This is a genomic window from Sphingomonas kyeonggiensis (genome assembly GCF_014204495.1).
Classification (GTDB): Bacteria; Pseudomonadota; Alphaproteobacteria; order Sphingomonadales; family Sphingomonadaceae; genus Sphingomonas; species Sphingomonas kyeonggiensis_A.
In genome coordinates, this window is record NZ_JACHLN010000001.1 from 115,344 (window position 1) to 170,150 (window position 54,807).

The window sequence follows — 54,807 nt, forward strand, 5'->3', positions numbered from 1 at the left end:
ACCTGCTCAAGCCCGGAAGACTGGCCGGCACCGGCTTCTCGGCCGCCTGGCCACTGCTCGACCAGGCGAGCGAGATGGTCGGGTTCACGACCTTCTTCGACAATTTCCTGACGATCATGGTGCTGCTGTTTGCCTGGGCGTTGGTGATCGTCGCCTTCTTCATTCTGGCCGTGCAGATGTTCGTCTGCATCCTCGAGTTTAAGCTGACCAGCCTGGCCGGCTTCATCCTCGTGCCGTTCGCTCTCTGGAACCGGACCAGCTTCCTCGCCGAGCGCGTGCTCGGCAATGTGGTCAGCTCGGGCATCAAGGTGATGGTGCTCGCGGTGATCGTCGGCATCGGCTCTAACTTCTTCACCGAGTTCACCGACGCGTTGCAGGGACAGGAGCCCGACATCGGCCAGGCCATGAGCCTCGTGCTCGCCAGCCTGTCGCTGTTCGGCCTCGGCATTTTCGGCCCGTCGATCGCCTCGGGTCTCGTCGCCGGAGCGCCGCAGCTTGGCGCTGGTGCCGCCCTGGGCACGACGATCGGCGCGGCCGGCGTCACCATGCTGGCCGGAGGCGCCGCCGTCGGCGGTGCCCGCGCGCTCGGCGGTGCCGCGCTCGGTGCGGTCCGTTCGGGCACCGCCATGGGTTCGGCGGCATCGACCGCATACCAGCTCGGACGCGAGACGGCCGCGACGCCGTCGGTCGGTGCCGGCCTTGCGGGCGTTGCGCGCGCCGCCGGCAATGCCGCGAAGACCCGCGCGAGCGGCGCGCTGGGGCTTGGCGAAGCCGCGGCCGGCGGCCGGCAGGCGGCATGGGACGCACTGAATCAGAACTCTCCGTCGCCGTCGCGGAGTGGACCGGGCGGCGGCGGGGAGACCGGGACTCCGGCCTGGGCCCGCGCGATGCGCGACCAGCAGACCAGCCGGCATCGCCGGCAGCTCGCGATCCACACGCTGCAGCAGGGCGACCGCGGCGGCGCGTCCGCCACCCCCGACATCAAGGAAAGGAACGACTGAGCCATGTTCTTCAAGCGAAGTGCGCAGCGCTACGGGCGCACGCCGCCTCCCGAGACGCCCTATCAGCGCGCCGGCCAGCTCTGGGACGAGCGGATCGGCGCGGCGCGGGTGCAGGCGCGCAACTGGCGGTTGATGGCGTTCGGCTGCCTCGTGCTGACCGCGGGCACCTCGGCGGGGCTGGCCTGGCAGTCGCTGCAAAGCCGGGTCACGCCCTATGTCGTCGAGGTCGACCGGCTCGGCGAGGCGCGGGCGGTGCAGGCCGCCGACGTCGAATACCGGCCGACCGATCCGCAAGTCGCATGGCACCTGTCGCATTTCATCACCAATGTCCGGTCGGTGTCGCTCGACCCCGTGCTGATGCGGCGCGACTGGCTCGAGGCCTACGACTTCGCGACCAAACGCGGCGCGCAGTTCCTCGGCGACTATGCGCGCTCGGCATCGCCGTTCGCCAATGTCGGCGAGCGGACGGTGTCGGTGCAGGTGACCAGCGTCGTGCGGGCCTCGGACAAGTCGTTCCAGGTGAAGTGGACCGAGACGGCTTTCGAGCGCGGTTCGCAGTCAGGCGTCAACCGCTGGACCGCGATCCTCACCACGGTCACGCGCCCGCCGGCCTCGGCCGATGTCCTGCGCAAGAACCCGCTCGGTATCTATGTCGATGCGATCGACTGGAGCCGCGAGCTGGACGGCGAGGCGCCCGTGCGGCCTGCGCCGACCGCGTTACCCGCAGACGTACCTTCGACTGTCGCACGCTCGATCCCCGCCGGGTCGCCGCTCGATCCCGCGCCCGACCACCCGGCCATCAACACCCAGGAGACCCAACGATGAAACTTGCCATCCTGCCGGCGCTGGCCGGTCTTCTTTTCGCCGCGCCGGCGCTCGCCCAGACCGTTCCGGCGGCGAAATCGGTCCGGCACGTCGCAAGTGCGAACCGTGCCGCAACGGTGCTTCCGGCACCAACCGGCTTCGTCAGTGGCGCGCAGGTCTATCCCTATAGCGAAGACACGATCTTCCAGGCCTATGCCGCGCCGGGGCTCGTCACTGATATCGTGCTCCAGCCCGGGGAGAACCTCGTCGCCGTCGCGAGCGGCGATACCGCCCGCTGGGTCATCGGCGATACCACCAGCGGCTCGGGCGAGACCCGGCAAACCCATTTGCTCGTGAAGCCCTTCTCGGGGGGGCTCACCACGAACCTCGTCATCACCACCGACCGCCGCACCTACCACGTCCGGCTGGTCAGCACCTCGGTTACCGCACTGTCGTCGATGCGCTGGACCTATCCGCAGGACGAGCTGCTGGCGCTACGCCGCAAGGCGGAGGCGGCGCAGGCTGCGGCCCCGATCGCTACCGGGCTGGCAATCGAGCAGCTGCATTTCAACTATGCGATCAGCGGCGACCGGCCGGCATGGCGGCCATTACGCGTGTTCGATGATGGCTCGAAGACCTATGTCGAATTTCCCGCGTCGCTGGCCAACGGCGAGGCTCCGCCGCTGTTCGCTGTCGGGCCTGACGGCAAGGCGGAGCTCGTCAACTATCGGCAGCGTGACCGCTTCTACGTCGTCGACCGCATTTTCGACACCGCGGAACTTCGCCTAGGGGTTAAGAGGCAGCAGGTGGTTCGCATCGATCGCGTCGGTCCCAGCCGCAAGCGGAGGGGCGCATGACCGACGCTGTCGCAAGCGACTTGCCAGCCCCCGCGCCGGCGAAGGTCGATCCCGAGACGCTCAGCATCCGGTCCCGGCCGGCGCGCGCGATCCGCTTCCGGCGCGGTGCGATCGTCGGCGCGGCGGCGCTGGGCTCAGCCAGCCTGATGGGCATCGCCTGGATGGCGCTGAAGCCGCAGGTGTTTCGGCAAGTGGCGCAAGAGAGCGAGTTGTCGCAGCCCATGGCGAAACCGGCCTCGGACGCGTTGTCCGGACTCCCGAGCAGTTATGGTGACGCCCCCAGGCTCGGGTCGCCGCTGCCTGGTGACCTCGGCCGTCCGATCCTACGCGCGCAGGAAAAGGCTGAAGGCGTGGTCACGCCGTCCCGGGTCGATTCCGCTGAGGCCGCCAGGCAGCAACGTCTCGCCGAGCTCAAGGCAGCGCGGGAGTCCGGCCTGATGGCACAGGTCGCGACCGGCAGGGGCGCGGCACCTTCGGCGCCGGACCCGGCGGAAGTCGCTGGTGCAGCGGCAGCTGCTCCGGCCGCTACCGGCACGCGCAAGGAACAGTTCGCATCGGCACGCGACACCGGCGGCGATCTCAACTCCGGCGAACTGGTCGCGCCGGTGTCGCCGAACAGTCTCCTCGCCGGTAGCGTGATCGCGGCGAGCCTCGTCACGGGGCTCAATTCCGACCTGCCCGGAATGATTACCGCTCAAGTGTCGCAGAACGTGTTCGACACGGTCACGGGCGACATCCTGCTGGTGCCGCAGGGTGCCCGATTGATCGGTAAGTATGACAGCGTGGTCGCTTTCGGCCAGCGCAGGGCGCTGGTGATCTGGCAGCGACTGATTCTGCCGGACGGCAGCTCCATCCGCCTCGATAACATGCCGGCGACCGACGCCGCGGGCTATGCGGGGCTCGCGGACAAGGTCGACTTCCACACCTGGACGCTGCTCAAGGGTGTGGCGATCGCGACGATGCTCGGGGTCGGATCTGAATTGTCGATCTCGGGGGAGAGCGACCTCGTGCAGGCGATCCGGGAGTCCGCCCAGTCCAACACGGCGAGGACCGGCGACCAGATCACGCAGCGCAACCTCGATATCCAGCCAACGATCACCATCCGGCCGGGCACACCCGTTCGCGTGCTGGTGACCCGCGATCTCGTCCTCGCGCCGTGGCGCGGAAAGGCAAGCTGAGATGGTCGATCTCAAGCTCGGCAAACTGCCTGACCGGACACCGGTCAAGCTCTCGATCACCATTACGCCCGATCTTCAGGCTGCGCTTCAAGCCTATGCCACGGTCTATGCAGCGACCTACGGTGTGGAGGAGCCGGTTGCCGAGTTGATCCCGGCGATGCTGTCTGCCTTCCTCGAGAGCGATCGTAATTTCGCGCGGTCCCGCGAAGCAATGCTGCGGGGGCAGAAGTGATCGAGCGCGCCTGGGAGCGGAAGATCGAGCCGCTGACGGTTCGCGTCGCGACGGCCGTGCGCATCACCGGCCTAAGTCGATCGCGCATCTACGAGCTTATCCAGACAGGCGACCTCGAGACCGTGAAGGTCGGGCGCGCGACGCTGATCCAGTTTCAAAGCCTCAAATCACTTGTCAGCGCGCCGCCGCCGCTTGAGTAGGCAAGCATGGTGGCAGTTGCATGTCTTGGCTGGGGCTCGCTGATCTGGAATCCCGATGGGTTGCCAGCCGGAGACTGGCATCCGGACGGTCCCGAGCTGCCGCTGGAATTTGCTCGGCTATCAGGCGGTGGCAGGGTCACGCTGGTCATCATGGCTGATGGTCCTCGCGTTCCTGTTCTCTGGAGCATGCTCGACGTCCCGAGCTTGGCGGCCGGAGCCGCCGCACTGCGGAAGCGTGAGAACACCAAGGCAGACTGGATTGGATGCTGGCCAGGCGACAGCGCTGGTCAGTTTGCGGCCGAGATCGGCGAGTGGGCAATTGGAAAGGGTCTCGACGGCGTCATCTGGACCGGGCTTCCGCCCAGGTGGGCTGACGAGAATGGCCGTATCCCCACCGAGGCCGAAGTGGTTGAGTACCTCAAAGCGCTGCCGGCCGAGGCCGCTGTTGAGCCGTTCAGATATATTCGGAATGCGCCGGCCCAGATAAAGACGCCCTACAGGGAAGCGTTGATGAAGCTGGCGGGAGCCTAGCGGCCCCCACCTTCATGCGCTCGGTTATCCCGTGCGGCGCTTCCCGAAATCGGGACGCAGCACTTTCCCGCCATCGCGCAGTTGATCGAGGTGGTCGGACCAGTGCTGCATCATGATCACGCGCTCGTCCCAATACTCGCCACGCGCATAGGCCCGCCGCACTTGATTGGTATCCATGTGAGCGAGCTGGCGCTCGATCGCATCGGGATTCCATTGGCCCGTTTCGTTCAGCAGCGTGGCCGCCATAGCCCTGAACCCATGGGCGGTCATTTCGTTCGTGGTATAGCCGAGCCGCCTGAGACCCTGGTTCACGGCGTTCTCCGACATCGCCTTCCGTGGTTTTCCCATGCATGGAAACATATGCTGCCGATGCCCGGTGATCTCCCGCAACTCCTCGATCATCCCCAGCACCTGGCGCGATAGCGGCACCCGATGCGGACGGCGCATCTTCATCCGTGTCGCGGGGATCGACCAGATAGCCCTCTCCACATCGATGTCGCTCCATTCGGCCTGCCGGAGTTCGCCGGGGCGCAGAAGGACATGCGGTGAAAGCCGCATCGCCATCCGCGTGACCGCTTGCCCGGTGTAGCCGTCGATCGCTCGGAGAAGCGCGCCAACCTCTGCGGGGGCCGTGATGGCGGCGAAGTGCTTGACCTTCGGCGTCGCGATGGCGCCCCGAAGGTCCGCGGCAACATCCTTGTCGCATCGGATCGTCGCCACCCCATATCGGAACACCCGGCTCAGGACACTGCGCATGCGCCGCGCGCTCTCGTACCGTCCTGTAGCCTCCACCTTGCGAAGCACAGCCAATGCCTCGTGCGGAGTGATTTGCGAGATCGGCAGGCTACCGATGACGGGGTAGGCCTTGGCGAGCAGCCATCTGATCTTGTCCAGGGTGACGGAAGCCAGCCCCTCACGCTCGCACTTGAGAAGCCACTCCTCGGCCACTTCCTTGAACGTATTGGCCGCGGCGAATTTCGCCGCGATGCGTGCCCGCTTCTTTTCCACCGCCGGATCGGTGCCGGCGGCAATGCGCGCTCGAGCCTCGTCACGACGGGTTCGCGCTTCGGCGATACCGATCTGGGGCCAAGGCCCTATGTGCAGCTCCTTCTGCTTGTCGAGGAAGCGATAGCGCATTCGCCATAGTTTCGAGCCGTTTGGGCGAACGAGGAGATGCAATCCCTTGTCGTCATGGAGCTTGAACGGCTTTTCGGCGGGCTTCGCCGCCGCAATCTGGATGTGAGTCAGCATTTTGGTTTCCCAGCTTGGCCGGGAAATCCAGGACCACCGATAACACCAACAAATTGGTGGTGCTGCTGGTGGTTACGGCTGGATTTCGCCGGACGGTTAGCCGGCGAGTTTCGGTCGAAAAATGCTGTAAAACCAGCCGCTTGCTGGACGCCTCTGGACGTATCCAGAGGGAACAAATGGTGCCCAGAAGAGGACTCGAACCTCCACGCCCTTGCGAGCGCCAGCACCTGAAGCTGGTGCGTCTACCAATTCCGCCATCTGGGCACGGGGTAGGCGAGCGCCTCTACGGGGGACATAATCCCCTGTCAACAGCCGCGAAAACATTTTGCGGATCATTTTATCGCACTGCGCAAAATGCCGGGCCTGCCCGCCCGCGCCGCTCCCCTTCCCCGCGCAAAATGCCGGTGCAGCGCCCTTCCGGCGCCGTAGCGAACATGCCCGAAGAAGCGCCCAGGCAGCATCCGAGCGCCGCCCGCGCCCCGCACGGGGAAGCCTGGATGATTTGGGCGGGGAACCACCGCGCGCCGCCGTTTCCCGGCCAGATCGAATCCCGCTCCCCGATCAACGCGAGCGCAGCCTGGCCGCGAGGGCCACCCACAACGCCCGGCTCCGGGCGCCAACAATTGATGTTGTCCGAGGCGCGACCGGCATCGAATGCCGGCGAAGCGGAACCCATGGTCGACAGCCCGGCCCGAAGCCCGATCGCCCTTGTTTCACTGCTGTAAAATGGGTGGTGCCGCCTACAGGACTCGAACCTGTGACCCCCGCATTACGAATGCGATGCTCTACCAGCTGAGCTAAGGCGGCCAACCAAGCAGGAGCGCTTCCGCCCCCGAAGGAGCGGCGCGCTTACCAGCATGTTTCGGGGCTGACAAGCACCCGCAATGGCCCCGCCATCAAAACCCGTCGAAAAGCGCCGCCTTTACGCGACGTTTACCACAGGCGGGGCACAAGCCTTGCTACAAGTACAAAGGGGCCATTGCCCCGAGTGGAGCATTTCGCATGGACATGGCGCGCGGCATCAACCACCCGCTCGGCTCGAACCCCGGGCACGAGGCGGACGACGCCGTAAACGATCGCGAGCTGACGATCGGCACCGACGAGCGCCGCATGCATGTGCGCGCCTATAATCACTGGGTCTCGCTCCTCCATGGCCGCGCCTATCCGTCGATCGAGGATCTCGATCCGGACAACATCATGGATTTCGGCGCGCACAGCGTGCTGCTCGATTTCTCCAAGGGCGTCGACGATCCCGCGATTCGCTTCCTCGGCCGCGCGCTGCGCGAGGAGACCGGCCTCGACGCGACGATCACCCATGTCGCCCAGGTGCCCAGCCGCTCGCTGCTCTCGCGCCTGACCGATCATTATCTCCAGATCATCGCGAATCGCGCGCCGATCGGCTTCGAGGCCGAATTCGTCGGCACGCGCGGGCACAACACGCTCTATCGCGGCATCCTGATGCCCTTCTCGTCGAACGACGACACGATCGACTTCATCTATGGCGTGATCAACTGGAAGGAGCTGGTCGACGCCGAGACCCAGGCCAAGCTCGAGGCCGAGGTCGACGAAGCGCGCCGCACCGCGCCGCGCAGCCTGGTCGCCGCCCCCGTCTGGGCCGATGGCCCAAGCGCCGGCTTCGATGCCCCCGCCGCCGCGGAAGCCCCCGCAGCCGAATCGCCGATCACCGTCGATGCCAGCCTGGCCGACAAGCTGCTGCTCGCCCGCGAATCGGCCGCCGCCGCCCGCGCGTCGGACACGCGCAGCCGCTCGGCACTCTATCGCGCGCTTGCCCGGGCCTATGATTTCGCCATCGCTGTCGATGACGATGCGGAAGGCTATGCCGAACTGCTCGCCGATGCCGGGCTCACCGTCCAGGCCCGCGCGCCGATGACGCCGGCGGTGAAGCTCGTCTTCGGCGCCGATTACGACAAGACCCGCGTCACCGAATTCGCCGCCGTGCTCAGCCATGCCAAGCGTGCCGGCGTGCCGCAGGGCGGGCTCGATGCGTTCCTGGACGGTGCCGAGGGCGGCATCAAGGGCGTGGTGAAGGCCGAACGCGAATTCCGCCGTCCGCCGGCCAAGCCCGATGCCTTTGCCGAGATCGCCGCCGAACTGCGCAGCCGCCCGCCGCTCGGCCATGTCGACATGACGGTCGCGATCCCGGCGGACCGCGAGTTCGTCGTGCTGCTTGCCCGCGCCGGCAAGCAGGGCCTCGACATCGTCGCCCAGGTCGAGGACAGCCCGCTGACCGAGCGCCTGGTGCGCAAGGCCGCGGCCTGAAATCCGCCGCTTCGGCGGCGCCTGGCCTCCAATACTCAGAGCTTTCCCCCGCACGAGAGTCACTTTCGTGCGCCGGCTCCACAATGTCCGCACGTTTGTAATTTTCTTACAGAACGAGTCTTGAGCCGGTCACTCCACAGGCGTAGGCGGTACTGCCATGAAAAGCATGATGACGTCGCTGACGCAGGCGTTCGAGGCGCGGTTGCTCGAGGGAGCGCTGCCGGGAGAGTTGGAAGATTTCGGCGAGGCCGAGCGCGCGGAGGCGGCGAACTTCGTCGCGGAAGCTGCCGCCGTCCGTCCGCCGGACACGGCGAAGGTCGTGCTGGAGACCTTCCAGGGCGAGGAGAGCCGCCGGATGCGGCTTGCCGTCATCAACGACGACATGCCCTTCCTCGTCGATTCGATCTCGGGCGCGATCGCGACCTATGACGTCGCCGTCCACCGCATCATCCACCCCGTGATTTCCGTCGAGCGCGATGGCGCCGGCAAGCTCCAGTCGATCGACGCCGGCAAGCGCGAATCGATGATCTATATCGAGATGGAGCGCGCCGATGCGCGCGCGCGCCGCAGCCTGGTCGTCGAGCTGGAGCGTACCCTCGCCCAGGTCCGCGACGCGGTGCATGACTGGCGCGCGCTGCAGAGCGCGATCGGCGCCGATGCCGCCACCGTCGGCGGGCGCGAGGGCGCCAAGCTGCTGCGCTGGTTCCAGGAAGGCGCGATGACCCTGCTCGCGCACGAGACCTGGACCGCGGGCGGCGACGTCGGCGACCAGCTCGGCCTCGCCCGGCACGAGCTCGACACCCCGATCCTCGCCGAGGCTTCGCGCAAGGCGGCGGTGGAGTATTTCCGGAAGGGCGGCGAAGTGCCGCTACTGCTCAAGTCCAACTCGATCTCGCCGGTGCATCGCCGCGTGCCGCTCGACATCGTCGCGGTACCGATCCTCACCGGCAGCGACGTGACCGGCCTGTCGATCCATGCCGGCCTGTGGACCAGCGCCTCGCTGTTCGCCAATCCCGAGGACGTGCCCGTGCTGCGCTCGCGGCTGGAAGGGCTGGAGCGCAAGTTCGGCTTCGATCCCAAGGGCCATACCGGCAAGGCGATGCAGCACGCGCTGACCGCGCTGCCGCATGACCTGACCACCGCGTTCGACGCCGATTCGCTCGAGCATCTGGTGCTCACCTCGATGTCGGTCGCCGACCGGCCGCGTTCGAAGCTCGCGCTGGTCAAGAGCCCGCTCGGCCGCCACCTGTTCGCGTTCGTCTGGCTGCCGCGCGACGAAGTCGGCACCACCCGGCGCGAGGCGATCGGCACGATGCTCGCCGATGCCGCCAGCGCCAAGATCATCAACTGGTCGATCGCGCTCGAGGACGGCGAGGTCGCGCTGCTGCGCTACACGCTCGACCTGCGCGCCGGCGGAGTGATGCCCGACGCCGAGGCGCTCGACAACCAGCTCGAGCGGATGATGCGCGGCTGGGCGCCCGCGGTCGAAGCGGCGCTGCTCGACGATGCCGGCCCCACCGGCGCCACCCGCCTGACCCTGCGCTACGCCTCGGCCTTCCCGCCCGCCTACCGCACCACCTCGACTCCCGAGGAAGCCGCGCGCGACATCCTCCACCTCGCCCGCCTCGAAGGGCCGGGCGACCGCTCGGTGCGGATCACGCCGGTGGACGGCAAGCCCGGCGAGTACCGGGTGAAGCTCTACGCCCAGGGCGCCGCGCTCGCGCTGTCCGACGCGGTCCCCGCCTTCGAGAATTTCGGCTTCCGCGTGATCGAGGAAGTGCCGACCGAGCTCGCCGGCGGCGCCTTCGTTCATGACTTCGCCGTCTCGGCCACGGGGCTGAAGGGCGATACCGCGGTGATCGAGGACGCGCTCGCCGCCGTCCTCGCCGGCAATGCCGAGAACGACCTGTTCAACCGGCTGATCGTCGAGAGCGGCATGAAGCCCGCCTCCGTCGTGCTGTTCCGCGCCTGGTTCCGCTATCTGCGCCAGACCGGCATGAACTACGGCATGGCCACGGTGGTCGACGCGCTGCGCCGCGCCCCCAACGTCGCGACTGCGCTGATCGAGCGCTTCGACGCCGCGCACAATCCGGCGCGCGCCGGCGACGATGCCGCGATCGAGGCGGCGGCCGCCGCGATCGAGACCGGCCTCGCCCAGGTCCAGGCGATCGACGACGATCGCATCCTGCGCACCATCCGCGGCGTCGTCCTCGCGACGCTCCGCACCAACGCCTATGCCCCCGCGGCAAGGGAAGCGCTGGCGTTCAAGCTCGATTCGGCCAAGGTGCCCGGCCTCCCCGCGCCGCTCCCCTGGCGCGAGATCTGGGTCTACAGCCCCCGCGTCGAGGGCATCCACCTGCGTGCCGGCCCGGTCGCGCGTGGCGGCCTGCGCTGGTCCGATCGCCGCGACGACTTCCGCACCGAGATCCTCGGCCTGATGAAGGCGCAGCGCGTGAAGAACGCGGTGATCGTGCCGACCGGCGCCAAGGGTGGCTTCTATCCCAAGCAGCTCCCCTCGCCGGCCACCGATCGTGACGCCTGGTTCGCCGAAGGCACCGAGAGCTACCGGATCTTCATCCGCACTTTGCTGTCGATCACCGACAACATCGTCTCGGGCGCGGTCGTCCACCCGGACAGCGTCCGCATCCTCGACGGCGAAGACCCCTATTTCGTGGTCGCCGCCGACAAGGGCACCGCGACCTTCTCCGACGTCGCCAATGCCATCGCGATCGAGCGCAACTTCTGGCTGGGCGACGCCTTCGCCTCGGGCGGCTCGGTCGGCTATGACCACAAGGCGATGGGCATCACCGCCAAGGGCGCCTGGGTCTCGGTCCGCCGCCACTTCCTCGAGATGGGCACCGACATCCAGTCCGAGCCGGTCACCGTCGCCGGCTGCGGCGACATGTCGGGCGACGTGTTCGGCAACGGCATGCTGCTGTCCAAGGCGATCAAGCTGGTCGCCGCCTTCGACCACCGCCACATCTTCCTCGATCCCAACCCGGATCCCGCCACGTCGTGGGAAGAGCGCAACCGGATGTTCGCCCTGCCGCGCTCGAGCTGGGCGGACTACAACCCGGCGCTGATCTCCAAGGGCGGCGGCGTCTTCCCGCGCACCGAGAAGTCGATTCCTCTCTCGCCCGAGGTCCAGGCGCTGCTCGGCCTCACCGTCAGCGAGATCGATCCCGTCTCGCTGATCTCCGCGATCCTCAAGGCCCAGGTCGGCCTGCTCTGGTTCGGCGGCATCGGCACCTACATCAAGGCCGCGTCGGAAAGTAACGGCGAGGTCGGCGACCCGGCGAACGATCGCCTGCGCGTCAATGCCGAGCAGTTGCGCTGCAAGGCGGTGGGCGAAGGCGCGAACCTGGGGGTCACCCAGGCCGCGCGCATCGCCTTCGCGTCGCTCGGCGGCCGCATCAACACCGACTTCATCGACAATTCGGCCGGCGTCGATTGCTCGGACAACGAGGTCAACATCAAGATCGCGCTCAACCGCGAGATGATCGAGGGCCGCCTCGAGTTCGAGGACCGCAACACGCTCCTCGCCTCGATGACCGACAATGTCGCGCACCTGGTGCTCGAGGATAACCGCCTGCAGACGCTCGCGCTCTCCTTCATGGAGAATGACGGCTATGTCGCGCTGCCCTCCTATGTCCGCGTCATCGAGATCCTCGAAGGCTCGGGCCGCCTCGATCGCGCGGTCGAGGGGCTGGGCAGCAACGAGGAGCTGCTCCGCCGCGCCCAGGACAAGAACGGCCTCACCCGGCCCGAGCTGGCGGTGCTGCTCGCCTCGACCAAGCTGGCGCTGCAGGACGCGATCGAACATGCCGATCTCGGCCAGGATCCGGCGCTGGAGGCCGATCTCCTCCACGCCTTCCCGCAGGCCATGCAGGATCGCTTCGCCAAGGCGATCGAGGAGCATCGCCTGCGCACCGAGATCATCGCGACCAAGCTCGCCAACCGCGTGATCAATCGCCTCGGCGTGCTCCACCCCTTCGAGCTTGCCGAAGAGGAAGGCGCGGCGATGGCCGATATCGCGGCGATGTTCGTCGTCGCCGAGCGGCTGTTCTGCCTCCCCGCTTTGTGGGAAGCGGTCGAGACCGCCCCGATCAGCGAAGGCGCGCGCCTTGCGCTGCTCGACGAGATGGCGGTGGCGGTGCGCGGTCAGGTCGCCGATCTGCTCCGCGTCTCGCCGCCGGGCGCCAGCCCCGCCGAAGTGATCGCCCGCCTCAAGCCCGGCATCGATTCGCTCGACAAGGCCGCCAAGGGCCTGCTGCTCGACGAAGTTAAGGCGCAGTCGAACCGCATCTCGTCGCGGCTCGAAGCCGCCGGTGCGCCGGCCGAGCTGGTGGCGAAGGTGGTCAAGCTGTTCGAGCTCGACGGCGCGGTCGGCCTTGCCGATCTCAGTGTCCGCATGGGCACCGACGTGACCGCGCTCACCCGCGCCTTCACGTCGCTCGGCCAGGCGCTCGGCCTCGACTGGGCCCAGTCGACCGCCGCGCGCATCACCACCGGCGATGTGTGGGAGCGCCTGCTGATCGCCGGGCTCGCCCGCGACTTCCAGCAGATCCGCCTCGACTTCCTCCATCGCGGCGAAAAGGGCGAGCCCCAGGCCGCGGTCGATGGCTGGCTCTCGGCCAATGCCCCGCGCGTCGAACAGTTCGCCGCGCTGGTCCGCCGCGCCCGCCAGTCTGCGGTGCCCAATGCCGCAATGCTCGCGCAGATCGCCGGCCAGGCCCGCGTGCTGCTGGGGCGGTAAAACTGTCCCCAGCTTCCCCTCCCTGCAAGGGGAGGGGAAGCCTTGCCACCGTGCCCCCCCAGTTCCCCGGCGAAAGCCGGGGCCCAGGTTTCTCTGCCGCATCGCTTGTTACCCTGGGCCCCGGCTTTCGCCGGGGAGCAGCCAAGCAACCGCCAGAAGATCACGGCGCACCGCGCACGCGGCGTGCCCCCTCAATCCTCCCCCGGAGGGGGAGGGGGACCGCCGCGAAGCGGTGGTGGAGGGGTAGCGCGCCTCAAGCTTCAAAGCCCGTGGAGAATACCCCTCCACCAGCTTCGCTGGTCCCCCTCCCCCTCCGGGGGAGGACTGACAAAAACACCCAAAGAAAAAGCCCGGCCGGTCCTTCGGGACCGACCGGGCTTTTCTATTGCAGACCGGAAAATCAGGCCTTGTCGACGCGCCGCGCCGGCGGCGTACTCCGCAAGATCAGGTACATGCCCCCCAGGCAAGCCGAAACACCCACCACGCAAACCACTGCCAGGCCGAGATAAAGTGCCGACATCCAGTCCTCCCAAGTCTTTATCTGGAAGGAAGCTGCGTAATTTCTTGAAGAACGGCAAGAAACATTCGTAGCTGCATTGCAACGCAATTATGCTGCAACTGCGAAATAACCGGCCTCGCCGTATCGATACGAGACAGGGACTCCGGGCCATCTTGGGCGGCGCCCGCGCACCCGCAAACGGCGCAGAATCAATCGCTCCCCGCGCCTTCCCGGGTTTGCAATTGCGAATCGTTCTCGTTATCGCGCCGTAATCGAATCGAACCGGAATCGCTCACCCAAGATGCACGCCCCCTCCGCCCAGGCAGAAGAACTGGCCAAGGCCAAAGCCAAGCGCGCCCGCAAGAGCTTCTGGCTGAAGCAGCTGCATACCTGGCACTGGATGAGCTCGGCGATCAGCCTGATCGGCCTGCTGCTGTTCGCGATCACCGGCTTCACCCTCAATCACGCCGCGGACATCGAGGGCTCGCCCAAGTCGGTCGAGCATGCCGTCCAGCTGCCCGCGCCGCTGCTCGCCAAGGTAAAGGCGGACGACCTGCCCGACGCCAAGAAGCCGATCCCGGCCGATGTCGCCAAATGGGTGCAGGACCAGGTCAAGATCGACGCGAGCGGCACCGCCGAATGGTCGGCCGGCGAAATCTATCTCGCCAAGCCGCGCCCCGGCGGCGACGCCTGGATCTCGATCGACCGCGATACCGGCGCCGTCACCAGCGAGAACAGCTCGCGCGGCTGGATCGCCTATCTCAACGACCTCCACAAGGGCCGCAATTCCGGCGGCTGGTGGAAGCTGTTCATCGACGTCTTCGTCTTCGCCTGCCTCGTCTTCACGCTCACCGGACTGGTGCTGCTGTGGATGCATTCGAAGCATCGCAAGAGCACCTGGCCGATCGTCATCGCCGGCCTCGTCATCCCGGCGCTCATCGCCATTTTCCTGATCCACTAGGGGAGCCCAAGTCCATGCAGTATCGCATCACCGGCCTCACGCTCGTCGCGATCGGCGGAGCGGGCCTGCCCACCGCCGCCGGCGCGCAGACCATCGATCTATCGGTCACCATTCCGCAGATGAAGGTCGCCGAATATCACCGCCCCTATGTCGCGGTGTGGCTGGAGAAGGAGGGCGCCGCCCCCCGCACGCTCCAGGTCTGGTATGATTTCGACGGCCGCAGCGCCGAGGGCGCCGGCACCAAGTGGCTGCGCGACATGCGCCAGTGGTGGCGCGTGGTCGGCCGCGGCATGAGCTTCCCGGCCGACGGCGTCACCGGCGCCACCAAGGGCGCGGGCACCCACAAGATCGCGCTGGTCGGCGGCAAGGGCGCAACGCCCGCGCTCGCGCCCGGCAACTACAAGCTGCTGGTCGAGGCTGCGCGCGAAGTGGGCGGGCGCGAAGTCGTCAGCGTGCCCTTCACCTGGAACGGCAAGGCCGTCACCGCCACCGGCAAGGGCGCGAGCGAGCTCGGTGCCGTCACCGTCTCGATCAAGCGCTGATATCAAGGGGGAATAGAGACATGAACTTCCGCAAGCCGCTTCTCGCCGCAGCCGCCGTCATCGCGATCGCCGCGCCCGCCGCCATCGCGCATCGCCAGTGGATGCTGCCGAGCTCGACCACCGTCTCGGGCACCGATAACTGGGTGACCGTCGATGCCGCCGTGTCGAACGACCTGTTCTTCTTCGATCACCAGCCGATGCGCGCCGTGCCGGCGGTGACCCAGCCCGACGGCACCGAGGGCAAGGTCGAGAACCACAATGTCGGCCGCTTCCGCGCCACCTTCGACCTGCACCTGACCCAGCAGGGCACCTACAAGGTCGCCGTGGTCAATGAAGGCGTGTTCGGCAGCTATGTGCTGAACGGCGAGCGCAAGATGCTGCCGCGCGGCACCAACACCGCCAATCTCGCCGCCGCGATCCCGGCCGGCGCCACCGATGTCCAGACCGCCGAGAATGTCTCGCGCAACGAGATCTTCATCACCCAGGGCGCGCCGACCAACACGGTGTTCAAGGCCAGCGGCAAGGGCATCGAGCTGGTGCCGATCACCCACCCGAACGACCTGGTCACCAATGAGCCCGGCAACTTCCAGTTCCTCAAGAACGGCAAGCCCGGCGCCGGCCTCAGCGTCACCGTCATCCCCGGCGGCATCCGTTATCGCGACGCGCTGCACGAGCAGGTCCTCAAGACCGATGCCGAGGGCAAGGTCTCGATCAAGTGGGGCCAGCCCGGCATGTACTGGGTGATGGTCAACGAAGGCGGCGAGCGCGGCGAAGGCCCGGGCGCCGGTGGTCCGGGCGGCGGCCAGGGCGGCCCGCGTCCGCAGCCGGCTCCGGGCGCTGCCCCGGCCGCTCCCGGTGGCCCGCAGGCCGGCCCGGGCGGTCCCGGCGGTCGTCCGATGGGCCCGGTCCGCGCCCGGGTGAGCTATGTCACCACCCTCGAAGTGCTGGCGCCGTAGTTCCAGCCCCTTCCTTTTTCTCGTCATCCCCGCGCAGGCGGGGATCCAGGGTCACGAGCGAGCCGCTATCCGGCTCTGGATCCCCGCCTGCGCGGGGATGACGGTGAAGCAGTGAGCGCAGAACCCCGCATCGCCATTCCCCCAAATCTCTCGCCCGCGGCGTTCCATCGCCGCCGGGCGGGGGCCCCTGTCATTTCCTGCGCGGGCGAGACGATGGGGACCAGCTGGTCCGCCCGCATCGTCGCCCCGCCCGAGGGCATTGCCCTCAAGATCCAGGCCGAGCTCGACCGCGTCGTCGCCGAGATGAGCCATTGGGCGCCCGATTCCGCCCTGTCCCACTTCAACCGCAGCGAACCCGGTCGCTGGCAACCCCTGCCGATCGGCTTCGCGCAGGTGCTGGCTGCGGCGCTCGACGTGGCGGAAAAGAGCGGCGGCGCCTTCGATCCCGCGATGGGCGCGCTGGTCGATCTCTGGGGCTTCGGCCCGCCCGGCCCGCGCACCGGCCTGCCCGGCGATAGCGAAGTCGCGGCCGCTTGCGCCTTGTCCGGGCGTTCCCATATCGAGCTGGACGGCCGCCGCGCCCGTCGCGATGCGCCGGTGCGGCTCGATTTCTCGGGCATCGCCAAGGGGCACGGCGTCGATCGCGTGGCCGAGATGCTGCGCAGCATGGCGCTGCCCGATTTCCTGGTCGAGGTCGGCGGCGAGCTGCGCGGCGAGGGTATCAGGCCCGATGGCCAGCCCTGGTGGGTGGATTTCGAATCCCTCCCCTCCAGCGCCCCGGCAAGTTTTCGCGTCGCGCTCCACGGCCTGTCGGTGGCGACATCGGGCGATTATCGCCGCAGCTTCGCTCATGAAGGCCGCGACTACGCCCACACCCTCGACCCGCGCACCGGCCGCCCGCTGGAAAACGGCGTCGCCTCGGTAACCGTCCTCCACCCGGTCTGCATGCTCGCCGATGCCTGGGCAACCGCGCTCAGCGTGCTGGGCCGGGAGGGCATAGCGCTGGCCGCACGCGAAGGGCTCGCGGCGCACATGGTCGTGCGCGAAGGCCCGGCTTTCGTGGAACACCTCTCCCCCGCCCTGCAGGCGATGCTTTAGCCAGGTTGCAATGCAGGATTTCGACTGCCGGGCTCCCGCGGCCGGGGCCTGTAGGAAAGATAGGATCACGACCACGCAACTCTATTGCGAGATGCGGCGCGTCCCCGTCAAAAGGCCCCAAATTCGAGCCGCGAAAACCCGTTCCTGGCCTGTACTTTGTGTACTTCCGCGCGTCGGCCGCCCCGGTCTGTTGGAAGTCAGCTCAGGCGTCGGCCCAGCGGCGCAGGAGGTTGTGGTAGACCCCGGTCAGCTCGATCACCGAGCGGTCCTCATTGCCCAGCGTCGCCACCAGCCGCTGCACCGCCTGGTCCGTCTCGAACAGGATGCGCCGCGCGCTGTCGTCGCGGACCATCGACTGGATCCAGAAGAAGCTCGCCACCCGCCGCCCGCGCGTCACCGGCACGACCCGATGCAGGCTCGACGAGGGATAGAGGATCGCGTGCCCCGCCGGCAGCTTGACCGATTGCGCGCCGAACTGCCCCTCGATCAGCAGCTCGCCGCCGTCATAGTTCGCGGGATCCTCGAGGAAGACCGTCATCGACAGGTCGGAGCGGATGCGGAAGTCGGTGCCGCGCTGGATGCGCACCGCATTGTCGACATGCGTGTCGAACCTCTGCCCGCCGCCATAGCGGTTGAACAGCGGCGGAAAGACCTTGAGCGGCAGCGCGGCGGCGAAGAACAGGGGTGACTTGCCCAGCGCGTCGAGGATCATCGCCCCGCCCCGGCGATGCGCGTCGCTACCCTCGGGCAGCTGCTCATTGTCCTTGGCCAGCGCCGATTGCGCGCCGGAAGTCGCATTGCCGTCGACCCATTCGGCCGCATCGATGATGCCGCGCAGCTCGGCCACCTGCTCGGGCGAAAGCAGGTCGGGAATGGCGATCAGCATGAAGTTCCTTCCTTGCGCAGCGCTGCGCTGCCCCGGGTCCGTAGTCGCTCGTCCGGGACCTGCGCCAGCCAGGCGAGCGCCTTGTCGCGGAACACCGGCTTCGCCTCCGCCCCGCACCGCTCGATCCACAGCAGCGCGCCGTCGACGTCGCCGGCCTCGGCGAGCATCCGGGCATGGTTGAACATCCCGCGGAAGTCCCCGCCCTCGGCCGCCCGGGCATAGCAGTCCGCCGCCGCCGCCATGTCGCGCGGGACGATCGTGCCTTCCTCGTGGAAACTGCCGACAAAGTTGGTGGACTTGGCGTGGCCCATGGCAGACGCTTTCTGGAACCAGCCGAGCGCGGCCGCCTTGTCCTGCGTCAAGCCGGCGCCGAGTGCTAGCGCCGAGCCGTAATTGTACATGCCCCAGTCGAGCCCCGCTTCGGCGGCGACCCGGAAACACTCCGCGGCGCGCGCCTTGTCGATGCGCGTGCCCCAGCCGAGGTCATAGCAGCGACCCAGCATGTTGAGCCCCATAGGATGCCCCTGCTGCGCCGCCTTCCAGAACCAGCCGAACGCCTCGGCCGGCTTCTGCTGGTCGAGCAGCATCTGGCCGAGCACCGCCTGCGCCTCGGCCAGGCCGGCCTCCGCCCCTTCGCGAATCAACGCCGCCCGCTCCTCCGGCGAACCGGAGAGGCGGGCGGCGATGTCTTCGCTCGACAATGGATCGAGCTGCGTCATGTGCCGGCTATATCAGAACTTGTAGCTGGCCGTCAGGATCGCCGAACGCGCATCGCCGGGGGTGGCCCAGCCGTTATTGGCGCGGATGCGGGTGTAGTAGAGCTTGTCGCCGATATTCTTGACGTTGAGCTGGAGCGACAGCGCCTTGGTGACCTCGTAGGACGCGGTCAGGTTGTGGACGAGATAGTCCTTCGAATAGAGCACCCGCGACAGCGCCCCGCCGACCACCGTGCGCGTCGGCAGGTTGATCGCGAACTTGCCCTGATAGGTCGCGCCATACCCGAGGGTCAGGCCGAACGGCAGGGTGTAGGCGGTGTAGAGGCTGCCCGAGTGCTTCGGGGTCTGCTGGAGCTGCGCACCGGCCGAGGGATCGAGCGCCGCACCCTTCGCCACCGAGCGGATCAGCTCGCTGTCGAGATAGGTGTAGTTGGCGGTGATCTGCCATGCCGAGGTGATGTGGCCGGTGGCGCCCAGCGCGACGCCGTCGACGCGCGAATGGCCGTCCAGCTGCTGATCGGGGACGGTCGGGTCGACCGAAGGCACCTTGTAGCTGTCGCGATCGGTACGGAACAGCGCCGCGGTCAGCAGCAGGCCGCCCTTGAACAGCTCGGCCTTGCCGCCGATCTCGTAGTTCTTGGCGCTCTCGGGCTTCACGTTGCAGGTCGCGGCCGAGCAGCTGCCGTTGACCGTGCTCTGCGACGGGGTCCGCGAATTGCCATAGGCGACATAGAGGCTGATCGGCTCGATCGGCTTGTAGACAGCGCCGACGCGGTAGGAGAGCAGGCTGTTGCGGTTGCCCGTGCGGGTCACCGCCGTGATCTGGCCCAGCGTCGCTGCCGCGGTCGACAGGGTGTAGGCCGCGAACTCGCCGATGTTGCGCTCCCAGCGAACGCCGCCGTTGAGCTCGAAATGGTTCGACAGCTTCATCGTGTCGAACAGGTAGACCGCCTTGTTCGCGACCTCGCTGTGGCTCCGCGCGCTGACGATGAAGTTCACCGGACCGCTATAGACATTGCGGTTGTTCAGGTTCGGATCGTTCCAGGCGTAGGCCGGGATGGTCACGGCCGTGCCATTGGCATTGCGCTGCGAATTGCCCGAGCGCACGTCATAATATTCGCGCGAGAGCGAGATGCCCAGGTCGAAGCTATGCTCGATGCCAAAGGTCTCGAACGTGCCCTTCAGGTCGGTCTGGTTGTAGATGATCTGGTTGCGGGTATCGCGGGTGTTGCCGCGCGAGCCGCCGCTCGGCGTGAACAGCCCCGGGGTGGTGCAGGCCAGGCCGGCCGCGGTGAGGCTCGTCGGCAGGCAGAAGGTGCCTTCCGGGCCGTCCGCGATCGAATATTGCTCGACGTCCTGGTAGCGGGTGAGGTTGCGCAGCGAGATCTTGCTGTTCAGCTCATGCTCGAAGATCGCCGTCGCCTGATCAACATTGCTGTCCTGCTTGTCGAGGTTGCGGAAGCCGTAATAGGCGCTGCGGCTGGTACCCGGCACCTGGCCGGTGAACCAGTTGTTGGTGCTGCTGACATAGGGCACGCCGAACTGCGGGATGTTGTTGTCCTCCTGGTGGAGGTAGATCAGGCTCAGCCGGGTCGGTGCCTCGAGCCCGAAGGTAACCGACGGCATCACGCCCCAGCGCTTGTTGTTCTCGACTTCGCGGCCGGGAACATCGTTGCGGTGATACATCGCGTTCAGCCGGACACCGACGCTGTCGCTCAGCTTCTTGTCGATATCGGCGGTGGCGCGATAATATTCGTCGGTACCGATCCCGGCCTGCAACACGGTCTTGTCGCGGCCGCTCGGGCGCTTGCTGACCAGGTTGATGTTGCCGGCGATCGAACCGGCACCCGAATAGACCGAGTTCGAGCCGTTGGTGACTTCGATCTGCTCGATGTTGAAGTTGTCCGAGCGGGTATATTGCGCGCTGTCGCGCACATTATCGATCGTGATGTCGTTGTTGGCGCTGAAGCCGCGCAGGTTGATGCTGTCGCCATAGCCGCTGCCGCCTTCGCCGGCGCCGAAGGTGATGCCGGGCACCGTCGCCAGCGCATCGCGCAGCGACAGGATGTTCTGCTGCTCCATCACCTCGGCGGTGATCACCGTCACGGTCTGCGGGGTATCGCGCAGCGGGCGGGTGTTCTTCGGGCTTTCCTGCTTCGGCTGATAGACTTGGCCGTTGACCGTGATCTGGTCCTTGTCCTGTACGTCGTCCGACGAAGCGGGGGTATTCGTCTTGTCGCCGTCCGGCCCGTTGGAGGCGTGGGCTGGCGCGCTGGCGACGAAGCCGACACAGGCGAGCGCGAGGAAGGCGGGCGCAGCCGCGCCGGTCGAACGATTCACTTGGGAACCCCCTGTTACAGATTGTTTCGCCGCCAGCTATTGCGAACCAATCTCAGAGTCAACGCTAATGCGACTGGATCGCAACATTGTCGTAAGATTGTCGCGGCCGCAACAGCATGGAAACGTCAGGGGCGATGCATCTCGGCGAGCAGCCAGGTGCGGATCGCACTGGCAAGGTTGGGAGGATCCTCCCCGCTGATCCGGGCATGGTCGATGGCCGCGACCAGTGCATTGAGCGGCAAGGAACGCCCGGCTGCGGCCTGTTCCAGCGCATCCCAGAAGATCGGCTCGAGGCTGATCGAGGTCTGGTGCCCGGCAATGGTGACCGAACGCTTGACCGGCCCCTCGAAGCCGCCTGGGGGAGGATCGATCCTCATTCCCGCCGGCTCGCTCGCGGGCCGGGCATCATTCGGAGTCGAAGAGCGCGGCCAGTTGCTCGACCATCGTGCCGGCGAGCTGCTCGGCGTCCATGATCGTCACGGCGCGGCTGTAGTAGCGGGTCACGTCATGCCCGATGCCGATCGCCACCAGCTCCACCGGCGAGCGCGCCTCGATCCAGCCGATCACCTGGCGCAGATGGCGCTCCAGATAGGAGCCCGAATTCACCGACAGGGTCGAATCATCGACCGGCGCACCGTCCGAGATCACCATCAGGATCTTGCGGTCCTCGCTGCGCCCGATCAGCCGGTTATGCGCCCAGAGCAGCGCCTCGCCGTCGATATTCTCCTTGAGCAGCCCCTCGCGCATCATCAGCCCGAGAGACTTCTTGGCGCGACGCCACGGCTCGTCGGCCTGCTTGTAGACGATGTGGCGGACATCGTTGAGGCGGCCTGGCTGGGCCGGGCGGCCATCGGCCAGCCACTTCTCGCGGCTCTGCCCGCCCTTCCAGGCACGGGTGGTGAAGCCGAGGATCTCGGTCTTCACGCCGACGCGCTCCAGCGTGCGCGCCATGATGTCGGCGCTGATCGCCGCGATCGAGATCGGCCGCCCGCGCATCGAGCCCGAATTGTCGATCAGCAGCGTGACCACCGTGTCCTTGAACTCGGTGTCCTTCTCGCTCTTGTACGAGAGCGACTGCATCGGGTTGATGACCACCCGCGCCAGCCGCGCCGCATCGAGCAGTCCCTCTTCCTGGTCGAAGTCCCAGCTGCGGTTCTGCTGCGCCATCAGCCGGCGCTGCAGCCGGTTGGCGAGCTTGGTCACCGCGCCCTGGAGATGGACGAGCTGCTGGTCGAGATAGGAGCGGAGCCGGTCCAGCTCCTCGGTATCGCACAGGTCCGTCGCGGCAACGACCTCGTCGAACTGGGTGGTATAGGCGCGATACTCGAACTGCGGCGGCAGGTCGCTCCACGGCCGGTTCGGGCGGACGGGCATCATGCCCTCCTCGCCTTCGTCACCGGGCTCGCCGTCGCCATCTTCCATCGCGTCGGACTGCTGCTGCTCGCCTTCCTCGCCCTCATCGGATTCGCGCTGCTCGCCGCGCGCCTCCGCCTGGCCTTCGCTCTGGCTCGACTCGCTCTCGCCTTCCTCGTCGCCGTCCTGCTGCTGGTCGTCGGTGCCTTCGTCCTCACCGCCGCCTTCATCGGCTTCGTCGGGGATCAGGTCGCCCTCGGTCAGCTCCAGGTCCTGGAGCAGCTTCGACGTGAGCGAAGCGAAGGCCTGCTGGTCGTCGATCGCCAGCGCCAGGGCATCCAGGTCGGAGCCGGCACGCTCCTCGATCCAGTCGCGGATCAGGGCCATGCCCAGCGCCGCGGCGGCAGGCGATTCACGCCCGGTCAGCCGCTCGCGGACCATCAGGCCGAGCGCCGTCGACAGCGGCACTTCCTCGCGGTTGCGCGCCCGGGTGATCGGGTCGGCGCGCAGCTTCAGTTCCAGCGCATGCTCGAGATTGGCGGCGATGCCGGCATAGCCGCGCGATCCCAGCGCCTCGACCCGCGCCCCTTCGACCGCGTCGAACACCGCGCGCGCCACCGGCTCCTTGGGCGCGCCCTTTAGATGCATCGCATTGTCGTGGTGGCGCATGCGCAGCGCGAAGCTGTCGGCAAAGCCGCGCGCCTCGGCGACTTCCTCGGCCGGCAGGCCGCGTGAGGGCGCCGGCACCTTGATCTGGCGGCCATCCTGGCGCGGCGCCTCGCCGGTGAAGCTCAGCTCGGCCTCGCGCTCCCCCGAAAGCGCGCGCGCTGCGCCGCCAAGGACATTGCGGAACCGGTCGAGCGGAGAGTCGGCAGCCATGGCGATTGTCTTTGTGTGCCTTGTCCCCCAGGATCAAGTCCGAAGGGGGATTGGATGAAGTTTCTTGACCGTATCGGCCTCGGGCGGATGAGCCACGGGGAATATAATGCCAACCTCACCGGACTCGGCATCTTCTTCGGCGCAGTGCTCGGCTTCGTGATGGCCAGCACCGAGAACCTGACCACCAAGGACTATGTGCTGGTGCTGTTCACCACCGCGGCGATGGTGATCACCATCCTCTATGTCTCGTCGAGCCGGCACCGGATCGCCTATTCGATCCTCGCTTTCGCCTTCATCGCGGCGCTGCCCTATATCCTGGGGCTCTTGGTGACCCCGGGCGCGCAATTGCCGCCCAAGCTCCAGCCGACGCTGGCGGTGTGGCTGGCAATGACGCTGATCGTCGAGTTCAACCCGCGCGACCGCGAGGCCGAGAAAACCGCCTAGCGGCGCCACAATCGCCGCCAGAAGCCGCGCCGCACGGGCGGCTGCGGCGGCGAGGGCTCGACCTTGCCCACGCCCATCCGCTCGTGGATCAGGTCCTTGAGATAAGCATATTCGTCGCCGGTGATCGGCCCGCCCTCGCCCCCGCGCGCCGTCCAGCGGCGGGGGTGGAGCGGATCGTCATCGGCGGGATCGCTCAAGCCTTGCCGACCACGCTTTCGGGCAGGTCCTTGCCGAACACGCGCTGGTAGTATTCCGCCACCTGCGCGCGCTCCGCTTCGTCGCACTTGTTGAGGAACGACAGGCGGAAGGCGAAGCCGACATCCTTGAAGATCTCGGTGTTCTGCGCCCAGGTGATGACGGTGCGCGGGCTCATCACGGTCGAGATATCGCCGTTGACGAAGCCCTTGCGGGTCAGGTCGGCCACGCGGACCATGTTCTCGACCAGTTCCTTGCCGCCCGGCTTGTCGAAATCGCCCGACTTGGCGAGCACGATCTGCGCCTCGACCGCGGCGGGGAGGTAGTTGAGCGTCACCACGATGTTCCAGCGGTCCATCTGGCCCTGGTTGATCTGCTGGGTGCCGTGATAGAGGCCGCTGGTGTCGCCCAGGCCGACCGTGTTCGCGGTGGCGAACAGGCGGAAATAGGGGTTCGGGCGGATCACGCGGTTCTGGTCGAGCAGCGTGAGCTTGCCCTCGGTCTCGAGCACGCGCTGGATCACGAACATCACGTCCGGGCGGCCCGCGTCATATTCGTCGAACACCAGAGCCGTCGGCGTCTGCAGCGCCCAGGGGAGCAGGCCTTCGCGGAACTCGGTGATCTGCTGGCCATCCTTGAGCACGATCGCGTCGCGGCCGATCAGGTCGATACGCGAGATATGCGCATCGAGGTTGATGCGGATGCACGGCCAGTTGAGGCGCGCCGCGACCTGTTCGATATGCGTCGACTTGCCGGTGCCGTGATAGCCCTGGACCATCACGCGGCGATTGTGCGCGAAGCCCGCCAGGATCGCGAGCGTGGTATCCGGATCGAAGACATAGGCCGGATCGAGATCGGGCACGCGCTCGTCCGCTTCGCTGAACGCGGGGATTTCGAGGTCGGTATCGATCCCGAACAGGTCGCGTGCGCTCACCATCTTGTCGGGTGAGTCGAGGATCGTGGTGCTCCGGCTGTCGGGCTGGGTGTTGGGGATGTCCGCCATGTCTTCGTCCTTCCGTCGCCTGAGCGACTAGAAGCTCCCGTGCCGCACTGCAACGGGGATCGCGCAAAAGCCGCGATCCAAACGACCGAGCGCCGGCCCTTCCCTCGAATCGGCTTTCATGGGATCATGACGTCATAGCAACGGTCGCGCGTACACCGATTCTTGTCATCACCTGGGGAAGTCGATGAACTGGAAGCTGTTGTTCCTGGCGCTGCTTGCGCCGCTTGCGGCCTGCGACTGGGACCAGCAGCCAGCCCAGCCGCCCCATCGCCCCCCGCCCCCGGTGACCCGCCCGATCGATCGCGGCCCCGACTGGCTTGCCGCCGTGCCCTATTGCGAGGGCGCACTGCGCCGCGGCCAGTGGCTGGTCTGCGACAACAAGGGCCTGAACTGGCTGCACCGCACGCTCGCCGACCAATGGGCCGAAGATCGCCAGGGCGCGACCCGACAGCAGCTCTGGGTCCAGCGCCAGCAGCTTCAGGCGCTGGCAAGCGAGCGCGACGCCTGCGAGACGGCGGAATGCGTGGCCACCGCCTATCGCCGCTATCTGCGCAAGCCCGATCGCTGGACACCCGCGCCCGGCGGCTGGAGCCCGCCGCCCCGGCCGCGCCCCCGCCCGGTCCATCACCGCCCGCCGGCCCCGAAGTACAACTGGCGCGACAATGGCGCGACCTGCGCGTCGAAGATCGGCTGGCAGAAGGCGGCGCTGCTCGCGCGGCAATGCGCGGTGGTCAATCCCGACGGCCAGTGCGGCCCCCAGCGTTCGTGCGGCGCGCTCAAGACGATGATCCTCGACGGCTGCTGGGACATGGGCGACCGCAAGCCGGGCTTCTGCGGGCGGGTCTAGGCGCTGCCTACAGCGCCGCGGCACCGGCTCGCGAAAGTACACAAAGTACAGGCCAAGAACGGGTTTCCGCGCCCGGAATTTTGACCTTCTGGGCGGAAACGCACCGCATCTCGCAACATGCTTGCGCGCGCGTGATCCTATCTTTCCTACAGGGTCAAAGAGCAGGCGGCGGCAGGCCGGCCGCGGGAGCCCAGCAGGCGAAATCCTACATTGCAAGGCACAGGAGTGATGCCCCCTAGCTGCTCCCCGGCGTGCCTGACCGCCAGCCCCTAATCATTCTCGAACCGCGGCAAGCCGAACAGATCGACGAAGCGCTGGCCCGCGGCGAGGTCGCCGGTGACCGCCACCCGCCCCTCGCGGATCGACTCGGTGAGCGGCAGCGGGCCGTAGAAGGTCGCGGCGAGCAGGGTCGGCACGCCTTCGAAGATCACCTCCGCCCCGGCCGGATCGCGCCGCTCGATCGCCAGCCCGCCCTCGACGATCGCCGCGCGGAACGGCTCGCCGCCGACCCGGAAGCCGAGGTCGATCGACAGGCCCCGCGCCGGCTCGCGCGCGATCATCGTCTTGAGCGACAGCATGAAGGCGCCGTTGCTGAGCGGCAGCGTGACGTCATGCGCGGGCGAACCCGCCGCCCAGCGGCTCAATGCGAAGATCGGTTCCTCGAGCTGGGCGCCCCATTTGGTCAGTTCATAGACCTGGGCGTTGACCGGCGAAGGCAACTGCCTGCGACGGATGATCCCGCCCTTCTCCAGCCCCTCGAGCCGCTGGGTGAGGATATTGGCGCTCAGCCCCTCCAGCGCGCCGCGGATCTCGCCGAAACGACGCGGCCCGAGCAGCAATTCGCGAACGATCAGCAGCGACCAGCGTTCTCCGATCAGATCCATGGCGAGCGCCGTCCCGCACGCGTCCTGATACCAGCGGCGCGCCTTGGTGAAGTCGTTGCTAGTTACTTTTTGTGACTCCATGGTTGCTTTTAATAACCGAAGAGCGCATCAGGATCAAGAAAGCGATTCGCGAAGCCCCCAAAGCGGAGGTTTATTCCGATGACACTGGTTCCCGCCGCAGAACTGGCCGCCCGCGAGACCGCGCGCTGGCCGAATGAGAGCCCGGAATACCGGCAGGCACGCACCGCGCTGCTCGCCGAGGAGATCGAGCTGCGCCGCCATATCGAGGCCGTCGCCGAGCAGCGCCGCGCCCTGCCCGCCGGCCCCGAAGTGACCCGCGACTATGTCTTCGAGGGCGAGGATGGCCCGGTCCGCCTGGCCGAGCTGTTCGGCACGCACGACACCCTGGTGATCTACACCTGGATGTTCGGCCCGCAGCGCGAACGCCCCTGCCCGATGTGCACTTCCCTGCTCTCGGCCTGGGACGGCGAGACGCCCGACATCGAGCAGCGCGTCGCCTTCGCGGTGACCGCGCGCTCGCCGATCGACAAGCTCACCGCATTCAAGGCCGAACGCGGCTGGCAGCATCTGCCGCTCTATGCCGACACCGACCAGGCGTTCAGCCGCGACTATAACGCGATCGCCCCGGACGGCAGCGACATCCCGCAGCTGCTGGTCTTCACCCGCCGCGACGGCACCATCCGGTTCTTCTGGGCCGGCGAGATGGGCGCCGAAAGCATGGACCCCGGCCAGGACCCGCGCGGCGCGCCCGACCTGATGCCGCTCTGGACGATACTCGACTGCACGCCGGAGGGCCGCGCGCCCGACTGGTATCCCTCGCTCAACTACTAACAAGAACCACCAGGAGAGAAGCAATGCCCCAGATGATCTTCGTCAACCTGCCCGTCAGCGACGTGGCCAAGTCGACCGCCTTCTACGAAGCGATCGGCTGCACCAAGGATGCGCGCTTCAGCAACGAGCAGGCATCGGCCATGCAGCTGAGCGACACGATCATATTCATGATCCTGAACCGCGACTTCTTCCAGACCTTCACCCCCAAGCCGATCGCCGATGCGCATGCGGTGACCGAGGCGCTGATCTGCATCTCGCGCGACAGCCGCGAGGCGGTGGACGCGATCGTCGAGGCAGCGGGCAAGGCCGGCGGCAGGGCCGATATCCGCGAGAAGCAGGACATGGGCTTCATGTACGGCCGCAGCTTCGAGGATCCGGACGGCCATATCTTCGAGCCGATGTTCATGGACATGGAAGCGGCGATGGCCGCCTTCCCCGAAGGCCCCGCGCATGAGCCGGCCTGAACCCGTGCAGCGCGAGCGCATCCTGGGCTGGGGGCTGAGCGGGCTGGTCCTGCTTTTCCTGGCGATGGATGCCGGCGGCAAGCTGATCGCCCCGGCGCAGATGATCGCCTACAGCCCGCCGATCGGCATTCCCGCCGAGCCGGGGCTCTACCAGCAGCTGGGCGTGATCCTGGCGGTATGCGCCCTGCTCTATGCGGTGCCGCGCACCGCGGTGCTCGGCGCGATCCTGCTCACCGCTATCTGGGCGGCGCAGTCGCGCTGCACTGGCGGGTGGGCAGCCCGTTGTTCAGCCACACCCTGTTCGGCGTGTATCTGGGCGTGATCGCCTGGGGCGGGCTGTGGCTCCGCGATCCAAGGGTACGCGCGCTGATCCCGATCGCCTGAGAATATCAGAGTCCAGAGGAGAGGACCGATGGCAGACAAGATCACCACTGTCTTGTGGTTCGACCATGTGGCCGAGGAGGCCGCCAATTTCTACACCTCGCTGCTGCCCGACAGCCATGTCGGCAAGGTCTATCGCGCTCCCGGCGACAATCCGAGCACCGAGGAAGGCGCGGCGCTGGTCGTCGAATTCACCCTGGCCGGGCGCGCCTATGCCGGGCTCAACGGCGGGCCCAATTTCAAGCCGAACGAGAGCGTGTCCTTCCAGATTCTGACCGAGGACCAGGAAGAAACCGATCGGCTGTGGAATGCGATCGTCGGCAATGGCGGCCAGGAATCGATGTGCGGCTGGTGCAAGGACAAATGGGGCTTCAACTGGCAGATCACCCCGCGCCGGCTGATCGAGATAAACTTCGGCGATGACCCCGATGCCGCGCGTCGCGGCTTCGAGGCGATGATGACGATGAAGAAGATCGACATCGCGGCGGTCGAAGCCGCGGCGAAAGGCTGAGGAGAGATGCCATGGCTATCGAGATCACCGGCTTCAACTGGGTGCCCGACTTCGCCCGCGGCTATGTCCGCGACCTCAGGCCACGCTGGGCCTGCGAGGAGATCGGCCTCCCCTATTCCACGCGGCTGATCAGCCCGATCCCGCCCAAGCCGGCCACCTATTTCGAGGAGCAGCCCTGGGGCCAGGTGCCCGTGCTCCACGACGGCGGCATCCAGCTGTTCGAAAGCGGTGCGATCCTGCTCCACCTCGCCGAGAAGGACACAAGGCTGTTGTCGCGCGACCCGCAGCAGCGGGCGACGACGCTCGCCTGGCTGTTCGCTTCGCTCAACAGCGTCGAGCCCGGGCTGTTCGAGCTGGGCAACGTCACCCTGTTCTCGAAGGACGAGGAATGGGCGAAGCTGCGCCGGCCGAGCCTGATGGAGGATATCGGCAAAAGGTTTGACCGGCTCGCCGATGCGCTCGGCGATCGGGACTGGCTGACCGGCGAATTCAGCGTCGCCGACATCGCGATGGTGACGGTGCTGCGCAACGCCGACAACAGCCCGCTGATCACCGATCGGCCGACGCTTGCCGCCTATGTCGCGCGCGGCATGGCGCGGCCCGCCTTCCAGCGCGCGATGGACGCGCAGCTGGCCGATTTCCAGCCCGCGCCGGTCGCGGCCTGACATAACGACAAGAGGAGAGAGACGATGACCTATATCGACGGTTTCGTGGCACCCGCGCGCGATCGCGAGGCCTATCGCGAGATGGCGGCCAAGGCTGCGCCGGTGTTCCTCGAACATGGCGCGCTGCAGGTGGTGGAGAGCTGGGGCCATGACGTGCCGCGCGGCAAGACCACCGATTTCTACATGGCGGTGAAGGCCGAGGACGGCGAGACGCCGGTCTTCTCCTGGATCGTCTGGCCCGACAAGGCGACGCGCGATTCCGGCTGGGAGAAGGTGATGGCCGACGAACGGATGAAGCCGCCGGCCGAGATGCCCTTTGACGGCAAGCGCATGTTCTGGGGCGGGTTCGAGACGATCGTGGACACGGGAGAAGCCAAGTGAACGCGCACGGAAGCTTCATCTGGTACGAGCTGCTGACCGGCGACGCGGGCAGGGCCAAGGCCTTTTACGACTCGGTCTGCGGCTGGAACATCGATGCCGAGCCGGCGCCGGGCGGCATGGACTATCGCATGATCAATGCGGAGGGCGGCCAGGCGGGCGGCGTCATGCAGCTGAATGCCGACATGGTCGCCGGCGGCGCGAAGCCCACCTGGCTCGGCTATCTCGGCGTCGATGACGTCGATGCCTCGGTCGCCGCGGTGGTTGCCGAAGGCGGGCAGGTCCATCTTCCCGCCTTCGACATTCCCGGTGTCGGCCGGCTGGCGATGGTCACCGATCCGCAGGGCGTGCCCTTCTATGTGATGCGCGGCGCGGTGGACGCGACCAGCACCGCCTATCAGCGGATGGGCTTCGGCCATGTCAGCTGGAACGAGCTGCTGGCGCCGGACGATGCGGCGGCGCTCGCTTTCTACGCCAAGCTGTTCAACATCGAGAAGGTCGGCGGCATGCCGATGGGCGAGATGGGCGAATACAGCTTCATCGCCAATGGCGATAGCAAGGGCGAGGCCGTCGGCGCGGTGATGAAGGCGCCGCCGGGCGCGCCGACCGGCTGGGGCTTCTATTTCCGCGTGCCCGACATCACCGCGGCGCAGGCGAAGGTCGAGGCCGGCGGCGGCACCGTCGTGCAGGGGCCGATGGAGGTTCCCGGCGGCGAATGGGTGATCAACATCGTCGATCCCGAGGGGGTTACCTGCGGCCTGGTCTCGCCGGGCAAGAGCGGATGACGATCACCATCACCGCCTTCGATCGCTCCCCCGATGGCGGCAAGGGGCTGGCACGCGACACGCGGGTGCGCTGGGCGCTCGAGGAAGTCGGCCAGCCCTATGATGTGCGGCTGGTCGGCTTCCCGGAGCTGAAGCAGCCGGCGCATCTGGCCCTCCACCCGTTCGGCCAGATCCCGACCTATGAGGAAGGCGATCTCGCGCTGTTCGAGACCGGGGCGATCGTCTTCCACCTGGCGGAGCGATTTGCGGGACTGCTCCCGGCGGATGCCGATGCGCGGGCACGGGCGATCAGCTGGATGTTCGCGGCGGTGAATACGATGGAGCCGCCGATCCTCGACCTGACCACCGCGAGGATCTTCGAAGGCGACAAGCCCTGGGCCGCCGAACGGTTGCCGCTGGTGCAGGCGCGCATCCGCCCGCGCCTCGACCAGCTGGCCGCGCGGCTGGGCAAAGCCGAATGGCTCGACGGCGATTTCAGCGCGGGCGACCTGATGATGGTCTCGGTACTGCTCCGCCTGCGTCCCTCGGGCATGCTCGACGACTATCCGACGCTCGCGGCCTATGTCGCCCGCGGCGAGGCCCGCCCGGCCTACCAGCGCGCCTTTGCCGACCAGCTGGCGGTGAACACGCGGGCCTAGGCTCTAGGCAAACGCCGGCGCGGTCTTCAAATGCTGGTACGCCTCGATCACGCGCTGGAGCCGCCCCTCATGGCTGCGGTCGCCGCCGTTGCGATCGGGGTGGAACTTGCGGACCAGCTCCGAATAGCGCTTGCGCAGCATCGTGCGGTCGGCGTCGATCTCAAGGTCGAGGACCTTGAGCGATTCCCGGTCCTTGCCCGACAGCGGCTTGCCGTCCTTGCGCTCGGCACGGTCCTTCATACGGTCCTTGAACCGCGCGCTGATCGCGTCGAGCGGGTCGGCGAAATCGGCCCAGCGCGGCGGGCGGTCGGCGCCGCCGGTGCCGTTGAAGGCACGCGTCTCGCGCTCCCAGCCGGCATAGGGCCGCTGGGCGTCGTGGATCTCGTCCGGGCTCATGCCCTGGAAGAAATTGTAGCCCGAGTTGAACGCGCGAACATGGTCGAGGCACAGCCAGCGATATTCGCCGGGGCCGTCAAAGGTCGCCCGGCTCTCGCCGGCAGGCGCGCGGAACTCGCCAGCCTCGTTGCAGCCCGGTTCCGAACACAATCTCCCCTGCGCCTCCACACGACCGTGGAAACGGGCATTCGGCCGGTCTTTCTTCGGGTGGCTCTCAGCCACGCTACCTCCCTTGAACAAACCGCCTATATAGGCGCGATGACCGACACTGCCAGCGGCGGACTCGCCGACATCATCGCCGCCCGTCTCACCGCCGCGCTCGCCCCGACGCATCTCGAGGTGATCAACGACAGCCACCATCATTCGGGCCATCTCGGCGACGACGGCACCGGTGAATCGCACTGGACCGTGGTGGTGGAGAGCCCCGCCTTCCAGGGCCAGTCACGCGTCCAGCGCCAGCGCATGGTCAACACCGCGCTCGCCGACCTGCTCCAGGCGCGCATCCACGCGCTGGCGATGAAGGTGCGCGCGCCGGGCGAATGAGCGCGACCCGAAAGGGTGGGTTTCCAAACTGGGGCTGTCCGCCGAACATGGCGCAGGCTAGCTATCTGGTGACGAGAGGGCCCATATGACCGACGAGCTTTTCACCCAGATCATCACTCCCACCACCCACGACCTTGGCGGGTTCAAGGTGCACCGCACCCTCCCCTCCAAGCCGCGGACGATGGTGGGGCCGTTCATCTTCTTCGACCAGATGGGCCCGGCCGTGCTGAGCGTCGGCACCGGCATCGACGTGCGCCCGCACCCGCACATCAACCTGGCGACGGTGACCTATCTCTATGCCGGCGCGATCGATCATCGCGATTCGCTCGGCACCTTCGCGACGATCGAGCCGGGCGCGGTGAACCTGATGACCGCCGGCCACGGCATCGTCCATTCCGAGCGCTCGCCCAGCGCCGAGCGCGCGAAGGGGCCGGAGCTTTCGGGCATCCAGACCTGGCTGGCGCTGCCCGAGGACCGGGAGGAGATGGACCCGGCGTTCGAGCATGTCTCGGCCGCCGAGCTGCCGATCGTCGAGGACATGGGCGCGCGCTGCCGCGTCATCATGGGCGAGCTGTGGGGAGCCAAGGCGCCAACCACCACCTATGCCCAGACCATCTATGCCGATATCGAGCTGGAGGCCGGCGGCGCGGTGCCGATCGATCCTTCCGCGACCGAGCGCGCGGTGTACCTCGCCTATGGCGATGCCAGCATCGACGGGATCGAGATGGAAGTCTCGACCCTCTACATCCTGCGCCCGGGCATCACCGCGATCCTGCGCTCCGGCAGTGGTGGGCGCGTGGCGCTGTGCGGCGGCGAGGATTTCGCGACCCCGCGCCATGTGTGGTGGAACTTCGTCTCGTCGAACCGCGACCGGATCAACCAGGCCAAGGAAGACTGGAAGGCCGGCAACTTCCCCAAGGTGCCGGGCGACGACAAGGAATTCATCCCGATCCCCGAAGTGCCCAAGACGGTGAGCTATCCCTAGCACCCGCCTCAGCGTCTGCCGCCGCAAGGCGCGCTATCCCGCCCGGGAAGACGCGCTGGCGGCGATTGCTCGAAGCGGCTGGGAACTCCGCCCCTATCGCTGCGACCGGTGCTGGCAGTATCACCTGACCAGCCGGACCAAGGGGAAGCGCTTGCCGCGCGGCGCCTGATCGCTAGGCTCGCCTGAAAAGGAGAGGCGACATGGCGGATTTCGAGACCCGGCGCATCGCGCTGCCCACTGGCGTCGAGCTCAACGTCGCCCTCGCCGGCGATCCGGCCAACCCGCCGATCGTCCTGCTCCACGGCTTCCCCGAATCGCACCGCACCTGGCGCCACCAGATCGCCGCGCTCGCCCGCGACCATTATGTCATCGCGCCCGACCAGCGCGGCTTCGGCTATTCCGCGCGCCCCGAGGGCGTGGCGAGCTACACGCCCGACAAGCCGGTGGCCGACCTGCTCGCGCTCGCCGACCATCTCGGCATCGGGCCGTTCACGCTGGTCGGGCATGACTGGGGCGGCGCCATCGCCTGGATGGCCGCGCTGCAGAACCCGCAGCGCATCGCCCGGCTGATCATCGTCAACGCGCCGCACCCGCTCGTCTTCCAGCGCAGCATCTTCGACGATCCCGCCCAGCGCGCGGCGAGCCAGTACATCACTGCCTTTCGCAACCCCGACTTCGAGCAGTTCGTCGAGCGGATCGGGCTCGAGACCTTCTTCGACGAGAGCTTCGCCAAATATACCGACGCGGCGAAGCTGGAGCCGGAGAAGCCCGCCTATCTCGCCGAATGGAGCCAGCCCGGCGCGATGACCGCGATGCTCAACTGGTACCGCGCCAGCGCGATCCTGGTGCCCGCGCCGGGCGAGACGCCCGAGCGCCCGGCCTGGCTCGACGCGCCCTTCCCGCCCGTCACCCAGCCGACCCTGGTGATCTGGGCGATGCAGGACACCGCGCTCCTCCCCGTCCAGCTCGACGGACTCGAGGCGCTGGTGCCCGACCTCACCGTCGTCCGCATCGCCGGCGCCGGCCATTTCGTTCCCTGGGAAAAGCCCGAGCTGGTCAACGAGGCGATACTGGAGTGGCTGGCGTAGCTACACACCCCGCTGCTCCCCGGCGAAAGCCGGGGCCCAGGGTCACAAGCGAGTCGGCAGAGAAACCCTGGGCCCCGGCTTTCGCCGGGGAACAGAAAGTTCGACACCCGCTTAAAGCACCACCTGCGCCGCAGCATCCAGCGCGATGCCCTCGGTCGCGCGCGCGTCGCCGGGGCGGACCCAGGCGGCATGGGCGTGGGCGGTGGCGACCACTTCGCGCGCCTCGGGCCCGGGCCAGGTGCGGATGCTGACCACCTGCTCGCCCAGCGCCCGGTCGGGCTCCATCGCCACCCAGGCGAGCGGGCGCGACGCCGTGGCGTGCGCGCCCGCGGCTTCCATCGCCGCCCGGATCCGCGCGGTCCGGTCATCGGGGATGTACTGCCAGACCACCGAATGCATCAGCACCCGCGTGACGCCCTCGGCCTGCGGCTCGGCCAGGCGCGCCTCCATCCAGTCGGCGGCATCCGCGCGCTCCAGGTCGATGCCCCGCTCCCGGATCATCCCGATCGCGGCCCCAAGCCGTTCCAGCCGCTCGGGCTTCTCGGCCCAGACATAGGCGGAGAGCCGCGCCTCGACCGCGGGATCGGTCACGTCGAGCGGCGCGATGTCGCTGCCCCGCGTCGAGACGATCTCCAGCGGCGGCAGCACCGGCGTCGGCCCCAGCCATTCGGGCGCGATCGTGATCGGCGAGTCGGCCGGCCCCAGCATCGCCCCGCCCAGATCGAAGCGGAAGCGATCGATCAGCAGGTTGAGTCCGCCGCTCGATCCGATCTCCAGCACTTCCAGCTTAGGCCCCAGGCGCCGCGCCACCTCGACCAGCCCGACGATCAGCGCGCCCGAACGCCCCGCCTCGTTGGTCTGCGGCGGCCCGTCGAGCCAGGGCAGCAAGGCGGCATCGTTGCGCGCCAGCACCCGGTTCAGCGCATCCTGCAGCCCCGCGCCCGAAACCCGCCCGGCGAATATCTCCGCCAGCTCGGCATCCGCCCTCGCCAGCACCAGCGCGTGCAGCCCGCCGATCAGCCGCAGCGGCAGCGCGTCGCGCGTCGGCTCCCCCGTCCAGTCGAGCACCGCACGCCCGGTCTGGCTGCTCCGGTCGAGCCCGTCGGCCAGCGCCGTGCAGATGTCGGCGTAGAGGGGCGCCGCCATCTTGCGGCAATAATATTCCTGGATCCGGAACGCCCCGCGGTTCGTCGCTTCATCGGCCACAAGAAATACCTCCGTGGCCCGCCTGTTGCGCCCTGGGGGAGCGACAAGTAAAGCCCCGGCTTCGATGACCGAACCGCTGATCCTTGCCGTCCCCAAGGGGCGCATCCTCGACGAGGCGCTGCCGCTGCTCGCCCGCGTCGGTATCATCCCCGAGCCCGACTTCTCGAACGAAAGCTCGCGCGCGCTGCGCTTCAAGACCAACACGCCGGCGATCGACCTGATCCGCGTGCGCGCGTTCGACGTGGCGACCTTTGTCGCGCATGGCGCCGCGCAGCTCGGCATCGTCGGCTCGGACGTGCTCGCCGAGTTCGACTATTCGGAGCTCTACGCGCCGGTCGACCTGGGCATCGGCCATTGCCGCATCTCGGTCGCCGAGCCCGCCGACCTGGCGGTGAAGGACGATCCACGCGGCTGGAGCCATGTCCGCGTCGCGACCAAATACCCGCACATCACCCGTGCCCATTTCGAGGCGCGCGGCGTGCAGGCCGAATGCATCAAGCTCAACGGCGCGATGGAGCTGGCACCGGTGCTCGATCTCGCACCGCGCATCGTCGACCTGGTCTCCTCGGGCCGCACGCTCAAGGAGAATGGCCTGGTCGAGGTCGAAGTGATCGCCGAGGTGAGCAGCCGGCTGGTGGTCAACCGCGCCGCGTTCAAGACGCGGGCGACCGACGTCGTCCCGCTGGTCGACAAGTTCCGCAAGGCGGTGGCGGCATGATCCGCCTGCCCCTTCAAGCCCCTCCCCTTCAGGGGAGGGGTTGGGGTGGGGCAGTCACCGCGAGCACCGCTCTCTGCGAGACATCCCCCACCCCCATCCCCTCCCCTGAAGGGGAGGGGCGAGAAACGCTATGATCCGCCTCAACGCCACTGACGCCGGCTTCTCGGCCGCCTTCACCGATCTGGTCAACGCCCGCCGCGAAGCCGACGAGGACGTCGCGCGCGACGTGACCGCGATGATCGCCCGCGTCCGCAGCGAAGGCGATGCGGCGATCAAAGACCTCACCCAGCGCTTCGACAGGTTCGACCTCGATGCCCAGGGCTGGACGCTCGACCGCGCCGATTGCCTCGCCGCCTGGGAGGGCCTCACCCCCGAGCTGCGCGACGCGCTCGAGCTCGCCGCCGAGCGGATCGCCACCTATCACGCCAAGCAGAAGCCCGAGGATCGCGACGAGATCGATTCGACCGGCATCCGCCTCGGCGCACGCTGGAAGGCCGTCGATGCCGCCGGCGTCTATGTGCCTGGTGGCCGCGCCGCCTATCCCAGCTCGGTGCTGATGAACGCGCTGCCGGCCAAGGCGGCGGGTGTCGGCCGGCTGGTGATGGTCACGCCCACCCCGAACGGCGAAGTGAACCCGCTGGTGCTGGCCGCCGCGCATCTCGCCGGGGTCGACGAAATCTGGCGCATCGGCGGGGCGCAGGCGATCGCCGCGCTCGCCTATGGCACCGAGACGATCGAGCCGGTCGATGTGATCACCGGCCCCGGCAATGCCTGGGTGGCCGAGGCCAAGCGCCAGCTCTACGGCGTGGTCGGCATCGACATGGTCGCCGGGCCGAGCGAGATCGTGGTGGTCGCGGACAGCCGCAATGACCCGGACTGGATCGCCGCCGACCTGCTCAGCCAGGCCGAGCATGACCCGACCAGCCAGTCGATCCTGTTCACCGACAATGCCAATTTCGCCGACCAGGTCGCCGAAGCCGTCGAGCGCGCGCTGGCCAGGCTGGCGACCGAGCAGACCGCGCGGGCGAGCTGGGACGCCAATGGCGCGATCATCGTCGTGCCCGATCTCATCGCCGCGATGCCGCTGGTCGATCGGCTGGCGCCCGAGCATCTGGAGCTCGCCTGCGATGCGGCGGAGGGGCTGTTCGACATGGTGCGCCATGCCGGCTCGGTGTTCATCGGCCGCTACACGCCGGAAGCGGTGGGCGATTATGTCGCCGGTCCGAACCATGTGCTGCCCACCGGCCGCCGCGCGCGTTTCGCCTCGGGCCTGTCGGTGCTCGACTTCATGAAGCGCACCAGCTTCCTCTCGCTCGACCAGGCCGGCCTGGCCGCGATCGGCCCTGCGGCGGTGGCCCTGGCGAACGCGGAAGGCTTGCCGGCGCACGCCGAGTCGGTGGCGATCCGGCTGAGGAGCAACTGATGCGTACGCCCGATCTCGACGAGGATGGCTGGTGCCTGGCCAGCGCGGTGGACTATCACGCGCTCGACGCCGAGGTCTTCGACCTGCCCGACGAAGCCGCGCGCACCGGCCTCAAGCCCGGCGACTTCGCCAAGCTGATCTTCCTGATCGCGGTCGAGGAAGACGAGGAACCGATCACCGACCGGATGTGGGTGGTCGTCCGCGAAGCCGCAGACGGCGGCTATTTCGGGCTGCTCGATAACGAGCCCGATATCGACGAGAATGCCGAGTTCTGGCTGGGCACCGAGGTTCCGTTCGGCCCGGAGAATGTGATCGAGGTCCAGGCTGGCAATGAAGAGAGCGTCGCCTATGCCGCCCGCAAGCCGCTGAGGGTCTGGCCGCGAGGCTGAGGCTAAGCCCTCCCCTTCAACTACCCTGTCATCCCCGCGCAGGCGGGGATCCAGAGCCAAGAGCGAGAAGCACGCGGCCCGCCGTGGCTACGCCGCCGACGTTTCCCCAAATTGCATCCGCCAACCCTCCACTGCCCTGGATCCCCGCCTGCGCGGGGATGACGATGGGGGCGGGGCGAACGACGATAGGGGCGGGTTGGCCTCGGAAAGCGTCCCATTTGTTCCCCGGCGAAGGCCGGGGTCCAGCTTCGGCGCACTATCGATGGCGCCGGAACCTCACGAACTACATTGCAGCTGGGCCCCGGCCTTCGCCGGGGAACTCAAAGGACTGAATCGATCGGTACCGAGCGCAGTTCTCAGCTCGCTGCCACAAAGTCGATCAGCGCCGATTACGCGGCCAGTCCTTCCGACGATCGGATTTCAGGACACGATCGATCGGACGATCATAGCGATCCGCCCAGGGGCGATCCCAGACCACAAACTGGCCGGAGTTGCGGGACAGGATAAACCGCCGGCGCTCGCCGATATCGCCAAAGTTGAGGAAGCAGGCCCCGCTGTCGCCATGGATATAGACCGTATCGGAAACCTGCCCCTTCAGAATCCGGTGGACGCGAATCTTGGCCGGTGCCCCGCCATCGACTCCCGCTTCCACCACTTCCCCGTCCAAGATCACCTCCGCAGCGGCGACCATCTGCTTTGCGGTGGAGAAAAGCTCGGCAGACGTCGGCTCATGATCGACAATGACCGAGCAGGCATGCGCGGCGGGGGCCATCGAAATGGCGGCAAGGAAACCGATCAGTGCAAGACGCTTTGCCATATTAGTCGAACATACCTATGGGGCGCAGCATGCCAAGCCATCAAGCAAAGTCCCGTTCCAAGGCGCGCGCCGCCGCGCGTCTCGCTGCCGTGCAGGCGCTGTACCAGCACGAAATGGAAGCGGTCTCGATTCCCGCGCTGCTCCACGAGTTCCACAATCATCGCCTGGGCGCGACGATCGAGGACGTGGAATATGCCGAAGCGGACATCGCCTTTTTCGACGACATCGTCACCGGCGTGCATGAGCGCCGCGACGAGATCGACCGGATCATCGCCGGCAAGCTGACCGCCGACTGGACGCTCGACCGGCTCGACAAGCCGATGCGCCAGATCCTGCGCGCCGGCACCTATGAGCTGATGGCCCGCAAGGACGTGCCCGTCGGCGCCGCGATCAGCGAATATCTCGACGTGACCGACGCATTCTACGACCGTCGCGAAAAGGGCTTCGTCAACGGCATCCTCGATGCCGTCGCCAAGGAAGTGCGGGGTTGATCCCATTCCTCCCCCGGAGGGGGAGGGGGGCCGCCGCGAAGCGGTGGTGGAGGGGTAGCGCGCCTCACGCTTCATCGCTGGTCCCCCTCCCCCTCCGGGGGAGCATTGGATTGTGAACGAATCCGAGTTCATCGCCGCCTTGCGTACCCTGCCGCTCCATCCTGGCGCGCAGGACCTCCGCGACGACACCGCCATCCTGGCGATCGGAGGCGAGACGCTCGTCCTCACCCATGACGCGATCGCCGAGGGCGTGCACTACCGCCCCGGCACCGATCCGTTCGACGTGGCCTGGAAGCTGGTCGCCACCAACCTCTCCGATCTCGCCGCCAAGGGGGCCGAGCCGGTCGGCCTGCTGGTCGGCGCGGTGCTGGTCGACGGCGCCGAGCGCTTCGTCGAGGGGCTGCGGGCGATCCTCACCGAATATGACGTGCCGCTGCTCGGCGGGGATACCATCTCGGTTTCGCCGGCCACCTTCGGCTGCACAGCGATCGGCCGGGCGACCGTGACGCCGGTGCCGCGGCGCGACGGCGCGCGGCCTGGCGACGGGCTGTGGATCACCGGGCCGGTCGGCGCGGCGATGCTCGGCTTCGAGACCGGTCAGGGCAGCGCCTATCTGCGCCCCCGCCCCCGGCTGACCGACGGGCAGGCGCTGGCGGGCCATGTCACCGCGATGATGGACGTGTCCGACGGGCTGCTGCTCGACGCCTCGCGCATGGCCGAGGCGAGCGGCTGCACCGCCGACATCACGCTCGCCAAAGTACCGGTCGCCGCCGGGGCCGACCCGCTGCGCGCGGTCACCTGGGGCGACGACTACGAGCTGCTGTTCGCCGCGCCCGACGGGTTCGAGCCGCCGGTGCCGGCCGCGCGGATCGGCGGAATGATCGCGGCCGGAAAGGCGCCGCTGCTGCTCGACGGGCAGGTCCCGGGAATCGCGCTGGGATACCAGCATCGCTGAGCGGCTTGCGCTGAGGGCACGCGCCCGATAGCCTCCCCCATACCGGGCCTTTTAAATCCGGCACACAGACCGGCGCGGCTCGATATCCAATAGGGGAAGGGCTTGAACGCATGACGATTGTGTACATCGCCATAGCCTGCGGCGTGCTCGCAGTGCTCTATGGCTTGTTGACCAGCCAGCAGGTGCTGAACGCGCCGGCGGGCAACGAGAAGATGCAGAGCATCGCCGCTGCCATCCAGGAAGGCGCCAAGGCCTATCTCGGCCGGCAATATACCACGATCGGCATTGTCGGCGTGATCGTCGCCGTGGTCGTGTTCTTCACGCTCGGCACGCTGCCGACGATCGGCTTCCTCGCCGGCGCGGTGCTTTCGGGCGTCGCCGGCTTCATCGGCATGAACATCTCGGTCCGCGCCAATGTGCGCACCGCCGAGGCCGCGCGCGGCTCGCTGCAGGGCGGGCTGACGCTCGCGTTCCGCTCGGGCGCGATCACCGGCATGTTCGTGGCGGGGCTGGGGCTGCTCGCGATCGCCGTGCTGTTCTGGTACCTGGTCGGCCCGGCCGGCCTCGCGCCCAATTCGCGGGCGGTGACGCTGGCGCTGACCGCGCTGGCGCTCGGTGCCTCGCTGATCTCGATCTTCGCGCGTCTCGGCGGCGGCATCTTCACCAAGGCCGCCGATGTCGGCGCCGACCTGGTCGGCAAGGTCGAGGCGGGCATCCCCGAGGACGATCCCCGCAACCCGGCGGTGATCGCCGATAATGTCGGCGACAATGTCGGCGACTGCGCGGGCATGGCCGCCGACCTGTTCGAGACCTATGTCGTGACGCTCGGCCTCACCATGGTGTCGATCGCGCTGCTGGTGAAGAACCTCGCGCCCGAACTGCTGCTCAAGCTGATGGCGCTGCCGCTGATCGTCGGCGGCGTGTGCATCATCACCTCGATCATCGGCACCTATATGGTCCGCCTGGGCAAGAGCCAGTCGATCATGGGCGCGCTCTACAAGGGCTTCTGGACCACCGCGATCCTCTCGGTGCCCGCCATCTGGTTCGCCACCCAGTACACGCTGGGCGACATGAACGCGGTGATCGGCGCGCTGCCGGTCGATCCGAGCGCCTTCCTCGAGCCGAGCGACGCGATCACGCCGGAAGCGGCAGCCGGGCTCGCCTCGGGCGCGCAGTTTACCGGCATGAGCCTGTTCATCTGCATGATGATCGGCCTCGCGGTGACCGGGCTGCTGGTGTGGATCACCGAATATTACACCGGCACCAACTACCGCCCGGTCAAGTCGATCGCCAAGGCATCGGTGACCGGCCACGGCACCAACGTCATCCAGGGCCTGGCGATCAGCCTCGAATCGACGGCGCTGCCGACGCTCGTCATCGTCGTCGCGGTGATCGCCGCCTACCAGATCGCCGGGATCATCGGCGTCGCCTTCGCCGCGACCTCGCTGCTCGCGCTCGCCGGCATGGTCGTCGCGCTCGACGCCTATGGCCCGGTGACCGACAATGCCGGCGGCATCGCCGAGATGGCGGGCCTTGAGGACGAAGTCCGCCACAAGACCGACGCGCTCGACGCGGTGGGCAACACCACCAAGGCCGTGACCAAGGGCTATGCGATCGGCTCCGCCGCGCTCGCCGCCCTGGTGCTGTTCGGCGCCTATACGACCGACCTCAAGGAGTTCTTCCCGGACGTCCCGGTCGATTTCAGCCTGAACAACCCCTACGTCATCGTCGGGCTGCTGCTCGGCGCGCTGCTGCCCTATCTGTTCGGCGCCTTCGGCATGACCGCCGTCGGCCGCGCGGCAGGCTCGGTCGTCGAGGACGTCCGCCAGCAGTTCGCGCAGGACAAGGGCATCATGGCCGGCACCAGCCGCCCCAATTATGCCCGCACGGTGGACATCGTCACCAAGGCGGCGATCAAGGAGATGATCGTCCCCTCGCTGCTGCCGGTGCTGAGCCCGATCGCGATCTACTTCATCATCACCGCGGTCGCCGGCCAGTCGCAGGGCTTCGCCGCGGTCGGCGCGATGCTGCTCGGCGTGATCGTCTCGGGCCTGTTCGTCGCCATCTCGATGACCTCGGGCGGCGGCGCCTGGGACAATGCCAAGAAATATATCGAGGACGGCAATTACGGCGGCAAGGGATCGGACGCCCACAAGGCGGCCGTGACCGGAGACACCGTCGGCGATCCCTACAAGGACACCGCCGGACCGGCGGTCAACCCGATGATCAAGATCACCAACATCGTGGCGTTGCTGCTGCTCGCCGCGCTGGCCGGCCACGCCGCGGGCTGATCCGGCACTCGCGAAACCTCAAGGCCGCCGGCGCGATCCGGCGGCCTTTTTCATGCCCGGCGAATGGGGAATCGCGCCGCCGTTTCGCGATTGCAAAAAGCGACATCGCCGCCGCGAAGGGCCGATTTTCCCCTTTTCCGGCAATAGTTTGCCACAAAGCCCTCCGTAAGAATACGTACGTAAATTTCGTAATTCATGCCGCATCGCGCCAAGCGCCTCGGCAGTAAAATACTGAAATTACGTGATTTATCGCTACACTACCCCAAAGCGCCGCCGCCACAGTTGCAAAAACTGCATCTGTCCCGCCGCCTATAATGATCCCGAAACAGGAAAAAAGGGATCCGGCTGGTGCGATTGAAGATTGGTGCAAGGGTCAACCTGATCGGTGTGGCCTCGTTCCTGGGGCTGGTCCTCGTCACGGTGCTGTCGCTGATGCAGCTGAGCAGCGTGATGCGCGGCGGCATCGCCGACCAGACGCGCAAGACCGTCGAGGTCGCCTACAGCACGATCGCCCATTACCAGGCCGAGGAGCAGGCCGGGCGCATGACCCGTGCCCAGGCGCAGGCCGCCGCCCTCCAGGCCGTCTCGGCGATGCGCTATTCCGGCAAGGAATACTTCTGGATCAACGACATGCAGCCGCGGATGCTGATGCACCCGATGAACAAGGCGCTGGTCGGCCAGGATGTTTCGGGCACCAAGGATCCGAACGGCGTGCCGGTGTTCACCTCGATGGTCGACATCGTCCGCGCCAAGGGCGAGGGCTTTCTCGACTATAGCTGGCCCAAGCCGGGCAGCGAGAAGCCGCAGCCCAAGATCTCCTTCGTGAAGGGCTTCGCGCCCTGGGGCTGGGTGGTCGGCAGCGGCGTCTATGTCGATGACGTCCAGGCCGCGGTCGGTGCCGCCGCATGGCGCCAGGGCGGCATCGCGCTGGTCGTGATCCTGCTGGTCAACGCCATGGCCTTCATGCTCGGCCGCACGATCAAGCTGCCGCTGGTCGCGATGACCCGCCGCATGCGTGGCCTCGCCGATGGCGACAAGGACAGCCAGATCCCCGGCCTCAACCGCGGCGACGAGATCGGCGAGATGGCCGGGGCGCTCGAAGTGTTCCGCGAAGCCGCCGTCGCCAAGGAGCGCGCCGAGGCCGCCAAGGCCAAGGCCGATGCGGAACAGCAGTTCGTCGTCGACACCGTCTCGCAGCAGCTCGGCCAGCTGTCGGAAGGCGACCTGACCGCCGAGATCAAGGCCGAGTTCCCGCCGTCCTACGGCACGCTCAAGTCCAACTACAACAAGGCCGTCGGCAATCTGCGCGACCTGATCGGCGCGCTGTCCACCGCCGCGGTGGCGATCCGCACCGGCGCGAGCGAGATCGCCTCGGCCTCGGAGGACCTCGCCCGCCGCACCGAAGCCAATGCCGCGAGCCTTGAGGAGACCTCCGCCTCGCTCACCCAGATGCGCGGCCGCCTCGAAAGCTCGAGCGAAGCCTCGACCCGCACCGTGGCCCAGGCCGATGGCGCGATCAGCACCGTCTCGGGCGGCCGCGCGATCGCCGAGGAAGCCGTGCAGGCGATGACCCGCGTCGCCGACAGCTCGAAGGGCATCGACAGCGTGATCGAGGGCCTCGACAAGATCGCTTTCCAGACCCGCGTCCTCGCGATGAACGCCGCCGTCGAGGCAGGCCGTGCCGGCGAGGCCGGCCGCGGCTTCGCGGTGGTCGCCGATCTCGTCTCGGCGCTGGCGATGCGCTCGGAGGAGGAAGCCGGCCGCGCCCGCGACCAGCTCACCGCCACCCAGACCGACATCGTCTCGGCGGTCGACCGGGTGCGCGAAGTCGATGGCGCGCTGGCCGACATCTCGAGCAGCGTCGAGCAGGTCCATGAGCTGGTCGCGAAGATGGCCGACGACAACCGCGCCCAGTCGAGCACGATCGGCGAGATCGCCTCGGTCGTCTCGGCGATGGACACCTCGACCCAGCAGAATGCGGCGATGGTCGAGGAGACCTCGGCGGCGGCACGCAGCCTCTCGGGCGAAGTCGACCACCTCGCCGACCGCGCCGCCCAGTTCCGCACCGAGGACGCGCCCCGCGCGGTGCAGTCGGTGGCCAGGCCGGCCCCCGCCCCGGCCGCCAAGCCTCGCCCGGCCGCCATGCCGATCGTCAAGGCAACCGCGGACGCCGGCGACTGGGCAAGCTTCTAGACCCCAGTTCCCCGGCGAAAGCCGGGGCCCAGGGTTTCTCTGCCGGCTCGCTTGCGATCCTGGGCCCCGGCGTTCGCCGGGGAGCAGCCAACCGATCGCCCAAAGCCCGCTTCTCAAAGGACTCCCCCATGTTCTCGCGCAAATTCGCGCCGGCCCTGCTGGCCGGAACCATCGCTGGCGCCTTGGCCACCCCGGCCCTTGCCCAGCAGACCGACAGCGACCGGTTCAAGGCACTCGAAGCGCGCTTGGGCGCGCTCGATGCCGAAGTCGCCGAGCTCCGCAGCGCCCTCGCTGCCGAGCGGTCCAGGAACCCCGGCGTGGTTGCCCCCGCGCCCCTGGGCCGCCCCGTGACCGTCGCCGCTGCAACCCCTGCGGCGGCGGTCACGCCTCCCCTCGCGCCTGCGCCCAAGGCGCCGGCGAACGCCGGTCCCAGCGTGAAGATCAGCGGCTTCTTCAAGACGGTCGCGTCGTTCAGCCACACCAGCGGCGGCACGATCGCCACCAACACGATCGGCCGCGACTTCTACGTCCCCGGCGCGATCCCGATCGGCGGCCGCTCGGGCGGCACCGATTTCGAGACGCATGCCAAGCAGTCGCGCATCGTCGTCGCGGCGAGCACCCCGGTGGGCGGCCATACCCTGTCGGGCCTGGTCGAGACCGATTTCCAGACCGGTTTCGGCGCGGGCAACCAGCGCATCGTCAACGCCTATAATCCGGCGCTGCGCCGCGCCTTCATCCAGTTCGACGGCTTCCTGGCGGGCCAGGAATGGACCAACTTCCAGTATATCGCGGCGCTGCCGGAGACGACCGACTATCTCGGCCCGAGCGAAGGCACCGTCTTCGTCCGCCAGTCGCAGCTGCGCTACACGATGCAGCTCGGCCCGGCGCTCAGCCTGTCGGTCTCGGCCGAGAACCCGGCGACGATGAGCGCCAGCGTGGGCGGCGCGCTGGTCGAGAACGACACCGATCGCCTGCCTGATGGCACCGCACGGCTGAACTGGAAGCTCGGCAAGGGCGAGCTGTCGCTCGCCGGCCTGGCGCGCAAGCTCACCGTGGTGGGCGCCAACAACGATGCCGATGCCACCGGCTGGGGCGTGTCGCTTGCCGGCAAGCTGCCCTTCGGCCCGAACGGCCGCCACGACCTGCGCTTCATGGCGACGCATGGCAGCGGCATCGGCCGCTATGTCGGGCTCAACCTGGTGCCCGACGCGATGATGGCGGCCAGTGCCGGGCGGATCCGGCTGGAAACGGTCGACGTCACCGCAGGCTTCGCCGCGCTGCGCCTCGGCTGGACGGGCACATTGCGCTCGACGCTGATGGCCAGCTACCAGACCGCCGACTATCCGGCCGGCCTGGTCGATCCCGCCGCCACCGCGGAATCGTGGAGCGGCTCGGCCAACCTCTTCTACTCGCCGATCAAGCCGGTCGACCTCGGCGTGGAGTTCCGTCACGGCCGCCGCGAACTCGTCTCCGGCGCCCACGGCGTGCTCGACCGCTTCGAGATGATCGCCAAGTACAGCTTCTGAGTGGCGGCGGCCCATTCCCAATACTTCGCCACCCCCTTCGCTTCCCCGGCGAAAGCCGGGGCCCAGTCTCGGCGCATCATCGATGGCGTCGGAACTTCACGAACGACGTGGCAACTGGACCCCGGCGTTCGCCGGGGAGCAGGAACTAATTCCCCTCCCTGCAAGGGAGGGGTTAGGGGTGGGTTGGAAAAGGCCGGGCTCGATGCCCGGTCTTTTCTTTATCTCCACCGGTTAGCTGGGCTCCCCCGGCCTTCGCCGGGGTCGCAACCCACCCCCGGCCCCTCCCTTGCAGAGAGGGGAACAAGAAGAGCGCCGATCGAAAGATGGTTTGGCCGCGCACCCAAAATCCCCGCCCGCCGGCTGACAATCCCACCCCCGCACCCCATATCGGTGCAAGGCGGGGAACCTCATCGGGTTCTCCGCCTTTCCTTTTCCCGTCTTGCGCTGTAAAGGCACCGCCACTTTAAGCGCGCGCTGACTAGAGAGGCATATTTTTGGCCAAAGAAGAACTGCTTGAAATGCGGGGCCAGGTCGTTGAGCTTTTGCCCAACGCCATGTTCCGTGTTCGCCTCGAGAACGACCATGAGATTCTCGGCCACACCGCCGGCAAGATGCGCAAGAACCGCATCCGCGTGCTGGTGGGCGACGAAGTGCTCGTCGAGCTGACGCCCTACGACCTGACCAAGGGCCGTATCACCTATCGCTTCAAGTGATCCGGGGCACAGCACCGGATCGTCCCGGCGCTGGCCGGGCAGCTGAAGCCTGAAGGTCCGCCCCGTGCGGCTCGTACTAGCCTCCACATCGCCTCGCCGACTCGATCTGCTCAAGCGGATCGGGGCCGAGCCCGCGCGGGTCGCGGCCCCCGATGTGGACGAGGATGTCCGCACCGGCGAGAGCCCGCGCGCCTATGTGCTGCGCGTCGCGGTCGACAAGGCGCAAGCGGTGGAGCGCGCGGCCGATGAGATCGTCCTCGCCGGCGATACCACGATCGCGGTCGGCAAGCGCATCCTCGCCAAGCCCGAGGACGAGGCGGATCTGCGCCGCATGCTCGGCCTGCTCTCCGGCCGCCGTCACCATTGCCTGTCCGCAATCTGCCTGATCGGGCTCGACGGCAAGGCGCGCACCCGAATCTCCGACACCATCGTCACCTTCAAGCGGCTGACCGATGCCGAGATCGACTGGTACGTCGCCTCCGGCGAAGGGATGGGCAAGGCGGGCGGCTATGCCATCCAGGGCAAGGCCGAGGCCTTTGTCCGCTATATCGCCGGCAGCCATTCGGGCGTGGTCGGCCTGCCCGTGTTCGAGACGCGAGCGCTGCTGGTCTCGGCAGGCGTCGTACTTGGCTGAGTGGCTCTACGAGGCCGGGATCGGCGAGAACCGCGCCGCGCTGGTCTCGCGCGGCGCCATCTGGAAGGCACGGATCGAGCTTGAGGGCACCGGCCCGCGCGTCGATGCGGTGCTCGAGGCGCGGCTGGTCGACAAGACCGCCAAGCTGATCGCGCTCGACGGCGGCGGCGAGGCGCTGTGCGACCATATCCCCAAGACCGTGACGCAAGGCGCGAAGCTGCGCGTGAAGATCACGCGGGAGGCGATTCCCGAGCCGGGCCGCGCCAAGCTGCCCAAGGCGGTGCCGAGCGACGAGCCGCTGTCCGACGGGCCGACGCTGCTCGATCGGATCACCGCGAGCGGGCTGCCGGTGCGGGTGCTGCGCGCGCACGAGCCCGACGCGCTCGAGGAAGCAGGCTGGTCCGAAGTGCTCGACGAGGCGATCACCGGCGAGATCGTGTTCGCGGGCGGCGCGCTGCGGCTCTCCCCCACCCCCGCGATGGCGCTGTTCGACGTCGACGGCTCGGGCAATCTCGAGACCTTGTCGGTCGCGGCCGCGCATGCGGTGGCGCGGGCGATCGAGCGGCTCGGGATCGCGGGGTCCATCGGTATCGATTTCCCCACGCTGGTCGGCAAGGACGCGCGCAATGCGGTGGCCGAAGCGATCGACGCGGCCTTGCCCCAGCCGTTCGAGCGGACCGCGGTGAACGGGTTCGGCTTCCTGCAGATCGTGCGGCGGCGGGTGCGGCCTTCGCTCCCCGAATTGCTGCGCGCCGATCTGGCGGGCGCGGCGACTCGTGCGGAGCTTCGCGTGCTCGAGCGTCTTCCCCCGCCGCCGCCGACTACCCATATGGTGACCAGGAACATCGCCCGCCGCCTCGCCCAGCAACCGGGCTGGACCGCGGAGCTGGCGCGGCGAATCGGCGGGGTGACGGTCTTCACCTCGGCAGGGGATTGAAATGCGCGTGAAGAATGGCTGCCCGATGTGCGGGCAGCAGGTCGCTTCGGAATACAAGCCGTTCTGCAGCAAAGGCTGCAGGGACCGCGATTTATTGCAGTGGCTGGGAGAGGGATATCGAATCCCTGCAGAGCCGGCGCCCCGGGATGTGAATTCGGGGGTGGACAGCCCCGATTCGCCCGACTAAGAGGCGCGCTCCCCGGCACTCGCCGGGCGTGCCCGGGTAGCTCAGTTGGTAGAGCATGCGATTGAAAATCGCAGTGTCGGCGGTTCGACTCCGTCCCCGGGCACCACTTCTTCCAGATGGTGCCGAGCGCGTTTTCAGGTGGTGATCCGCCTGCGGCTGTGCCACGAATCACTACGAAAATGTCGTCGCTCCCAAAATCCTCGCCGCTGATCGGCGCCCCTGGATCCGAGCCCGCCCGCCGGGCCCCGACGATCGACGATGTGGCGGCCCTGGCCGGCGTCGGCCGCGCCACCGTCTCCCGCGCCCTCAACGACCAGGCCCATGTCAGCCCCCGCATGCGCGAGAAGGTGCTGCGCGCGGTCGAGGCGCTCGACTACCGGGTCAACCCGCAGGCCCGCAACCTGGCGAGCCGGACGAGCAAGACGCTCACCCTGATCAACTGCAACTCGCGCGACGCCCCGCCCAATTCGCATTACTTCGCCGCGATCGAGATGGGAGCCCTACGCGCCGCTGCCGCTGCGGGCTTCGAGCTGCTGACCTACAGCCTGCATATCGAGGACGAGGATCGCGACGACCGCGTGGTCGAGCTGTTTACCGCGGGGCGTACCGCCGGCCTGGTCCTGTCGCCGCCGCTTTCCGCCGATGTCGCGCTCGCCCGCCGGCTGATCGCCCAGGGCTGCCCCGCCGTGTGCATCTCACCGGGCGACGACGTGTCCGCGCTGCTGCCGAGCATCGGCTTCGACGAGGAAGCGGCGGGCTATGAGATCGCGCAGCACGTGATCGCGGCCGGGCATCGGCGCTTCGGCTATATGCTGGGCATCGAGGGCCATCCGGCGGCCGAACGGCGCCATGACGGCTTTATGCGCGCACTGGCCGAGGCCCGACCGGGCGCCGATGCAGTGATCGCCCTGCGCGGCGATTTCAGCTTCAAGTCTGGCGTGGAGCTCGCCGAGGCGATGCTGGCCGGGCCGCAGCGCCCGACTGCGATCGTCTGCGCCAATGACGACATGGCGGTGGGCACGATGTTCGCCGCCCAGCGCATGGGACTGGCACTGCCCGCCGACCTTACCGTGGTCGGCTTCGACGACGCACCGGTGACCGGCTATATCTGGCCGCCGCTGACCACGATCCACCAGCCGATCCGCCAGATGGCGGCGCGCGCAGTCGAGCGCCTGGTCGAGACGCTGCTGCGCGGGCACGGCGTGATGACGCCGGGACTGGAACTGGTCGCGCACCATCTGGTGCCGCGCGATTCGGTAGCGCCGCCCAGGAACTGAGTGGCAGCCGACGCTATTTCTTGGGGGTGACCCAGACCGATACCGGCACCACCACCTTGCCCGGCGCGGGCTTGCCGACATCGACGCGGTCGATCGCGACCAGTTCGCCGCTCTCGAGGTTGAACGAGGCCCAAGGCTTGGGCATGCGGCCGAAGCTCATCTTCTGGATCGGCTGGCCGGTGGTCGAATTCATGACGGTAGCAATAACGGGCATTTGCGTGGCCGTAGCCAGCCGGCGCGGCGGGTGTCCAGTGGCGATGGCGCGCTATCCACAGCCTAGTTTCGGCATGCCCCTGATGAAGCATTTGTTTATTCACCTACTAATTCAGTAGGATATTCTAGCCCTTCGTAACCGGCCTGAGACTCACCGCGCGAGGCTAACCCATGTCGCTCAAGCTCTTTGATACCGTCCCCGACTTCACCCAGGAATCGACCTTCGGCACGCTCAACTTCTACGACTGGGCCGGCAGGGACTGGGTGGTGCTGTTCTCGCACCCCAAGGATTTCACCCCGGTGTGCACCACCGAGCTGGGTACGGTCGCGCGGCTGAAGCCCGAGTTCGACAAGCGCGGAGTGAAGGTGATCGGCCTGTCGGTGGATCCCGTCGACCGCCATCTCGACTGGGCGAATGACATCGCCCGCACGCAAGACGCTGCGCTCAACTTCCCGCTGCTCGCCGATGTCGACCGGCGCATCTCAGAGCTGCTCGGGCTGATCCATCCCAATGCCTCGGACACGAACACGGTGCGCACCGTATTCGTGATCGATCCGCAGAAGCGCGTGCGGCTCACCCTCACCTACCCCGCCTCGACCGGGCGCAATTTCGACGAGATACTGCGCACGATCGACAGCCTGCAGCTGACCGACAGCCACAAGGTGGCGACCCCGGCCGACTGGAAGCAGGGCGAGGATGTAATCATCGTTCCCGCAGTGGGCGAGGAAGAGGCGCGGGCGCTGTTCCCGCAGGGCTGGACCGAGCACACCCCGTATCTGCGCACGGTCGCGCAGCCGGTGCCCGCGCCGTGAGCGAGGCCGTGACGGCTCCTGCCCTGTCGCCATTCACCGGCGAGATCGCCCAGGCGGTCTCCGCGCTCAATGCGGCACGCTCGGCCTGGCGGGAACGCCAGACCGGGCGCCACGCCGTCACGCGCTTCCCCTCGCCCACGGCGCTGGCCGAGGCGATCGAGCATTTATCGGCCGCGCTGTTCCCCGCGCGCCTCGGTGGCTTTCGCGGCGGCCCGGCGCGCGAGGATGATTTCGTCGACGAGCGGCTGGCCCATGCCTTTGCGCTGCTGCGCGAGGAGATTGCCGCCGAGCTCGACTATTGGCAGCGCGAGGCCGACCAGCCCTTCGATCCCGACCAGCCGGAAGCAATCGTCCGCCTGTTCGCCGCGACCCTTTCCGACATCCGCGCGGCGATCGACGCGGATGTCGAGGCGGCGTTCGTCGGCGATCCCGCCGCGCGCAGCGTCGACGAGATCCTGGTGAGCTATCCCGGCGCGCTGGCGATCCGCTATCACCGGATCGCGCACGAACTGCACGAACTGGGCGCTGCGATTGTCGCGCGGATCATCTCCGAGCTGGCGAATGCCCGCACTGGCATCGACATCCATCCGGGCGCGACGATCGGACAGAGCTTCTTCATCGACCATGGCACCGGCGTCGTGATCGGCGAGACCGCGATCATCGGGCGCAACGTGCGGCTGTTCCAGCATGTCACGCTGGGCGGGCGCAGTCCGCTGGGTCTGGCGCCGGCGGGGCCGCGCAGCCGCTTCGCCCGGCATCCGATCCTGGAGGACGATGTGATCGTCTATGCCGGGGCGACGATCCTGGGGCGCGTCACGATCGGGCGCGGCAGCAAGATCGGCGGCAATGTGTGGTTGCTCGACGATGTGCCGCCGCATAGCCTGGTGGTGCAGCCCGGCGCGATCCGACTGGATTCGGCGGAGGCCGACAGCATCGGCGCCCGGCTGGCGGAGCATGGCGCATGAAACCCCTGATCGGAGTCCTTTGCTGCAACGAGTTTTCGGAACGGCCGATCCAGACCGTGGCGAGCCGCTTCATCGCGCCGCTCGCCCAGCTTTCCGACGCGACCGTATTGCTGGTACCTGCGCTGCCCGACACGGTGGACGCGCGCTCGCTGGCGCGCAAGCTTGACGGGCTGCTGCTCACCGGCTCGCGATCGAACGTCGCCGGGCATCGCTACAGCGACAGCGGCTGGGACCAGACCCCGCTCGACGAGCAGCGCGACGAAGTAGCGCTGGCGCTGAGCGGCGCGATGATCGACGCCGGGCGGCCGGTGTTCGGCATCTGCCGCGGGCTGCAGGAGCTCAACGTGCTGTTCGGCGGCACGCTGCGCGGCGACCTGGACGGACATCACCTCGAAGGCGAGGAACGCAGCTTCGAGTGCCTGTTCACCCACGGCCATGACGTGACGCTGGCCAGGGACGGCGTGCTTGCCGCCGCCACCGGCGCGGACCGGCTCGCGGTCAATTCCGTGCACCGCCAGGGGATCGACCGGCTGGGCAGCGGGTTAACGATCGAAGCGCTGTCGCCCGAGGACGGGCTGGTCGAGGGCTTCTCCGCTCGCCCCAATGGCGGGCAGGTGCTGGCGGTGCAGTGGCATCCCGAATGGGACGTTGCGCGCCAGCAGGGTAGCCAGGCCTTCTTCCGGCTGGTCGGAGAAGCGCTGGCGGCCTGAGCCCGCGTCAGCGATTGTCCGGGCCGGCAACGTTCGCTGAGCTGCCGACGGGCTCGCCTTCCTTGGCCTGCTTGTAGTGGCCGAGGTTCATGCCGACGAAGATCAGCACGACCAGCGCGAGGATGATCGCGACGACGAGCACGAAGCCGCGCTTCCGACGGGACGTGAGCTGCGGGGATTCCTGCTGCGGTTCCATGCAGGAGATACCAGCGAGCACCGCCTCCGGTTCCGTGCGCCCCTTCAGTCGTGTGCGGGAATGAACTCGGTTTTCTTCTCCGCCGGCAGGCCCACGGGATGGAAATATGCCATGGCCCGGACGCCGATCTGGCCGTTCCGCCGGACTATTTCGAGGGAACAACCGTCTTCCGGCGAGTTCTGGGGGAAGAGCTTGTCGCCGAGGCGAGCCTCCACCCCCGCTTCCTGGGGCCGCGCCGGATCTACCGGCACGGCGTCCGGCCTGAAGCCCCCATTGGGCGTGGAGACGAAACCCGGACCGCCTTTCCGGTTGAAATAGATCCGGACGCCGTTTTCCGAGGTAACGACATCGGTGACCCAGCATATGAAAGGGCCGCTGCGCGTATCGGCGCGGACAATATCCGCCAAAGTCGGAGGCAGGACGGCAGCGATCAAGGCAAGTCCAATCATCTTCTCATCCTCCAAAGCCTCGCTGGAGTCTTATCCCTGCCGGTATGAATGACCGCAAGCCCAGCGTCTCCACGGGGCTTGACGCAAGATGCCTGGATGCCGACACCGATGGGATAGTCGCGCCATTGCGCGGTTCGGGGGAGGCCTGTCTTGCGTCTTGGATCGATTATGGCGGCTTGCGCGCTCGTGATGCCGCTGCAGCTCGCTCCGGCATCCGCGCAATCGACGACGCCCGAGCTCAGCATGCGGCCTGCCTGGATCACCGAACCGGCAGCGGGCGACCTTATCGTCTACATCACCGACGATTTCAGGAAGTCCGCGCCTATCACCCCGCAACCGCTGAATGTGGTGACGATCCGCCGCGCCAATCCGGGAGACCCTCGCAACAGTCCCAAGGAGGACATGGATGCGCTGTTCAAATATCTGAAGGCGAACACCGGATTCATGGCCAAGGATTCCGTTGCGTTCACCTCGGGCCGAGACCTGATCCGTTTCTATTTCAACGGCGATCATGCCGCGCTCGCCGCGAAGTTCCAGTTTCCGAAAGCCACGCTGGGTGAAGCCACCGCCCAGGACTGGACGATGCTGCGCTCGATCAGCATCCCGGACTTCTCCCGGTTCATCGCCAGGAGCGCCACCTCGCAGGCGGAACTTCAGCGCACGCTTTTCGGCGCCAAGGTCCCGCCGGCGGAAGCCCGGACCGTGGAACTCAAGCTGAAGATCGACGCCGACAGCCCGGCGCAGGGTCAGGCGCTCGCGGTCGCGCTGCGGAACAGGCGCCTCGACAATGTCACCGTGAAGCTGACGCCCGCCGCTGACGATCGCTCGCTAACCTTCGACGCGAGCATGCGCTTTTCCGAAGCGCTCGTGCAGAAGGTCATGAACGAGACCTGCGCCGACGCCGCCAAAGCCGGTGGTCAGTGCGTTTCCTGGGCAGGCAGGTTCCAGTCCGTCCACGTCGAACTTTCGCCCTAGCGCCCGATCAGGGTCACCCAGTCGATCGGCTTCTTGCCGGTACGCTCGGCCAGCTTCGCGGCGAAGTCGCGATAGGGGATGCCGGTGATCGCGGCGGCGAGCGCATAGGTGTTCACCGCGTTGCCCGGATCCCAGGGGTGCGGGGCATATTCCTTCTGCCCCGCCGCCGCGCGCTCGCGATCGAAGGCGATCTGCGAATTGGCGAACTCGATATGGGTCTTCTCGCCGAGCGCATAGGGCTCCAGCCATTTGAGCGCGCCGGCTAGGCTCGATCCCGTAGGGCTCTTCCACGCATACCAGTCCTGGTCGTGCGCCTGTGCCGACAGCGCGGCCATCAGCATGGGATCGAG

Annotated in this window: 59 protein-coding genes and 3 tRNA genes (2 of these 62 running past the window's edge); 44 read left to right on the forward strand and 18 right to left on the reverse strand. The window is 67.6% G+C overall.

The window, feature by feature from the left end; translation table 11 throughout:
- The 7 genes in view from trbL to HNP52_RS00545 are tightly spaced (at most 6 nt apart) and all read left to right on the forward strand, a layout consistent with a single transcriptional unit that may run on beyond the window.
- Positions 1-1,001 carry the 3' portion of a P-type conjugative transfer protein TrbL gene (gene trbL / locus HNP52_RS00515; protein ID WP_184160971.1) on the forward strand. 310 nt of this gene lie to the left of the window's left edge, so only the last 1,001 of its 1,311 coding nucleotides appear in the window; its start codon lies beyond the left edge, outside the window; its stop codon occupies positions 999-1,001.
- A gap of 3 nt (positions 1,002-1,004) precedes the next feature.
- Positions 1,005-1,826 carry a conjugal transfer protein TrbF gene (trbF, locus tag HNP52_RS00520; RefSeq protein ID WP_184160974.1) on the forward strand — a complete coding sequence of 274 codons (822 nt, stop codon included), beginning with the start codon at positions 1,005-1,007 and terminating at the stop codon, positions 1,824-1,826.
- Positions 1,823-2,662: a P-type conjugative transfer protein TrbG gene (gene trbG, locus HNP52_RS00525; protein WP_184160977.1), complete on the forward strand. Its 840-nt coding sequence runs from the start codon at positions 1,823-1,825 to the stop codon at positions 2,660-2,662. Before trbF ends, trbG begins: the two co-directional genes overlap by 4 nt.
- The gene (locus HNP52_RS00530; RefSeq protein ID WP_184160980.1) at positions 2,659-3,840 is read left to right on the forward strand and encodes a TrbI/VirB10 family protein; all 1,182 of its coding nucleotides are present in this window, start codon (positions 2,659-2,661) and stop codon (positions 3,838-3,840) included. Before trbG ends, HNP52_RS00530 begins: the two co-directional genes overlap by 4 nt.
- A 1-nt stretch (position 3,841) precedes the next feature.
- A complete protein-coding gene (locus HNP52_RS00535; RefSeq protein WP_184160983.1) occupies positions 3,842-4,072 on the forward strand; it encodes a DUF2274 domain-containing protein in 231 nt (76 codons plus the stop codon).
- Positions 4,069-4,272 carry a helix-turn-helix domain-containing protein gene (locus tag HNP52_RS00540; protein WP_184160987.1) on the forward strand — a complete coding sequence of 68 codons (204 nt, stop codon included), beginning with the start codon at positions 4,069-4,071 and terminating at the stop codon, positions 4,270-4,272. The genes HNP52_RS00535 and HNP52_RS00540 overlap by 4 nt, the downstream gene beginning before the upstream one ends.
- A 6-nt stretch (positions 4,273-4,278) precedes the next feature.
- A complete protein-coding gene (locus tag HNP52_RS00545) occupies positions 4,279-4,803 on the forward strand; it encodes a hypothetical protein (protein ID WP_221416065.1) in 525 nt (174 codons plus the stop codon).
- Positions 4,804-4,827: 24 nt separating this feature from the next.
- Here HNP52_RS00545 and HNP52_RS00550 read toward each other — a convergent pair whose 3' ends face one another.
- The 3 genes from HNP52_RS00550 to HNP52_RS00560 all read right to left on the reverse strand — a co-directional run bounded on the left by HNP52_RS00550 (position 4,828) and on the right by HNP52_RS00560 (position 6,861).
- On the reverse strand, positions 4,828-6,054 hold the full coding sequence (locus HNP52_RS00550; RefSeq protein WP_184160990.1) for a phage integrase central domain-containing protein: 1,227 nt from the start codon (positions 6,052-6,054) through the stop codon (positions 4,828-4,830).
- Between the two features lie 177 nt (positions 6,055-6,231).
- Positions 6,232-6,318: transfer RNA gene (locus HNP52_RS00555), tRNA-Leu, on the reverse strand.
- 467 nt (positions 6,319-6,785) lie between these two features.
- Positions 6,786-6,861: transfer RNA gene (locus tag HNP52_RS00560), tRNA-Thr, on the reverse strand.
- Between the two features lie 195 nt (positions 6,862-7,056).
- Here HNP52_RS00560 and HNP52_RS00565 point away from each other — a divergent pair.
- The 6 genes from HNP52_RS00565 (at position 7,057) to HNP52_RS00590 (ending at position 17,146) form a co-directional block, all read left to right on the forward strand.
- Positions 7,057-8,334 carry a hypothetical protein gene (locus HNP52_RS00565; RefSeq protein WP_184160993.1) on the forward strand — a complete coding sequence of 426 codons (1,278 nt, stop codon included), beginning with the start codon at positions 7,057-7,059 and terminating at the stop codon, positions 8,332-8,334.
- 157 nt (positions 8,335-8,491) lie between these two features.
- The gene (locus tag HNP52_RS00570) at positions 8,492-13,090 is read left to right on the forward strand and encodes an NAD-glutamate dehydrogenase domain-containing protein (protein WP_184160996.1); all 4,599 of its coding nucleotides are present in this window, start codon (positions 8,492-8,494) and stop codon (positions 13,088-13,090) included.
- Positions 13,091-13,890: 800 nt separating this feature from the next.
- Positions 13,891-14,550, forward strand: coding sequence for a PepSY-associated TM helix domain-containing protein (locus tag HNP52_RS00575; RefSeq protein ID WP_184160999.1), 660 nt, complete (start codon positions 13,891-13,893; stop codon positions 14,548-14,550).
- A gap of 14 nt (positions 14,551-14,564) precedes the next feature.
- A complete protein-coding gene (locus HNP52_RS00580) occupies positions 14,565-15,092 on the forward strand; it encodes a DUF2271 domain-containing protein (protein WP_184161002.1) in 528 nt (175 codons plus the stop codon).
- 20 nt (positions 15,093-15,112) lie between these two features.
- A complete protein-coding gene (locus HNP52_RS00585; protein WP_184161005.1) occupies positions 15,113-16,048 on the forward strand; it encodes a DUF4198 domain-containing protein in 936 nt (311 codons plus the stop codon).
- 213 nt (positions 16,049-16,261) lie between these two features.
- Positions 16,262-17,146, forward strand: a complete 885-nt coding sequence (locus HNP52_RS00590) for an FAD:protein FMN transferase (protein ID WP_184164840.1) — start codon at positions 16,262-16,264, stop codon at positions 17,144-17,146.
- Between the two features lie 202 nt (positions 17,147-17,348).
- On the opposite strand, the gene HNP52_RS00595 is transcribed toward HNP52_RS00590, so the two are convergent.
- The 5 genes from HNP52_RS00595 to cobT all read right to left on the reverse strand — a co-directional run bounded on the left by HNP52_RS00595 (position 17,349) and on the right by cobT (position 23,320).
- Positions 17,349-18,032 (reverse strand): Fe2+-dependent dioxygenase, encoded by a 684-nt coding sequence (locus HNP52_RS00595; protein WP_184161008.1) that lies wholly within the window; start codon positions 18,030-18,032, stop codon positions 17,349-17,351.
- Entirely contained in the window at positions 18,026-18,751 is a 726-nt protein-coding gene (locus HNP52_RS00600; protein ID WP_184161011.1) for a tetratricopeptide repeat protein, read from the reverse strand. The genes HNP52_RS00595 and HNP52_RS00600 overlap by 7 nt, the downstream gene beginning before the upstream one ends.
- 12 nt (positions 18,752-18,763) lie before the next feature.
- Positions 18,764-21,088, reverse strand: a complete 2,325-nt coding sequence (locus HNP52_RS00605) for a TonB-dependent siderophore receptor (protein ID WP_184161014.1) — start codon at positions 21,086-21,088, stop codon at positions 18,764-18,766.
- Positions 21,089-21,213: 125 nt separating this feature from the next.
- Positions 21,214-21,465 (reverse strand): ribbon-helix-helix domain-containing protein, encoded by a 252-nt coding sequence (locus HNP52_RS00610; protein ID WP_184161017.1) that lies wholly within the window; start codon positions 21,463-21,465, stop codon positions 21,214-21,216.
- 28 nt (positions 21,466-21,493) lie between these two features.
- Positions 21,494-23,320 carry a cobaltochelatase subunit CobT gene (gene cobT / locus HNP52_RS00615; RefSeq protein ID WP_184161020.1) on the reverse strand — a complete coding sequence of 609 codons (1,827 nt, stop codon included), beginning with the start codon at positions 23,318-23,320 and terminating at the stop codon, positions 21,494-21,496.
- A gap of 54 nt (positions 23,321-23,374) precedes the next feature.
- On the opposite strand from cobT, the gene HNP52_RS00620 reads away from it, so the two are divergent.
- Positions 23,375-23,764, forward strand: coding sequence for a hypothetical protein (locus tag HNP52_RS00620; RefSeq protein WP_184161023.1), 390 nt, complete (start codon positions 23,375-23,377; stop codon positions 23,762-23,764).
- Here HNP52_RS00620 and HNP52_RS00625 read toward each other — a convergent pair.
- Positions 23,761-23,961, reverse strand: a complete 201-nt coding sequence (locus HNP52_RS00625; protein ID WP_184161026.1) for a hypothetical protein — start codon at positions 23,959-23,961, stop codon at positions 23,761-23,763. The two genes, HNP52_RS00620 and HNP52_RS00625, sit on opposite strands and share 4 nt — an antisense overlap.
- Entirely contained in the window at positions 23,958-24,962 is a 1,005-nt protein-coding gene (cobS, locus tag HNP52_RS00630) for a cobaltochelatase subunit CobS (protein ID WP_184161029.1), read from the reverse strand. The genes HNP52_RS00625 and cobS overlap by 4 nt, the downstream gene beginning before the upstream one ends.
- 184 nt (positions 24,963-25,146) lie before the next feature.
- Between cobS and HNP52_RS00635 the strand changes: the two genes are divergently transcribed.
- Positions 25,147-25,809, forward strand: coding sequence for a hypothetical protein (locus HNP52_RS00635; protein ID WP_184161032.1), 663 nt, complete (start codon positions 25,147-25,149; stop codon positions 25,807-25,809).
- A gap of 269 nt (positions 25,810-26,078) precedes the next feature.
- Here the strand turns inward: HNP52_RS00635 and HNP52_RS00640 are convergent, their stop codons facing one another.
- Positions 26,079-26,774 (reverse strand): helix-turn-helix domain-containing protein, encoded by a 696-nt coding sequence (locus tag HNP52_RS00640; RefSeq protein ID WP_184161035.1) that lies wholly within the window; start codon positions 26,772-26,774, stop codon positions 26,079-26,081.
- Positions 26,775-26,852: 78 nt separating this feature from the next.
- Between HNP52_RS00640 and HNP52_RS00645 the strand changes: the two genes are divergently transcribed.
- The 8 genes from HNP52_RS00645 (at position 26,853) to HNP52_RS00680 (ending at position 31,367) form a co-directional block, all read left to right on the forward strand.
- Positions 26,853-27,545: a DUF899 family protein gene (locus tag HNP52_RS00645; RefSeq protein ID WP_184161038.1), complete on the forward strand. Its 693-nt coding sequence runs from the start codon at positions 26,853-26,855 to the stop codon at positions 27,543-27,545.
- A 23-nt stretch (positions 27,546-27,568) separates the two neighbouring features.
- Entirely contained in the window at positions 27,569-28,009 is a 441-nt protein-coding gene (locus HNP52_RS00650) for a VOC family protein (protein ID WP_184161041.1), read from the forward strand.
- Positions 27,996-28,331: a DoxX family protein gene (locus HNP52_RS00655; protein WP_221416066.1), complete on the forward strand. Its 336-nt coding sequence runs from the start codon at positions 27,996-27,998 to the stop codon at positions 28,329-28,331. The genes HNP52_RS00650 and HNP52_RS00655 overlap by 14 nt, the downstream gene beginning before the upstream one ends.
- Before the next feature lie 90 nt (positions 28,332-28,421).
- Positions 28,422-28,901 (forward strand): VOC family protein, encoded by a 480-nt coding sequence (locus HNP52_RS00660; protein WP_184161045.1) that lies wholly within the window; start codon positions 28,422-28,424, stop codon positions 28,899-28,901.
- Positions 28,902-28,912: 11 nt separating this feature from the next.
- Positions 28,913-29,566, forward strand: coding sequence for a glutathione S-transferase family protein (locus HNP52_RS00665; protein ID WP_184161048.1), 654 nt, complete (start codon positions 28,913-28,915; stop codon positions 29,564-29,566).
- Positions 29,567-29,590: 24 nt separating this feature from the next.
- Positions 29,591-29,947 carry a DUF1428 domain-containing protein gene (locus HNP52_RS00670; RefSeq protein ID WP_184161051.1) on the forward strand — a complete coding sequence of 119 codons (357 nt, stop codon included), beginning with the start codon at positions 29,591-29,593 and terminating at the stop codon, positions 29,945-29,947.
- A complete protein-coding gene (locus HNP52_RS00675) occupies positions 29,944-30,729 on the forward strand; it encodes a VOC family protein (protein WP_311768374.1) in 786 nt (261 codons plus the stop codon). The genes HNP52_RS00670 and HNP52_RS00675 overlap by 4 nt, the downstream gene beginning before the upstream one ends.
- Positions 30,726-31,367 carry a glutathione S-transferase family protein gene (locus HNP52_RS00680; protein WP_184161054.1) on the forward strand — a complete coding sequence of 214 codons (642 nt, stop codon included), beginning with the start codon at positions 30,726-30,728 and terminating at the stop codon, positions 31,365-31,367. The genes HNP52_RS00675 and HNP52_RS00680 overlap by 4 nt, the downstream gene beginning before the upstream one ends.
- Positions 31,368-31,370: 3 nt before the next feature.
- Here HNP52_RS00680 and HNP52_RS00685 read toward each other — a convergent pair whose 3' ends face one another.
- On the reverse strand, positions 31,371-31,931 hold the full coding sequence (locus tag HNP52_RS00685; protein ID WP_409372609.1) for a J domain-containing protein: 561 nt from the start codon (positions 31,929-31,931) through the stop codon (positions 31,371-31,373).
- Between the two features lie 90 nt (positions 31,932-32,021).
- Here HNP52_RS00685 and HNP52_RS00690 point away from each other — a divergent pair, with 90 nt between their 5' ends.
- The 3 genes from HNP52_RS00690 (at position 32,022) to HNP52_RS00700 (ending at position 34,379) form a co-directional block, all read left to right on the forward strand.
- Complete coding sequence (locus tag HNP52_RS00690) at positions 32,022-32,306, forward strand: BolA family transcriptional regulator (protein WP_184161061.1); 285 nt, start codon at positions 32,022-32,024, stop codon at positions 32,304-32,306.
- Positions 32,307-32,391: 85 nt separating this feature from the next.
- Positions 32,392-33,291 (forward strand): pirin family protein, encoded by a 900-nt coding sequence (locus HNP52_RS00695; protein ID WP_184161064.1) that lies wholly within the window; start codon positions 32,392-32,394, stop codon positions 33,289-33,291.
- A gap of 200 nt (positions 33,292-33,491) precedes the next feature.
- Positions 33,492-34,379 (forward strand): alpha/beta fold hydrolase, encoded by an 888-nt coding sequence (locus HNP52_RS00700; protein ID WP_184161068.1) that lies wholly within the window; start codon positions 33,492-33,494, stop codon positions 34,377-34,379.
- Between the two features lie 111 nt (positions 34,380-34,490).
- Here the strand turns inward: HNP52_RS00700 and HNP52_RS00705 are convergent, their stop codons facing one another.
- Positions 34,491-35,585, reverse strand: coding sequence for a DUF2332 domain-containing protein (locus HNP52_RS00705; protein WP_184161071.1), 1,095 nt, complete (start codon positions 35,583-35,585; stop codon positions 34,491-34,493).
- 64 nt (positions 35,586-35,649) lie between these two features.
- On the opposite strand from HNP52_RS00705, the gene hisG reads away from it, so the two are divergent.
- From hisG to HNP52_RS00720, 3 genes are all read left to right on the forward strand, one after another.
- The gene (gene hisG, locus HNP52_RS00710) at positions 35,650-36,303 is read left to right on the forward strand and encodes an ATP phosphoribosyltransferase (protein ID WP_184161073.1); all 654 of its coding nucleotides are present in this window, start codon (positions 35,650-35,652) and stop codon (positions 36,301-36,303) included.
- 130 nt (positions 36,304-36,433) lie between these two features.
- The gene (gene hisD, locus HNP52_RS00715) at positions 36,434-37,726 is read left to right on the forward strand and encodes a histidinol dehydrogenase (protein WP_184161075.1); all 1,293 of its coding nucleotides are present in this window, start codon (positions 36,434-36,436) and stop codon (positions 37,724-37,726) included.
- The gene (locus HNP52_RS00720) at positions 37,726-38,115 is read left to right on the forward strand and encodes a DUF2314 domain-containing protein (protein ID WP_184161078.1); all 390 of its coding nucleotides are present in this window, start codon (positions 37,726-37,728) and stop codon (positions 38,113-38,115) included. The genes hisD and HNP52_RS00720 overlap by 1 nt, the downstream gene beginning before the upstream one ends.
- A 379-nt stretch (positions 38,116-38,494) precedes the next feature.
- On the opposite strand, the gene HNP52_RS00725 is transcribed toward HNP52_RS00720, so the two are convergent.
- Complete coding sequence (locus HNP52_RS00725) at positions 38,495-38,932, reverse strand: hypothetical protein (protein ID WP_184161081.1); 438 nt, start codon at positions 38,930-38,932, stop codon at positions 38,495-38,497.
- Between the two features lie 29 nt (positions 38,933-38,961).
- On the opposite strand from HNP52_RS00725, the gene nusB reads away from it, so the two are divergent.
- The 11 genes from nusB (at position 38,962) to HNP52_RS00780 (ending at position 50,136) form a co-directional block, all read left to right on the forward strand.
- Positions 38,962-39,423, forward strand: a complete 462-nt coding sequence (gene nusB / locus HNP52_RS00730) for a transcription antitermination factor NusB (RefSeq protein ID WP_184161083.1) — start codon at positions 38,962-38,964, stop codon at positions 39,421-39,423.
- Between the two features lie 112 nt (positions 39,424-39,535).
- Complete coding sequence (gene thiL / locus HNP52_RS00735) at positions 39,536-40,378, forward strand: thiamine-phosphate kinase (RefSeq protein WP_311768375.1); 843 nt, start codon at positions 39,536-39,538, stop codon at positions 40,376-40,378.
- Between the two features lie 110 nt (positions 40,379-40,488).
- A complete protein-coding gene (locus HNP52_RS00740) occupies positions 40,489-42,669 on the forward strand; it encodes a sodium-translocating pyrophosphatase (RefSeq protein WP_184161087.1) in 2,181 nt (726 codons plus the stop codon).
- A gap of 345 nt (positions 42,670-43,014) precedes the next feature.
- A complete protein-coding gene (locus HNP52_RS00745) occupies positions 43,015-44,862 on the forward strand; it encodes a methyl-accepting chemotaxis protein (protein WP_260395951.1) in 1,848 nt (615 codons plus the stop codon).
- A 128-nt stretch (positions 44,863-44,990) separates the two neighbouring features.
- On the forward strand, positions 44,991-46,388 hold the full coding sequence (locus HNP52_RS00750; protein ID WP_184161090.1) for a DcaP family trimeric outer membrane transporter: 1,398 nt from the start codon (positions 44,991-44,993) through the stop codon (positions 46,386-46,388).
- Positions 46,389-46,882: 494 nt separating this feature from the next.
- Positions 46,883-47,101, forward strand: coding sequence for a translation initiation factor IF-1 (infA, locus tag HNP52_RS00755; RefSeq protein ID WP_003049127.1), 219 nt, complete (start codon positions 46,883-46,885; stop codon positions 47,099-47,101).
- A 64-nt stretch (positions 47,102-47,165) separates the two neighbouring features.
- The gene (locus HNP52_RS00760; protein WP_184161093.1) at positions 47,166-47,735 is read left to right on the forward strand and encodes a nucleoside triphosphate pyrophosphatase; all 570 of its coding nucleotides are present in this window, start codon (positions 47,166-47,168) and stop codon (positions 47,733-47,735) included.
- Positions 47,728-48,672, forward strand: a complete 945-nt coding sequence (locus HNP52_RS00765; protein ID WP_184161096.1) for a ribonuclease — start codon at positions 47,728-47,730, stop codon at positions 48,670-48,672. Before HNP52_RS00760 ends, HNP52_RS00765 begins: the two co-directional genes overlap by 8 nt.
- 1 nt (position 48,673) lies before the next feature.
- Entirely contained in the window at positions 48,674-48,859 is a 186-nt protein-coding gene (locus tag HNP52_RS00770) for a DNA gyrase inhibitor YacG (protein WP_184161099.1), read from the forward strand.
- A gap of 30 nt (positions 48,860-48,889) precedes the next feature.
- Positions 48,890-48,965: transfer RNA gene (locus HNP52_RS00775), tRNA-Phe, on the forward strand.
- Positions 48,966-49,038: 73 nt separating this feature from the next.
- Entirely contained in the window at positions 49,039-50,136 is a 1,098-nt protein-coding gene (locus HNP52_RS00780) for a LacI family DNA-binding transcriptional regulator (protein WP_184161102.1), read from the forward strand.
- Positions 50,137-50,149: 13 nt separating this feature from the next.
- On the opposite strand, the gene HNP52_RS00785 is transcribed toward HNP52_RS00780, so the two are convergent.
- Positions 50,150-50,350 (reverse strand): hypothetical protein, encoded by a 201-nt coding sequence (locus HNP52_RS00785; protein ID WP_184161105.1) that lies wholly within the window; start codon positions 50,348-50,350, stop codon positions 50,150-50,152.
- Positions 50,351-50,520: 170 nt separating this feature from the next.
- Between HNP52_RS00785 and HNP52_RS00790 the strand changes: the two genes are divergently transcribed.
- From HNP52_RS00790 to HNP52_RS00800, 3 genes are read left to right on the forward strand one after another with little or no spacing between them, the layout of a single operon-like run.
- Complete coding sequence (locus tag HNP52_RS00790; protein WP_184161108.1) at positions 50,521-51,162, forward strand: peroxiredoxin; 642 nt, start codon at positions 50,521-50,523, stop codon at positions 51,160-51,162.
- Positions 51,159-52,127, forward strand: coding sequence for a serine O-acetyltransferase EpsC (gene epsC / locus HNP52_RS00795; protein ID WP_184161111.1), 969 nt, complete (start codon positions 51,159-51,161; stop codon positions 52,125-52,127). Before HNP52_RS00790 ends, epsC begins: the two co-directional genes overlap by 4 nt.
- Positions 52,124-52,837 (forward strand): gamma-glutamyl-gamma-aminobutyrate hydrolase family protein, encoded by a 714-nt coding sequence (locus tag HNP52_RS00800; RefSeq protein ID WP_184161114.1) that lies wholly within the window; start codon positions 52,124-52,126, stop codon positions 52,835-52,837. Before epsC ends, HNP52_RS00800 begins: the two co-directional genes overlap by 4 nt.
- Positions 52,838-52,844: 7 nt before the next feature.
- Here the strand turns inward: HNP52_RS00800 and HNP52_RS00805 are convergent, their stop codons facing one another.
- Together HNP52_RS00805 and HNP52_RS00810 are read right to left on the reverse strand one after the other, a co-directional pair.
- The gene (locus HNP52_RS00805) at positions 52,845-53,033 is read right to left on the reverse strand and encodes a hypothetical protein (RefSeq protein ID WP_184161117.1); all 189 of its coding nucleotides are present in this window, start codon (positions 53,031-53,033) and stop codon (positions 52,845-52,847) included.
- Positions 53,034-53,077: 44 nt separating this feature from the next.
- Positions 53,078-53,482, reverse strand: a complete 405-nt coding sequence (locus tag HNP52_RS00810; RefSeq protein WP_184161120.1) for a hypothetical protein — start codon at positions 53,480-53,482, stop codon at positions 53,078-53,080.
- A 189-nt stretch (positions 53,483-53,671) separates the two neighbouring features.
- Between HNP52_RS00810 and HNP52_RS00815 the strand changes: the two genes are divergently transcribed.
- Positions 53,672-54,457 (forward strand): hypothetical protein, encoded by a 786-nt coding sequence (locus HNP52_RS00815; RefSeq protein ID WP_184161122.1) that lies wholly within the window; start codon positions 53,672-53,674, stop codon positions 54,455-54,457.
- Here HNP52_RS00815 and HNP52_RS00820 read toward each other — a convergent pair.
- Positions 54,454-54,807, reverse strand: partial view of an alginate lyase family protein gene (locus tag HNP52_RS00820; RefSeq protein ID WP_184161125.1) — the 3' end only. It continues 705 nt past the right edge of the window; 354 of the gene's 1,059 nt are visible here — the last part of the coding sequence; the start codon falls outside the window, past its right edge — the gene reads right to left on this strand; its stop codon occupies positions 54,454-54,456. The two genes, HNP52_RS00815 and HNP52_RS00820, sit on opposite strands and share 4 nt — an antisense overlap.

Excerpts from the sequence above, each read along its gene's own strand:
- HNP52_RS00585 (WP_184161005.1), top strand. The coding sequence starts at position 15,113 with ATGAACTTCCGCAAGCCGCTTCTCGCCGCAGCCGCCGTCATCGCGATC.
- HNP52_RS00815 (WP_184161122.1), top strand. The coding sequence starts at position 53,672 with ATGCCGCTGCAGCTCGCTCCGGCATCCGCGCAATCGACGACGCCCGAG.
- cobS (WP_184161029.1), bottom strand. The coding sequence starts at position 24,962 with ATGGCGGACATCCCCAACACCCAGCCCGACAGCCGGAGCACCACGATC.
- HNP52_RS00660 (WP_184161045.1), top strand. The coding sequence starts at position 28,422 with ATGGCAGACAAGATCACCACTGTCTTGTGGTTCGACCATGTGGCCGAG.
- HNP52_RS00550 (WP_184160990.1), bottom strand. The coding sequence starts at position 6,054 with ATGCTGACTCACATCCAGATTGCGGCGGCGAAGCCCGCCGAAAAGCCG.
- HNP52_RS00575 (WP_184160999.1), top strand. The coding sequence starts at position 13,891 with ATGCACGCCCCCTCCGCCCAGGCAGAAGAACTGGCCAAGGCCAAAGCC.
- HNP52_RS00780 (WP_184161102.1), top strand. The coding sequence starts at position 49,039 with ATGTCGTCGCTCCCAAAATCCTCGCCGCTGATCGGCGCCCCTGGATCC.
- HNP52_RS00545 (WP_221416065.1), top strand. The coding sequence starts at position 4,279 with ATGGTGGCAGTTGCATGTCTTGGCTGGGGCTCGCTGATCTGGAATCCC.
- HNP52_RS00635 (WP_184161032.1), top strand. The coding sequence starts at position 25,147 with ATGAACTGGAAGCTGTTGTTCCTGGCGCTGCTTGCGCCGCTTGCGGCC.
- HNP52_RS00580 (WP_184161002.1), top strand. The coding sequence starts at position 14,565 with ATGCAGTATCGCATCACCGGCCTCACGCTCGTCGCGATCGGCGGAGCG.
- HNP52_RS00805 (WP_184161117.1), bottom strand. The coding sequence starts at position 53,033 with ATGGAACCGCAGCAGGAATCCCCGCAGCTCACGTCCCGTCGGAAGCGC.
- HNP52_RS00610 (WP_184161017.1), bottom strand. The coding sequence starts at position 21,465 with ATGAGGATCGATCCTCCCCCAGGCGGCTTCGAGGGGCCGGTCAAGCGT.
- hisD (WP_184161075.1), top strand. The coding sequence starts at position 36,434 with ATGATCCGCCTCAACGCCACTGACGCCGGCTTCTCGGCCGCCTTCACC.
- HNP52_RS00790 (WP_184161108.1), top strand. The coding sequence starts at position 50,521 with ATGTCGCTCAAGCTCTTTGATACCGTCCCCGACTTCACCCAGGAATCG.
- HNP52_RS00695 (WP_184161064.1), top strand. The coding sequence starts at position 32,392 with ATGACCGACGAGCTTTTCACCCAGATCATCACTCCCACCACCCACGAC.
- HNP52_RS00600 (WP_184161011.1), bottom strand. The coding sequence starts at position 18,751 with ATGACGCAGCTCGATCCATTGTCGAGCGAAGACATCGCCGCCCGCCTC.
- HNP52_RS00535 (WP_184160983.1), top strand. The coding sequence starts at position 3,842 with ATGGTCGATCTCAAGCTCGGCAAACTGCCTGACCGGACACCGGTCAAG.
- HNP52_RS00655 (WP_221416066.1), top strand. The coding sequence starts at position 27,996 with ATGAGCCGGCCTGAACCCGTGCAGCGCGAGCGCATCCTGGGCTGGGGG.
- trbG (WP_184160977.1), top strand. The coding sequence starts at position 1,823 with ATGAAACTTGCCATCCTGCCGGCGCTGGCCGGTCTTCTTTTCGCCGCG.
- HNP52_RS00750 (WP_184161090.1), top strand. The coding sequence starts at position 44,991 with ATGTTCTCGCGCAAATTCGCGCCGGCCCTGCTGGCCGGAACCATCGCT.
- HNP52_RS00810 (WP_184161120.1), bottom strand. The coding sequence starts at position 53,482 with ATGATTGGACTTGCCTTGATCGCTGCCGTCCTGCCTCCGACTTTGGCG.
- nusB (WP_184161083.1), top strand. The coding sequence starts at position 38,962 with ATGCCAAGCCATCAAGCAAAGTCCCGTTCCAAGGCGCGCGCCGCCGCG.
- HNP52_RS00770 (WP_184161099.1), top strand. The coding sequence starts at position 48,674 with ATGCGCGTGAAGAATGGCTGCCCGATGTGCGGGCAGCAGGTCGCTTCG.
- HNP52_RS00785 (WP_184161105.1), bottom strand. The coding sequence starts at position 50,350 with ATGCCCGTTATTGCTACCGTCATGAATTCGACCACCGGCCAGCCGATC.
- HNP52_RS00530 (WP_184160980.1), top strand. The coding sequence starts at position 2,659 with ATGACCGACGCTGTCGCAAGCGACTTGCCAGCCCCCGCGCCGGCGAAG.
- trbF (WP_184160974.1), top strand. The coding sequence starts at position 1,005 with ATGTTCTTCAAGCGAAGTGCGCAGCGCTACGGGCGCACGCCGCCTCCC.
- HNP52_RS00570 (WP_184160996.1), top strand. The coding sequence starts at position 8,492 with ATGAAAAGCATGATGACGTCGCTGACGCAGGCGTTCGAGGCGCGGTTG.
- HNP52_RS00720 (WP_184161078.1), top strand. The coding sequence starts at position 37,726 with ATGCGTACGCCCGATCTCGACGAGGATGGCTGGTGCCTGGCCAGCGCG.
- HNP52_RS00690 (WP_184161061.1), top strand. The coding sequence starts at position 32,022 with ATGACCGACACTGCCAGCGGCGGACTCGCCGACATCATCGCCGCCCGT.
- HNP52_RS00800 (WP_184161114.1), top strand. The coding sequence starts at position 52,124 with ATGAAACCCCTGATCGGAGTCCTTTGCTGCAACGAGTTTTCGGAACGG.
- HNP52_RS00700 (WP_184161068.1), top strand. The coding sequence starts at position 33,492 with ATGGCGGATTTCGAGACCCGGCGCATCGCGCTGCCCACTGGCGTCGAG.
- hisG (WP_184161073.1), top strand. The coding sequence starts at position 35,650 with ATGACCGAACCGCTGATCCTTGCCGTCCCCAAGGGGCGCATCCTCGAC.
- HNP52_RS00620 (WP_184161023.1), top strand. The coding sequence starts at position 23,375 with ATGAAGTTTCTTGACCGTATCGGCCTCGGGCGGATGAGCCACGGGGAA.
- HNP52_RS00650 (WP_184161041.1), top strand. The coding sequence starts at position 27,569 with ATGCCCCAGATGATCTTCGTCAACCTGCCCGTCAGCGACGTGGCCAAG.
- HNP52_RS00725 (WP_184161081.1), bottom strand. The coding sequence starts at position 38,932 with ATGGCAAAGCGTCTTGCACTGATCGGTTTCCTTGCCGCCATTTCGATG.
- HNP52_RS00665 (WP_184161048.1), top strand. The coding sequence starts at position 28,913 with ATGGCTATCGAGATCACCGGCTTCAACTGGGTGCCCGACTTCGCCCGC.
- HNP52_RS00740 (WP_184161087.1), top strand. The coding sequence starts at position 40,489 with ATGACGATTGTGTACATCGCCATAGCCTGCGGCGTGCTCGCAGTGCTC.
- HNP52_RS00590 (WP_184164840.1), top strand. The coding sequence starts at position 16,262 with ATGGGGACCAGCTGGTCCGCCCGCATCGTCGCCCCGCCCGAGGGCATT.
- HNP52_RS00680 (WP_184161054.1), top strand. The coding sequence starts at position 30,726 with ATGACGATCACCATCACCGCCTTCGATCGCTCCCCCGATGGCGGCAAG.
- cobT (WP_184161020.1), bottom strand. The coding sequence starts at position 23,320 with ATGGCTGCCGACTCTCCGCTCGACCGGTTCCGCAATGTCCTTGGCGGC.
- HNP52_RS00565 (WP_184160993.1), top strand. The coding sequence starts at position 7,057 with ATGGACATGGCGCGCGGCATCAACCACCCGCTCGGCTCGAACCCCGGG.
- HNP52_RS00640 (WP_184161035.1), bottom strand. The coding sequence starts at position 26,774 with ATGGAGTCACAAAAAGTAACTAGCAACGACTTCACCAAGGCGCGCCGC.
- HNP52_RS00595 (WP_184161008.1), bottom strand. The coding sequence starts at position 18,032 with ATGCTGATCGCCATTCCCGACCTGCTTTCGCCCGAGCAGGTGGCCGAG.
- HNP52_RS00645 (WP_184161038.1), top strand. The coding sequence starts at position 26,853 with ATGACACTGGTTCCCGCCGCAGAACTGGCCGCCCGCGAGACCGCGCGC.
- HNP52_RS00670 (WP_184161051.1), top strand. The coding sequence starts at position 29,591 with ATGACCTATATCGACGGTTTCGTGGCACCCGCGCGCGATCGCGAGGCC.